Origin of the sequence: Pseudomonas sp. MF6776 (genome assembly GCF_016613125.1) — a bacterium.
Classification (GTDB): domain Bacteria; phylum Pseudomonadota; class Gammaproteobacteria; order Pseudomonadales; family Pseudomonadaceae; genus Aquipseudomonas; species Aquipseudomonas iridis.
This window is the reverse complement of sequence record NZ_JAENSQ010000029.1, coordinates 1-55,863: the sequence shown is the minus strand read 5'-3', so window position 1 is coordinate 55,863 and position 55,863 is coordinate 1. Positions and strand designations below refer to the sequence as shown.

The following is a 55,863-nucleotide window of genomic DNA, read 5'->3' as shown; positions in this document are numbered from 1 at the left end:
AAAGCGGAAGTCCATTACCTCACTCAGTCGTTTCGATTCGGGTCTGCCGTTGCGCACGTGGCCAACATGGTTCTCGCGTTCAAGGGCGAATCCCGCCAACTGGCTGGGCTTGGCGGCGAGACTCGTGTTTCTAAGGCATTACCAGCTGACCTTGAACATCGAACCGTACTCTGCCGCACGGTAGTTGGAGTGATCGAGACGGCGCTGGCCAATGTAGAGGCCGGTGCAAAGATCTACTGGGTTGGGGGGATCGATGGTTACAACCTCCAGGATATTGAAGACCTACATGCTCTATCAAAGGGGTGGCGTGACCGAGTGAAGGGGAAAAAACTCCTCCAGGAATATCCTGATTACGATCTCTACAAGCAGATTGCCGATGAAAGCCAAGACCCCGAGATGAACCGTTCTATCAAGATCATCGAGCAGTACAGCGCGGATCTTCCGGAGTTGTTTGCCAAGCTGCGGCGCAATGCTGTCACCGATGAGCTTGAAGCCACCATCACTCTCAGCACCGCGCATCGCTCGAAGGGCTTGGAATGGGATGCTGTGCAACTGGCTGAGGACTTCACCTTCGATCCATTCAATCCGGACAACGAAAAGGAACCATGGATTGATGAAATGAACCTCCTCTACGTCGCGTGTACGCGTGCTATGCGGGTTCTGGCTGTCAACTCGACGATGTTGGAGATCATGAAAGAGTTCGTCGACCGGCGTGACGGCCGCAAGCCAAATACCCCGATGGTTTTCAGAAAGAAACAGGCTGCTGCCGCGTAGTGCTCCTCGATCATTGGGTTATCCGGGGCTCGTACTAGGATCGGATTTGACCATTAGGTTGCCGATGGAGCGTAGATGAGTCAGAAAAAGCCAACCCAGCGGGATCTGGACCTGCTAGCGATGCCGAGCATTGCCAGCCAGCTACCTGTTTGCTTTGAGAATAAAACAGCCTGGCATGAGTTCGTCGGCGAGTGCCGCGGCTGCAACCAGCCCATCCCGGATGAGCATCTGAGAGGAGCTGTTACCCGACCGGCGCAGCGGTGTTTCACGATAGAAGCGAGTGGCCACTGCGCGGAGTGCAAGAGCATCACCAGGTTCCTACTTCGGCTTCATGATGATTTGACGGCTTCAGGCCCTATGAACGGGGTGTGGCAGACATGGAAACCGAAGCGGAAAAGCGTCTTCAGTTGGCTGCTTCGACTCTTGAAACCAACCCGCTAATCACAGGAGATATTCTCATGCCAATTTCTACAGGCCAGGCAGCTTTGCTTCAGCAGCTGCGTGATCAAGGCTATGTAGTCTTGCTCGTTGAGCCGAGCGAAACTGAACACATCAGTCGAGAAAGGTTGGAGAGCCGTTTGCGGGCCGATGCAGCCGATCACATTGAGGATCTGTTGTCCCTTGAGGCAGTCCGAGTTCGTTGAGCTGACACGTAGCAAATAAAGCCCGCCTCGAGCGGGTTTTTTTGTGAGCGGATTTTGGGATACTCGATAATACCACCCCTTCAATCGCGAGATGGCTTTCGCACCCTCGGGGTCGCTTCTGGTTAACATGGAGCGGAGGGGGAGGAGGGCGCAACGGATAGGCGCAGTGAAGGGGTGGTATTATGAGGATTCCTAGATGACTGACGCAATTGTTTCCGCTTACGAGCGCTTGGTCGAAACGGTTGGGGCTTTCAATGAGAAGTGGCCCACATTGGTTGTCGGCGGGATGATATGGCGCATCCCGCTCCTCACTGAACAGAGGACGCCATCTCGAATCAGTGTCCAGGTGCTGACAGGAAGTGACGCAATCAAGGTCGCTGTAGAGGCGCTACGCGAATTTGAGCGCGATCTCGGCCAGGCTCCAGGTACCGTGCTGCGTTTGCCGGGGTACTTTATCCTCTCCGGATCGATACTCGATGAGGGTAGGGCGGTGAATCGCTGCAAGAGCGAGCTGGTGGACGCGATCGAGGCTGAGCGCCTGTTTCGCAACGTCGCCGTCAGCCGTCGCTCCCACATCATGCGCCAGGCCCTGGGGAAAAATTTCTCTCTCAACCAGCTGAAGCGCGCAATTCAGGTGTTTGATGCAGCTCCAAGACAGATCACATTCACCTGGGCCGGTCACACCTCAGGAAAAGAGCGTGTCACTGTTGGCCACGTCCGTGAGGTACTGCTCGCCGAGGCCCATGAAAAGGCTATGGCCACCGGCGAGCCGGTGGTGAATAGCCCCCAATGGATCGATCTACGCAGCATCGCGAACATGGCTGAAACCGATGTGTTGGATGTGCCCAAGCCTATCGCTCCGCATCCACGGGCCATGCTGTGGTTTTCCGAGCGCAGCCGTTACGACGCAATGCTCCATGCCAACCTCCCATTCTTTGTACTTGACGGGCAACCTGCTGCAAGAATCGTTGGCCTCAAGGACTTCGATAGAGACGCGCGATCAGCAAAACGGCCTGACGTAAAGCAGCGATTGCCGGCACTCCCTGGGGGGCGCTTTTTCGTAGCCTCATCCAGTGCGGAATCAGTTGCCCAAGAGCCCAGCGCGCCGGATGGGCTTGAGGTGCTATCGACGTACCGAGAGTCGGTCAAAGACACCGCCGGACGGAAATAGATTTTCCTTATTTATCAATAAGTTATTCGCATAATAGGGATTATGTTAAACGAATAGCACCCTAATAATTAGGACGCAAAGAATATCCCTCATTGCTCTGAGCTGTTCAAGCCCCTCTTGAACCGCGTACGCTCCGCTGAGGCCGCTGCATCCCGCTAGCGGCCTGAAATGGAGATAGACAAGATGATGATTGATGGCGTTGAGAAACGAATCGAAGCCGGCGTGAATACGGCCCTGGACATGGTTGAGGTACTGGTTGCAGCTGGCCAGCCCCTCAAAGCTGCGATTGCCACCTCGCGAATACTCACGATGGAGGTTGTCCGCGAGTCTCTGGCAAAGAACCTGGCAAACAAAAGCGGCTCGGTGATTACTCACACCTTGGCCACTACGCCAGCCGAATCTGGGCCGGTACCGGCCCAGCACAGCACCAAAACGAAACAGCACCAGACCGTTGATTGATCATCGAGCCCGGCCGGGAGGTCTTCACGATACACCCGGCCAGGTACACAGTACGCCCCCTCGCTTGACTCATCTCCTCAGCACGGGCTGTAGCGCCCGGAAAGGTGCCCTGGAAGCTCAGGAAGGGATAACCCCTAGCACCCAGCGCTTCAAGCCGCATATGCCTCCTATCGGCAGTTTCCGGCCCGCTTGAACCCCGCGGCTTCGGCGTCCGCAGCGCTCTCAAACTCTACGCGGTTTCGCGTTCCGACCTTTCCGTAGCTCGGACAGCCCACTGGCAGGTGGTAAACATTGCTATTGCGGTTGCCAATCACCGGCGAAAACGAGCTCGCGGCATGTTCACCTGGTTGAACTGACTCGCTCCTAACCACCTGTTCTATTGCGCCGACTGCCTTCTCTCGCACACCGAGACTCCAGGATTGTTCACCGGTTACGAATGGGTTGCTATGCCCCATTACTCTGGCGATCCGCCGGTCACGCTCCAGTTCCCACGGGCTCACTGGATATTGACGATCCCAGGCCATCAGCAGCTGCTGTTGTGCCCTGGACATTGATAGTCCGTAGCGGTCGTGCATGTAAAAGTAGATACGGGCAACCGCGCCCTTCACCTGGTCTCGAGGCTCTGTCACGCGCTGCTGAAAATCCGTCCTGGTCGGGCAAGCCCCGTATTGCATCGGTGTCGAGGGTAAAATGCCGTATCGAAAATTGCTTCGGTCAGCATTGACCTCACCAACACTCACTTCGAGGTTGTGCATGTCCGCCTCCATTTTGCGAAATACCGGATCGGTATCGATGCAGTTCTTGCGCCCCCCTTTCTGCCAGCACTGCCGCTGGCTGCCGAAGGCATATGCTGGCAAGACGTGCTCCCATTCGATGCGCTGCGCGCGATTCTCCTGAGCGCGCACTTCGTACCCGCATGAGGCGAAGTCGATACGGCCGCCCGATCGCCCTACCCACTTCCAGTTGCACCCGCAGTAGAGATCGCCGGTTTCGCTGGTGTTGCGGTCGTAGTAGACCTTCTGGCGTAGCTCGACCTTGGCCTGCTCAAAGGTCACAGGCGCTGAGGCAAAAGCGAGTTGAGATGTGGCCATCATCACGGCCGTAAACATCATGAGGATCGATTTCACGGTCTTTTCCTTAAACCAAGGGTGGTTCCAAGCTATTCAGAGGAAAAAAAACCCAAGCAAGGCTTGGGTTTGAGCGCTGCTAGCAGTAGCTACCGCAGCGGGGTAAGCAGCTCACCAATGCGGCGTACCCTGCGAAAGATGATTTGCGCGATCGATTCATGACCCGTGGCAATCACGCCAAACAGCCCTGCCAGGAGAAGTGCCCAGAAGCTGTTGCGCTTCCAGTCGTTTGCCTCGGCCAAGGCACTCTGGCGATGCTGTTCGGCTCGATCCGAAAGAGACTGGCTTTCTTGGCCAAGCGCAGTTGCCTCGATGGCGTAGGCAATGCCGGCCGGGACGGCAAAGTTGCCCTTGATCTTGCCCTCTCGCAGGTTCTTCGCTGTCAGCACAACCCACTTCGAGGAGCTGCCCTCGGCAACAGATGCTTGGGCCAGCACATACGCCTTGGCCACCTCGTCCAGATCTTCTCTGGAGCTGAGCAGGCGCTGGAGGGTCGGCAGGTTCTTCGACTCAACCGCGGAATAAAACTCGCTGGGCTTACTTGTCGTGCCCGGATCGAGTATCCCCATAAACGCTCCCATGACGTGCGGCATCATCCCGACCATCAGGGCTGGAACGATGTTGAAAAGGCGTCCGGTAATGACCGCAAGACCTACACCCGCAATCATTGCAACCGCGCTGATCATTTTGAGCGCTGTGCTATTCAGGATCGAGTCGACAACCGATTCGACCCCCATAAGCCCGCCGATACCGTCGCCGGCGTGGCCAGATGTTTGGAAAGCCATGGCGATCGCATCGGGAACCAGAATCTGGTCAATAGCCGTGGTTGGTTCGGCGGCGATACCCAGCGCATAAAATACGCCTCCGAATATCGCCAGACCCAACGCGGTACCGCCGTAGATTAGGGTGCCTTTGCGTAGCTTTTTCGCCCGCGAGATCAGTTCCTGAAGGGGCGCGTCAAAAGGCGTCGGCGCTGTTGCCGGCGGTGCTGATTCGGGTTGGGCTCGAGGTGCCTTCGGCGCTGTCGGCTCAGCTATCGCTTCCGTTGTGGATTGTTCGTGCTGGGCGTTGACGTGGACCGTGTGCCCAACTGCCTGGGTTAATAGCTTCAGATCCTGACCGAGCACACGCTGTGTCTTGCCGGCAACGAGACCACGAGATATTTCCTTTCTACGAGCACCGTAATTGGCGAGGAGTTTTTCGAGCTCTGCATCAGGAACGTCCTTCGCAGCGACTTTTCCATCAACAAGCAGCGTGTACAACCGCGGGGCAACCTCTGGCGTCTGCCTCGACAGTTCCAGCTCTTGACCTAGAACGCGCTCGCTCTGGCCAGCCATCAGCCTATTCAAGGTACTGTCCTTCACGACGCCATAGTCATTCAAGAGACCCGATAGCTGCGCTACGGGAATGTTTTCCTCTGCAACGAGGCCGTCGACCCGCAACCGGAACAGTTGGACTGGTTCTGTCATCAGTGAAGCTCCTTCACTTCATCAGTCCTGCCCAGGCGCTTCTGGAGATCGATACGCATGCCCTGGATTTCTTTTTCTGCGGCCTTGCGTTGAGCTACGCCCTCACGCTGAATTTTGATTACGTCTTCGACGGTCTGGATCAGCGTGGCCTGGACCTTCTGCAAGGTGTCCACGTCGATTACCAATCGCTGGTTAGCTTTGGCCGTCTCTACGGAGTTGCGGTGCAGCAGCTCGGCGTTGCGCTTGAGGAGATCGTTGGTGGTGTCGTCGATTTTGGTGGCCAGCTGGACGGCGTTCCGCTGCTCGTTCAGCGTCAAAGCCAGCATGAATTGGCGCTTCCAGGCCGGCACAGTGATTTCCCGGATGGTGTGGAACTTGTCCACCAGCATCTGGTTATTCGCTTGAATCATCCGAATCGTCGGGAGGCTCTGCATCGCAGACTGCTGGAGCGCCGTGAGGTCGCCAATACGCTTGTCGAGGTTGGAGATCAGTGCATCCAGATCCGCAACTTGCTGCAAGCGGGCCGGGTCGTTCCCGATGTTCGCCCGAAGCTGAGAAACCTGCATCTGTAGCTCCGCAAGGCGCTGCTTACCGGCGGCAATGTGGATGCCAAGCAGGCGATGCTCCTCGCGTACCGCAACGAACATGGACTCGAGGCCGGTGTTCCGAGCAGAAATGCCCGCTTGTGTTTGGTCGACTTCAGCAACGAGCTTTTCAATTTGCTCTCGCGTGGTGTCGAACTGACCCATGACGGACTTGCCGCGCAGGGTTACTTTGTCGATCAGCGGGCCGATGACAGGGATGCGCGAACGGCGATTGGAAAGCGCGCTGACATTGAGCGACTGCGCGACGGCAACCACCTCGCTCAGCTTTGCGCCGGCATCGTCCAGGTCGCTGTTACGAACCTGGTCGAGCAAGCTGTCGGCGTAGGAGGACGTGTGTTCTGCCACTTCCCTGCCGAACTGAGAAACCGAGAGCGGGTTTTCTGCCTGGATCAGTGCCGCTACAGCCTTGATCTGGGGGATGTCCTGTTCCTGGAGACCAAGAGCCTGAAGCCCAGCTGGAGTAAGCTCGGTGTTGGTAGTGGCGAGATCTGTCACGGTAATTTCCTGCTGCATGTTTTGCTCCTCAGTGCTTCACGCCATTCAGGCTTTCAGACAGGCTGGCCATCAGCGCCTGATGCGCCTTGCTGGCAGCCTCGACCATCGCCGGGCTCATGTGTTTGGTGGTGATCAGGGTAAGGGTGTGTTGCCGCCATACTGGAACCAGTACGGTGACTGTCTCTCGGAAGCGATCGAGCATGTCGAGGGCTTGGGCGCGGCTCAGCTTCATCTGGCTAACGCTCAGTTCGTGTGAGGCCAGAAGTGTTGCCAAGTTGGCGAGCTTTCGCGCCAGCCGCTCTCGCGGCCGATCAAACTCGATCTCCCCCTCCGCTACCGTCCCGATGAGAGGGTTCTCTTCGAGGAATTCGCGCCCGGCCTGGATGAACACTTTCAGTGCTTCCGCCTCTTCGGCGTGGGCAACGATCATTCTGCTGATGGCACTGACCGTATCGCGTACACCTTGGGCGTGTCCTTCAGCTTCGGCCAGTAGCTGTTCCAGTGTTGACCGGGCGACTTGATAGCGAACCTGCTTTTCCACGGCTCCGCCCAGAACCTTCTCGAACCAGGTCGGCTTCCGGGTAATCTGCTCCGGCGAGGCGTCGGCCATTTTCGAGAGGATTTCTGCGATTTTGGCCGCAAGCGCTGCCGCCGACCCGCTCTCCATGAGATCTGATAGTTGATCGATTTTGGCAGAGCTATCCGCTACGCCCCCGTACTCGCCGAGGCGAGCCGGGAAAGCAAACAACTCAGGGAGTACCTGCTGTTTGAGGTGGTCGATGTTGACCACTGAATGAGTCATGGCGGAAAATTTCTCCTTGGATTTGTTGGAGATCGTACCTGCCGTATTCCTTGGCGGGTTGTTATTTCAGACGCTTTTACCGACTGAAAGCGCAGCTCGAAGTCTTTGTATCGCGATCTCGAAATAACCCAAACCTCCCCGAGTCGCTTCAAAATGGCGCGAATAATCGCCTCATTTCCCTAGCTATGCGAGTTTCGACCTGAAGTCATTCAGGGGGTAGGTAGAGCGCAACCAGTGGCACGCATAGGCGAACGGCTCCCCGCATGTGCAGAGTGGTCGGCGAATGGACAATCCGGTCAAGCAGCCACGCCCACGATTTGACGAGCCGTTCTTCAGGAGGTGTTGAATCCTCCAGGTGCTGCTTGAATTCGGCGAACTTTGCGTGGCTATGCTCGAAAACGCCGGTCTGCCGGCAGATTTCGGCCAGGGCCCGGATGTCGTCACCGTTCTCAATCAGCGTCGAGCGCATGTCTGAGTCGTCTTGATCCATCGTGGAAAGCAGGTCGGTCATCATGCGGTCGATCAATCGCGACTCGTCTTGCTGGGGATCGTTGGTGTCTGGCATAGCTGTCTCCTTTGACTTGTTCGAAATCGGTTTTACCGGAGACTTCAAGAATCCCAAGCATGCGAGAAGACGAGACATTTCCACCAATGCCCTGCCGCGCGAGCACCCGCAAGCAACTGGCTGCGACCTGCGAGTTTTGCGGACAGATGAGTTTTGGTTTTGCGGCAGCGGACTGTGGGTGTGTCCTGAGCCAGCTCTTCCTGGAAGGGAAGAAGTCTGCATACCCCGGACGAGGCAGGCCGCGGGCCTCGAAATCAAGGGCTGCATCGTCAAAACGGTGACTTTCTCATCGCGGCAAGACAGCAAAAAGCCCAGCACTTCTGCTGGGCTTTTTGCTGTTCAGGGCGCTTGCTAGAACAACCTCGAATCAGGGGTGAAAAGCTCAACCTGAATAGTCGCGCTCTGTGCTTCTGGGTGCCGAGGGTTGAACAGGTAGTTCACCGTGCTCGGTATGATAGCGCTGGGCACTGGCAGTAGCAGTGCGTTGCACTCATCAAGGAACTGGTTACCAATGCCTCTGGTGAGCTCGGTCTCTGCCGACCAACCAGCCGGCAAAGTGGGCATCTGGGCTTGTGATACAGAGTCAGGCACTTCGATACGGAGAAGCTGCATCGTCGCCGGAAAATCCTCTGGATCAATTTCCAGATGAACAAGCACCTCGAGCATTGCTCCCGGCGGGCTGGTCGCGGTGTAGACGACCGGTCTGCCGGCCTGGTGCCAACGGCCGCTCACGCGCAAGCCGCCTGTCCCGCTCAAGTCAGCATATGAGCTGATCCGCCACAGAATCACAGAGCGAAGCCTTCGGCGATTTGCAGCAGCATCTCTTCAACCTGGCTTGTGCCTTGCTGAGTTGTGAGCAGTTGCATGGGCGTCAACCCAGAGAATCGTTCCTTGGGCTTGGAGAGCCATCGCTTGGCCTTGTCGGCGTCCCCAAAAATAGCCTCAGCCATCGCGGTGATGTGCGCCGATCGGAAGAGCCGGTCGCTTTCCTCGACAGTGAGGGGCTGATCGCGCTCGATCCGGTTTTTCAGGGTGCGCAGCGGGATAATCTGGTCTCGCTCCAGCGGGGTAACCACCCCCTCTTCAGTGAGCCTCATTAACCGCGCTGCGGAAAAGCCATGGCTGATTCTGGTGTGAATCTCGAAGTCGCTGGCAGACTCTGGGATCTCCAGCAGTATTTGTAAGCGCGCACGGTAAGCTGAATACCCGTGGTCGCGTAGGACTTCAGCAAGCATGATGGTTCTCCTGTCCGGCGTTTCCCGGTTAGTATGCGGGAAACGCCGGAGGATGCAAGCTTACCGTTTGGGTGGCCCGGCTGGCGGTCGCCTGCCGGTAGAGATGTGGCGGTCACTTTCAACCCATCCAGGATGATGCTCGAGGAGCGCCTTTGGTGGGTCAGCCTACTGGCTGCGTTGGCCAAACATGTCTGCTTGTTGGTTCGCTGGATCTGTTTTCGGCGTGTTGAGCGGGTGGCCTAGCTGCCGGCGCACCTCGGCGAGCCACGCCTTGTAGGGAGTGTTTTTTCGTTCTCCCCACGGGTATGCCTCGGCCAGCGCCTTTCGGAGGGCCTGCTGGTCGCTTCGCCCTACGCGGCGAATTACCTCCCCAACAATTGGTGCTGCGCGATCTGCCCAGGACATGCTGATCCCCTTAACTTGTTCTCAACACGGCAGCATAGGCGCGCAGCACCTCACCGCGAAGCGCGCGATCCAGCTTCACAAGCCCCAAGGCAACACCGTAGAAGCCGCCCTCGGGCGCAGGCTCAATCTCGACACCAGGGAAGTTGGACACGAAGGCCATAAAGCCCACCTCGAACTCATCAGCGCCTTTGGCGGCACGGAGCAGGGTAAGGTCGTCGGTTGCGGCTACTTGCTCAAGAGCGCTGGCCAAGTAGTTTCGCCACATGCGGCTGTCATCACCGCCAGGCATCAGGGCTGCAATCTGTGCCGCGATACTCAATTTCTGCTCAGTCATTTCGGTTTCCCTAGCTTCGGGTGGTGTTCAGCTCAGTTGTCCAGCAGCCGGCGACAATCTTCGGTCATGACTCGAACCTGCTCGCGTAAGTCCATCATTTCATGTTCGCGGATTACCCTCGGGTGCAACTCGCGCAGGCGGTCATTGATACGATCTGCCGTGTGTAATAAAGCTGGCAGGTCGATAGCCTCGATCAGTGTCGAGATATCGCGATGCAGCTCGGCCAAGGCGGCTACCCGAGCCTGTAAGTGGGTCACCATCGCGGAGTCTAGTTTGATCAAGGGCATGGTCCATTTTCCTAGGTCAGATTTCGGTACTACCGATCCACTGGCCACCCAAGTAGCCATCGGCGCCGTCAGGAGTAACCGCTTCATGCTCTACAGCAGTGGCTACCAGCTGCGCATGCGTCCACCCGGACTCAGGCGCTGGCACCGTGACAAGCACGTCGCCGGCGAGCGAGCGGATTTCAAACGCTGAGTGCATTACCACACTCAAGATATCCGGCTCACCAGCTTCTTGTTCGGTCACAAGGTGCAACATGGCGGGTTTCCTCAAACACCTTCTATCTTGGAGTCCAGTTGAGCTTTTGCAGCCGCCGCGATGCGGTCTACGCCTTCTTGCCCAAGGATTTCCAAGGCAGTCGGCATCAGAGCAAAGGGATCATTACTTACGCCTGTGGCCATCAGGTGCTCACTGAGTTTATTGGCCTGAGCAATGTGCTCTACGAAGTAATCGACACAGCCATGGACACCATTGTTTTCAGCGACTTTGCAGATCGTTTCGGCATGATCGCCGTTGAGCACAAAGAATACGCGCTCGCGCAGGACGATAGCTGTCGTATCACTGCCATAGTCGCCGCTACGCGGGTTGTAACTGACGTGAACGTCAGAGCCAAAGCTTCGCGTTACGTTGGGGGAAGGCGAATGCGTAACTGGGCAGAAGCTGCTCTTCATCCCTGTGGACTTCTTCGAGAGTACGGATTGCATGACGTTTTCCTTGAGAGGCAGTCTCGGGTTTGAGGCTTTCAGCATCGCACGAGATTTAGAGAACCCAAGAACGCATGCTTTCGATGAAGGCGCTCAGGACTTGGCCGGGAAAGGAGGGATATTTCTTCCTTTCGGATCAGCCGCAGCATTCCACGACCACCACCCTGCCCCGCCGTACTCCCGATTGTACCAAGCCGTTTTGACGGCCTTCCGTTCCAGGTAGGCAGGTGTGCTCATGCCGAACACTTCCAGGGGGTAGTCCTTACCCGTGTCCAAAAGCCAGAAGTCAGGGAAAACCTCACTTTCATCAGCGTCGTAGCGAAGAGGTTTATCGAAGCTGCGGCCAGCGGCGTGGAGCATGGCCTCAATCACCCCTTCGTAATCTGAGTCGACAGGAATCCAACGCTCACTGACCTGCATCAGGGCCAGCTCAACGACATCTGCTTGCGAAAACGACTCGCCCTTCCGCGGCGTAACCTGAGCGATGGCGATAACTCGACTTCCGCGCTTCCAGGCGGAAAGTTCTCTCTCGAATCTGCGGGCGGCGGTTGCCCAGGCTGCCGGGGGCAAATTCAGCATGGGCATCCCGAAGGGCCCGGCCAGAGGCAATCTGCTGATGTCTCCAGAATGGCGTTCAGGGTTATAGCGGGCCAGCGGCGATATCGCGACGAGCCGGAGATCTCGAGTCATCGCCGCCTTGGCGATCGCCTGGTTGCGAGCCGCCCCCTTGCTGTCCTTTTGTGCAGCCAACAGCAGCACTTCGCTCAACTTCATTCGGCTTGCGGCTACACGTTCAGCAGCTTGCAGAAGCGCGTAGTTCACAATGCCACTGTTGCGCTTGCCCTCCATTGCTGGATACCAGGTAGAGAGTCGAGACTCAGACCAAAGCAGGTGCAGAAGCCCAAGCAACGTCATAGCCGGCTTGCTCTTTCCGGGCGATCTTGTCACCGAGGTGCTTTCGCTTTCCTCGGATCGAGGGGCCTGGACTCGAATGCCTCGAGCCAGGCGCACGCGAATGCTGCCATCTTCGCCCTCCTCCACTACGCCAACGGCATACCCTTGCATACCGGAACGCTCCGGGGCCGGCGCGTAGTACCGACAATCGTTTGAGTGCTCATGACCTGTACCGGCGAACCGCGCCAGGTGAAAACCATCGCTATCTTCACGTCGCTTGATCGAGAGTTTTCGGGAACCGCTGCTTGGGCACTGGCAAATTGCATGAGTGCCGTAGGCCTTCTCCAAAACGATTTTCCAGTTTTTTGCGTACTGCTGATCGGTCTGGAACTCCGGCGAGTAACGTTTCCCAGAGATCAGTACGGGATATCGACGGTTGAGCATGATCTTTTCTCTCCTGATTCGGGTCAGGCAATCGCCCGCTGCCGGCGGGCATAGGCTGCTTCAGCACGGTTTGCTTCGATCTGTATATGCAGCTTGACCAGCAACTCATATCCGGACTTGGGGCTCATGAGCGCAATACCGAACAATTCGTCTGCTGGAATGCTCCCGCACTCCCCATGAAACCGGCCCTTTCGCTCAATCATGGAAAATATCCCTTCGAGGTATCCGGTCTCAACGGCCTCAGCAGAAAGGCTGGGGTTTTTCAGGTCGAAGATCTCTCCGGTTGGCCACGCCAGCCCATCAAGTGGGGGGAGGTTTTCCAGCGCCCAGTGACCAGTACGCATGACTGCACGCGCTATCTCGTAATGTTCCTGGTCAGTCTGATACCAGCTATCGACGGAAAGGAGCTGGTGGCGGGCCTGGTCAAGGCATTCGAGCTGCTTGGCGCGTGTAGCGCGCTCATCATCAGAAAGGCTGTCGAAGCCATCGATCCATACAGGGAGGATACGCAGCGCCTCCCATCGCAGCAGGCATCGCATCAGGGACGAGCGGGTACCGCTCATGACTACCTCGCCTGGTTCCAGTAGCTGATTGTGGCTGTTGTGCAGGCCGACGATGCAGTTTGCATGGAGCCAGCGGTTTCTCTGGATGAAGTCGTGAATCGCTTCAGGCTCGTGCTCAAGCGGATCTACGCCGTCGGGGATGCTGAATGCCTTGGGCGAGAGAGTGACCATTTGTCGGTCAGCGGAGTACGCCCTCATTTTGCCGAGGGCGCAGAGACTGCGGATTTTCATGAGAGCGAATCCTCCTGGTGTATTCGATCAGGAGGCTATCGCGGGAGGAGGAGAAGGAGATTCGTTTTCAGGACGCTGGAGCGTCGGAATTACTCACGTTGTCTTGCGGGCGGTACTCAGGCAAGCCGCAACCACCAAGCAGCTGGGGACGCTGACGAATAAATTCACCGTACCAGTGCTGACGGTGAACTTCATCGGAATGGTCGGGCCAGGCACCATGCACCATCCGATAGATCCGCATGAGGTAGTCGTCTTGCGTGGCCATGTGGCTGACGTGCCACGGGCATTCTGTGAATAGATTCGTTTGAGATTGGATCTGCTCAACCACCTCTCGATGTTCATCCAGTCGCTTGGAGATGTTTCGAGCAAACTGGAGTTGATCCCTAACAACTGCCACCCGAATGAAGCCCAAACGCTGGGCGATTGCATCGATCATCATTCTTTTCCTACTGAAGAGGGAGTATCGGGAGCCCGCAGAATTCGGGAAAATTCGTACGCTAAGGTTTTCGCGAGCCAAGGTTGGCTGGGTTTTCAATGACTTAGCGAACCATGGCTAGCGCCGGGCCTTTTCAAACGCGGCCGTGACGGTCTTGGCCAGCGAATCCATCATCGCCTTGCGCTGATTGAAGCGGCCATCAGGCAAATCGATGACCTCATAGGAGACGTGACTGCCGCCGAGCTGCGCAGGTTGCAGCACGATCCGTCCCAGCTCGCCCAGGGTGTCGTGACGCAGGTTGAAAGCAAACCGGCCACCTTCCAGCAGCTCACGCTCAGCCTTGATCTCTTTCGGAAACATAACGACCTCACACTTGGGATTTGAATGTCCAGGTCTCGCGAGTAATCGCGGCGATGGTGACGGCTAGAGCCTCGGACGGGCCGTCCGCGATCAGGCAGCGCTGCCAGGGCTCCGGCTCCATCGCCGGGGCCTTCGACTGCACGCGCACGGTGATGTACGCCTTGAAGCTCGGTGGCAATTCTTCTGCCTTGGCATCCCATTCAAGCCGGGAAGGCACTCCGCCATAGCGCAACTCAAGCAAACGCTTGGCGTCATCCAACCTCTGTGTTGGCTTCAGGCCCTGCGCCTGGGCCTGCATGCCGAGCAGCTTCATCACCTTGTGATCGAGGAAGTCAGAGCCAGTCCGGTTCTCGGGGCGCTGAAGTTCCTTGATCAGATCGCCCATGGCCCAGCGCACGTCGATGTGCGGTGAGCAGCGTTCAGTTGTGGCTTCCCGCACCGCCCACTCTTCACCGTTTGGTCGCTGAGCCCAGTACCACTTCTCAGTTTCGGTACGCTCGAAGTCTGGTTCCCAAGCTCCTTGGGAGCTCAGGCTTGGAGTGCTCGCGTCAACCAGCACCTGTACAGCGCCGCCCAGCGCGAAACCCGCGACGATGAACATCAATACCGTCTGGTAAAGTGGACCCATCTGTCAAGACAGATTTCATCCGGGTTTAAGCTAAATCCATTGCTTCTACTGCAGCCGAACGGCGCTGCCCCGATGCGACCGGGCTGGAAGGATTTCCGTCCCGGTCAAAGTGATTAGCAATCCTGGCGCCGCCGCCAATACCATCGGCATAGACCTCGTCAGGAGTGCGGTTTCCCAGTCCCTGATGGGGCCGCTCGCCGTTGTAGAACGCGAAGTATTCGACCAGTCCGAGCGTGAGCTCAGCCACCGTACTGTAGCCCTTCAGGTAGATGTCCTCGTGCTTGAGGCTACGCCAGAGCCGTTCCACAAAGATGTTGTCCAGCGCACGCCCACGCCCGTCCATGCTGATGGCGATCCCGGCAACTCTAAGCACGCCGGTGAAGGCCTCGCTCGTAAACTGAGAACCCTGATCGCTGTTGAAGATCTCCGGACATCCATGCTGATCCAATGCTTCCTGTAGACAGTCCACGCAGAACGCCGTGTCCATGCTGTTGGAGATGCGCCAGGCCAGTACCCGTCGAGAGTACCAGTCGATGACAGCCACCAGGTAGACAAACCCACGCGCCAGCCGGATATAGGTGATATCAGTGCTCCAGACCTGATTGGTCCGCACGATCTGCAAACCTCGCAGCAGGTACGGATAGATCTTGTGCTGGGGGTGTGGATGACTGGTTGCCGGACCCGGCGCCATACCTGCCAGGCCCATGACGCGCATCAGACGCTGCACCCGTTTGCGGTTCACTTCGTGGCCCCCACGCTGCAGAAATACCACCATGCGGCGGCTGCCGTAGAACGGGTGGCGGGTGTACTCCTCGTCGATCAGCCGCATGTACAGCAAGTGTTCATCACTGGCCAGATTGGCGGGCCTGCGGCCATAGAAAGTTGCCCGGGGCACCTGCGCGAGCTCGCACTGGCGAGTAATCGGCAGGGACGTGTCCTGCATGACCCAGTTCATCCGTACGTCTGCGTTCATAGTCCGGACTTTTTTTTGAGCCAATCCAATTCCATCTTCAGGCGCCCGATCTCGCTGTACAAGCGGTCCTCGTCGGCGTGCTCTGCAGGCTTTGGGCCACGCTTGCTGGCAAACAGCGTGGCTGCCTGTTCCTGGATTGCCTTCTTCCACTGGCTGACCACCACGGGATGCACGCCGTACTGTTGTCCTATTTCGTTGAGCGTCTTCTCCCCGCGGATCGCTTCCATGCCCACCTTCGCCTTGAATTCTGCGCTGTGAACCTTGCGTTTCTTAACCTCTGTCACGCTGCTTTCCTCCTCGGATTACAGCTTAAACCGCTGTCTCGATTCCGGGGTCCACTTTAGTTTCACCTTCAGCCTCTCGCAGAACCGTACGTGAGTCTCTCAACTCATACGGCTCCCGTTACCCAGTCGATCTGCATTTCCAAAGACATTCCAGTGCACGAACAGCGACGGACACGCTTTCTTCATCCGATTGAGCCAGTCAGCACTGCGGCGCTTGTGCCCCGCCAGTGGTTTGTACTTCTGACGAGCCCAACGCTGGAGCTTCAAGTCAAAATGATTGAAGACCTTGCGCATCGCCGTTCTGTAGAAAGTCCCGTAGTAGTTCCACCACCCTCTGAGGGTCGCGTTGTACTGCTTTGACAATTCAAAAAGGCTGGCCGGTGTTTGCCGCTGGATATTCCAGCCGCGAGTTTGCTGACGCATTCGCTTAAGTGCGTCATTACTGGCTGCGGGCAGGAAGCTGGTAAACCGGCGTCCATGATTACCCCACGCCTCCCGTGGCCGGAAGGTGAACCCCAGGAACGTAAACTGCGTCGTTGGGTACGCTGCTTTGCGGTTACTGTCTTTACAATACACAATCTTCGACTTTTCCGGGTGCATGGTCAGCAGACATGCTTCCAACCGTGCCTTGATTGCCGCCATGACCTCACACGCCTGCTTTTCGCTACGGCAGTGAACCACCGCATCGTCGGCGTAGCGTGCAAATGGACAACCTGGAAAAGTCCGTTGCATCCAGGTATCGAACGCATAGTGCATAAACAGATTCATCAATAAGGGACTGACAACCCCGCCTTGGGGTGTACCGCTTTCACGCGGTACCTGAACGCCGTCAGCAGTCTCGAACGGCGCTTTAAGCCACCGTTCGATATACAACAGAATCCAGTCGTCCTTCACATGATGCCTTACCGCTTTCAGCAGCAGCTCATGATCGATATGATCAAAAGCCCCCTTGATATCAAACTCCACCACCCAATTCATATTCCAGCAGCGCTTGCGAGTGATCTCGACCGCCTGTTTGGCTGATTTTCCCGGTCGGTATCCATAGGAATCCGAATGAAAAAGACAGTCCAGACGCGGCTCTATAAGCAGCTTCACGGCGGTCTGGGCCACCCGATCAGCTACTGTTGGAATACCCAGTTTGCGTTTGCCTCCTGATTGCTTCGGAATTTCCACCTGCCGAACCGGCGGCGGAAAATAAGAACCTGATGACATCCGGTTCCACAACTTGTAAAGGTTCCGTTGCAGCTTCTGCTCGAACTGGGCAATAGATTGTTCATCTATCCCAGCGGCTCCTCGATTGGCTTTCACACGCTGGTAGGCCTCCCAAACTGTCAGTTTGGAAATGCTGTACGACTTTGCTGTGCTCATACCACTCCTCCCCGCCGAAGCAGGTTGATGACATAAGCCAGCTGGGAAACGCCACCCCTTCGCTCCATCCTCATTACAAGAACTTCATCACTACTACGAATGGCTCCGCCCCTCGGCCTTTGCATCGGTATTCTTCCTCGCGGTGGTAGCCGCTTGTCATTTCCCTTGGCATCAAAGGCGAGGTTCTCACGTTCCATATCAAAGCCTGTATTGAGCTCATGCCGCCTATACACCGGCTGCCATCTGGACAGTAGACAGGTATCCTCCAGACTGGTCCTGAGGCTACTGGGCGACCTCAGTTTTGACAGCACTTGAATACTTAACGATGCGTCTTCGGACGGTTTGCTTTCGCTCATCTTCTCAATACTTACCTGACGCCGTTATCGGCGCCTTTTCCAACGGTCGCTCACCACCACGCCTTTTGAACGCAGCAGCACCGGGTGGTTTGGAGCCAGCTCCTGCAAGCAGACTCCGGAAGGCCTACTCCCATCTTTGATACAGCATCGCTGGCTTACGCCAGCGTTCGTGACACACCCCAATACAAAATCTTCACGCGGTTGCGAGGCTTGTTGAGAAAGACGAACAGCACGGGATCGAACACCGCCACTTTTATGTCCAGCTCGACCAGCGCCGCGAGGCCATCAATGGACTTTCTGAAGTCCACGGGCTTGGGGTAGAGATAGACTTTTTCGACTTTGGCGTCGGGACGCATCATGGCGAGCTGGCTCCTGAGGTAATCGGGAGCACAGCATCCGGCATCAACTAAGCGCTTTGAATGTGGGGTTCATGGAGCGCTTACGTGACAATCGCATAAAAATTCTAGTGCATGATGGCTTGAAGATCTGGCTTGCTACCCGGCGCTTAAATCAAGGACTTTTCTTTGGACCGGGTGTGCGGCACGGCAATCTAGACAATTTGGATGCAGAACAACTTCAAGCTTTTGTGCTCGGCTCACCTTGGCAACGCGTCGGTTACAGAAGAGTTCTCACGGTGCTGTAACCCGCAGCCTTGGCCTGCCAGCACGATTGCCACATCACTCTATCGCCCCCCCCCCCGTAACCCTATCTGGCATAGGCGGCATGACTTCGCATTCGAATGTGAATCTGTTAAATCCTGCAGAACTCCGTGCTTGGGCTGCGCGGTCAATCTATCGAATCAAGACAATAGACAAGCAGTTTGATCATCAAAAGTCGGGTAATCGGAAACTAGCCAACAAGATCGCGTTGCTTTAAGTCTGCAGGCCCATATCATGCTGGCCAAGTTCGCTGACCATCTGCCGCTGTATCGTCAGGAAAAAAATTTCGGTCGCATCGGATTGGCTATCGCCCATTCGACCTTAGCGCATTGAGTGGGCAACTGCGGCGTGCGACTCTAGCCTCTAGTGATGCGTTGCGCGATGCCTTGCTGACGCACTGCATCGTTCTCGCCGACGAGACGCCGTTACAAATGCTGACGTCTGGTGCGAAAAAACTCATTGAGCTTTTGTCTGAGACTATGCCACTAGTCGGTTCTCCGACCTGACAGCGGTCGTTTACGTATTCAGCCCGAGCCGCGCCGGCGAACACGCTCGAGCTTTCTTGGCTAGTTCGGGCGGCAAGCAGACTACTATGACTATGCCGGCTGCAAGGCTAGCTATGAATTGGGCGGTACGAAGATCCGCAGCGTGACCTACAAACGCTGCAAATTCTTCGACTTGCACGCGACCAACAAGAGCAAGTTTGCTGAAAAGCATGGTACTAAATCGCAACCTTTTACGAGGTTGAAGGATAAGTCCGCGAACCAGACCCCGGCTATCGGCAGCGAATCGGTAGAAATAGATGCGACAAACACTGGTGGACTTCATACCTGGATTATCGCCCTAAACCAGCTTGCGCCTGATGGAGGTGGCCATTGCTAAAACCCTGGATTACGCATCAAACACTGGATATCGTGATTGCGCTACAGCTTTGCTCATAGATAGAAATGGTGCAAGAGTCAAATCGGGCAGTGGGCTCTTGGCAGTTCGAATTGGATGTTCGCGTGATCGTTATGCAGCGGTAGACGTACAGCGGTGATCGTGAGTTTTATACCGTCAGTGCCGCTCAACGGGTATGATCCGTATACTTACTTGAAGTTTTTTCTTACATACCTGCCGACGCAGATCCCCCTCTATTATCGCCCCGGTGGGCACCCGTCTATATATTAGGCAGACGCTTAAAGAGTCTCGAAGGTCAGGAATAGTCATACGCAGGGGGCATGTAGACACTTTTGAGCGCGCGGTAGGCGGTATTGGCCATCGAGGGATAGATTGGCTGATGGTCGACAGGCCTGCGCTAACAGACGAGCGACATTTCTGCCGCTCAATTCTTGCTCGAGTCTGATCTGAATCGTGGCGCTCTTTTCAATGCAAAGTTCAAAATAGGATATGAATACGACACTCTACCGGAAGGGTCAGGTGCCACACTAAGAATCTGCTGACGAGGACTTTTCAAATTGCTTCATGCAATAGATCTTTTTTACGTCGACCAATTTAATCAAAGCAGGCATTAAAGTTAACAACCACAACAAAAAATAAAACAAACTATCTTCAAGATTTTCTTGCCACATCATAAGCAAACCAAACGTATAAAAATAAGAGAACCACAAAAACCAAATGCCAGTCCTATGAAGACGTTTCCAGTTGAGAAGTGACAGATACCTTCTACCGATATCAAATGAAGTAGCAGCCATCAAAAATATGAATACATAACCAATCAGGTCACTTGTGAGTAATAGGTAGCCGATCGGACCACTTGTTGGAAAAAGCCCTATAATATTTTTACCCGTAACAAGCAGAAGTTGCGCAATAAAAATAATCTGCCAAACCATAACAACGGCAAATGCCACGCCAAACTCTCGCCTATTATTTAGTAACCACTGCGACAAGCGCCCAGGCCTCAATCGATACAATGATGACGCCGACAGAGCTAGCAATAACCAGGGTAAAGCACAACGAACAGAATGACGAATTAGGAATCGGGCACTGTCCTCCTCGGATGACGATAGAAATGGAAATGCTAATACAATTGAAAAACTTGAAAAAAATACTGCATACCAGAACGATAATTTTAGTGGATCACTTGACCCCGAGGCGTAAGTTATATTCATAATATCAACCTGAAAGACCAGATATTTTTTACAACTGACATTGATACCCTACCCAACACGCAAGATGAGGATATCCGGTTGCTCAGCTATTAAATCGAGTATTTTTCTACCTATTTTCTAATGTGGCATGCTAATAAGGATATACTTCCACACCAGCGGGCATCTGTTTAACTACGAGAGACAATTGACGTTTATATAACTTGATGCGCAAAAAAAATAAACCTGATAATCACTCAGTAGCAGCGCGGATAGCAGTTTCAGCATTCTGACAACCCGAGGTTTTAGTTGCCTGCGGGGGCTGAAATGTGAGCGATGATTGATCTGGAGATTTCTCAGAGGCTTTGTCATCGTCATTCATCGCCTTTCGAAAACCCTTAATGGTCTCACCGACATCTGTACCTAACCCCTTAAGTTTCTTTGTGCCGAAGACCAAAACCACAACTACCAAGATTACAATCCAGTGTTTCCAGTCCATGATACCTAAAGTGGACCCATCTGTCAAGACAGATTTCATCCGGGTTTAAGCTAAATCCATTGCTTCTACTGCAGCCGAACGGCGCTGCCCCGATGCGACCGGGCTGGAAGGATTTCCGTCCCGGTCAAAGTGATTAGCAATCCTGGCGCCGCCGCCAATACCATCGGCATAGACCTCGTCAGGAGTGCGGTTTCCCAGTCCCTGATGGGGCCGCTCGCCGTTGTAGAACGCGAAGTATTCGACCAGTCCGAGCGTGAGCTCAGCCACCGTACTGTAGCCCTTCAGGTAGATGTCCTCGTGCTTGAGGCTACGCCAGAGCCGTTCCACAAAGATGTTGTCCAGCGCACGCCCACGCCCGTCCATGCTGATGGCGATCCCGGCAACTCTAAGCACGCCGGTGAAGGCCTCGCTCGTAAACTGAGAACCCTGATCGCTGTTGAAGATCTCCGGACATCCATGCTGATCCAATGCTTCCTGTAGACAGTCCACGCAGAACGCCGTGTCCATGCTGTTGGAGATGCGCCAGGCCAGTACCCGTCGAGAGTACCAGTCGATGACAGCCACCAGGTAGACAAACCCACGCGCCAGCCGGATATAGGTGATATCAGTGCTCCAGACCTGATTGGTCCGCACGATCTGCAAACCTCGCAGCAGGTACGGATAGATCTTGTGCTGGGGGTGTGGATGACTGGTTGCCGGACCCGGCGCCATACCTGCCAGGCCCATGACGCGCATCAGACGCTGCACCCGTTTGCGGTTCACTTCGTGGCCCCCACGCTGCAGAAATACCACCATGCGGCGGCTGCCGTAGAACGGGTGGCGGGTGTACTCCTCGTCGATCAGCCGCATGTACAGCAAGTGTTCATCACTGGCCAGATTGGCGGGCCTGCGGCCATAGAAAGTTGCCCGGGGCACCTGCGCGAGCTCGCACTGGCGAGTAATCGGCAGGGACGTGTCCTGCATGACCCAGTTCATCCGTACGTCTGCGTTCATAGTCCGGACTTTTTTTTGAGCCAATCCAATTCCATCTTCAGGCGCCCGATCTCGCTGTACAAGCGGTCCTCGTCGGCGTGCTCTGCAGGCTTTGGGCCACGCTTGCTGGCAAACAGCGTGGCTGCCTGTTCCTGGATTGCCTTCTTCCACTGGCTGACCACCACGGGATGCACGCCGTACTGTTGTCCTATTTCGTTGAGCGTCTTCTCCCCGCGGATCGCTTCCATGCCCACCTTCGCCTTGAATTCTGCGCTGTGAACCTTGCGTTTCTTAACCTCTGTCACGCTGCTTTCCTCCTCGGATTACAGCTTAAACCGCTGTCTCGATTCCGGGGTCCACTTTACGCCTGGGTGGTAACTCACTGGGCCAGATCGATCTGTTCTGACCGTTCCGCTCGGCTACGCATTGGTCAGCTTGGGATTCTCGTTCCGAGCGGCATGATTCGGCTCGAACTCAACCCAGAGGATACATCCCATGCCGCGCCAGGCTCTGCTACTCGCTCTGCTCGCAATTCTCACCAGTGGCTGTACAAGCGCGCCGATACAAAACCAGGCGGTGCCTGCCGGGGTGAGGTCGGCTGCGATGATCGCGCCGGGTTGCATCCAGCTCGCTGATGGGTGGCACTGTCAGGAGTTGGTACCTGCCTCGAAAGCCGAGTCGATGGATCGCCAGCGAGTACCCGGCATTCTGTTGTAATTGACCATCCCTCTCAGCGAGGGATGGCGTGCCCGGCTGCGGCGTTCAGAACTGCATCGCACCGCCGATTCAGCAGGTCGTGCAGCAGCTCGGCATCATTGGCCGCATCCACGCAATCGCGGTGGATCGCCTTCTCCAAACTGCTCTTCAGCCAGTCACTGGTTCCTGGGTTGCTTAGTACCGCCTGAATTTCTTCGTTGATGGCCACTGTTCGACTTCTCCGTCCGAAAGGTGTTGTGTGCTCAGGGATTCACTGCCGGTGCACTGGGAAGGTTGCGGCTTTCCTGCGGAGCCATCGGTTGCCCCATCAGCTCAAACGCCGGTGAGATGAACTCGGCACCCATGGCCGCGGATAACGCCTCCAGCTCGAAGTCGGTTACCTGAAAGCTCCCCGGCCAGATCCTGATGAGCGCCGATTTTCGAGCGACAAGGAATTTCTCCTGTTTGAGCATGGCCTCGTTGACGGCGAGACGAACAGCCTCGGCAAGCGTATCGCGGCTCCTGAAGAAATGAGTCATGGAGGAAAACGCGCAGTCGATCGACACACCGTTGACGATCACCTGATTCGGCTTCAGGTCGATGACGACGCGATTCGCCACCACTTTCCGCTCCGTCCATTCAAGAAACCAGGCCCCGAGAGCGCCAGCAGCAGCGACGGTACCGGCGACTATCCAGTTTCCCTGGCTGGGCGCATCGAAAACCGGAAACACAGCAAATGAGCCCAGCAGCGTGATGGGCATAGCCCCTAACCCGAGCAGGCCTTTCGATAGAGCATTCATTGGAGGGGAACCCTTGATCGCTGATTTCGACCGATTATTCCACGCCGTCAGCGCCAGCAAGGCCGTAATCAGGTCGCAAAGCGGTCAGAAAACGTTTCCCTCGGATTTGGAAGATATGCCCCTGTACGACCCAGGCCAATCTGCTGTCCAGGTCGCCGGCGGGGGCTTCAGGGGGATGGAGTAGGCTGAGCTTTCGCCGCCGTGGACATATCAGACGCCCAGTCCCGGAGATAACCAGGGACGATGAGCTGGTGACGAGCTCTCGATCCCCCCGTGTAAAGGGCTGCAAAAGCCCTGCTCGCTGCAATGCGGTCACCAGGCCCTACCTGACTGAGCAAGTCTGGTGCGAGCATCACAGCGTCGATCTCTGAATTGCGTGCGTCCATGACCCGGCCGAGCTGTAGTGGGGCTGTCCCTGACGCATCGAGGTTGAGTAACGATGCCTCGAACTCTGATGAGCTATAGCCCTTACTGAGCATCCGGTCGATGCGCTGAAAGCTACTATTTTTGCTGCCCATATCAGCCCGAAGATCATCCCAGTTGGTGTACCTGAAGAGCGCGCTGTGGGTTGGCCGTACCTGATCATGGAACAGGCCAATGCAATCGAGAATGAACCGGCGGAAAGTGTTGATTGCTCCAGGTAGCAAGCTGAAGCTCGCGCCAGCGCTCCCCAAGCGCTGAAACCACTCGAATAATCCCCACTCGGAATCAACCAGTATCGTCACGGCCCCGGCGGGAACCTCTGGCTTGTCGTAGTAGACAACCTTTGTCTCGATGCCGTTGTTGCCCTCGAGCGACGCCAATTTCAGTATCGGGTGTTTGTCGATGAGGGGGTTTATGACTCCCTCGATCTGCCGGCCGGCGCGGATTGAGTGGGTGATCTCGTGCTTGCGTAGTGTGCTGGCCCGTTGGTAGTAGCTCCCATCCAGGCGCTGGCATGCGTCACCCAGGGTAATCACGGGTTGGGTACAGCGGTCCAGAAATACCGAGAGTGGCCAGCTCAGGTCGTGCGCTTCGTCGACAATGATGTGGGTGAACTCCAGGCCTATGACCGCCTCATGAAGAAGGGTCATGTGCTTGATTCGGTGATACCCGCGAAGCGGGAGCTGAAGGCGCTGATCGGTTGGTTCTATGGTCTGATCCCACAGCCTTTGCGCATACCCCACCAGCACCAAGCGATCTACGGTATCGAGGGTAAGCCCTTTGGGGATGTGCTGCTCTGATAAAGCAAGGTCAGTGCTGTTGCAGAAAGAGGCAACCATTCTTGCGCAGGCCGTGGCCACTTGGGCTGGGCTGAGCCTACTGATCGACCCGAAGCCTAACCGGGACGCGATGTCTTCCGGGGCAACCTGGTGCCGAGCGGATGCCCGCTTGCCCGGCCTGTAATAGCCGACACTTCGCTCAAGCACATAGTTGGCGAGATCTCCGAACGTCATTCCTCTCACGTTCGCGGCTCCGATTCGCTGCATCAAGGCCTGGAGCTGCACCGCGGTGAACGCCAGCACGAGTGGTCGACATGATGAAAGCGAGTCCACCAAGCGTTCGATCATGTGGGTTTTGCCGGTACCAGCCAGGCCCTGGATATGAATGCTTTCGTCTGGTTCGGCGTGGATAACGCGAAACGTCCGGCTCTGCTGGTTTGACAGAGAAATTATCTTCCCCGATGGGGTCTCGAACGAATGCTTGAGCGGATTGAGCTTCTGGGTGTGCGCAGCGCAGAAATTGAAGTCCCAATGCCCACCGATCAGGAACTGCTTGGCATCCAGCGCCTCTTCATCCAGAAAGCGAAGCCGCAGCCGAGGCATGAGCGCCAGCCCTCTCTCAAACAACTCACGCTTAAATCGGCCGGCAATCAGGCTGGAAAACGTACCAGGTGGATGCGTTTGGCTCAGTTCTGTTCCGACTGAAATCAACTCGGCCAAGGCCTTCTCAACGAGTGTTTCGCTTTTCGGCTTTCCGTCCAGGGCCGGTAAATTCTGGATGACAGCCACCGAAGCCACTTGGGCCACGTCCCACTGCCCAAGTAGGACACGAGCAGAACCACTCGGATCAACCAAGGAATCGGCCTGTGAAGCCAGCAGTGGGATGTAAAGAACCGGGTCGGTCACGCTTTCTTCTCGATGGAATGCACATCGTCGACCACCACCAGCGCTAGCGCCGGCGGCGGGGCTCAGCTACCCAGTGTATGCCAGGCCGGCCGAACGTCACACTGTCTCAACGCCGGTACCAGTTGAGCCGGTAGCACCTGGCGTCCTCGGGAATCTGGTCGGACGGCCAGCGCAGGCAGTCCAGATACAGACGCTCAGGTTTGCTCGGGCTGGGCCGAGTAGCCTGCACTAGGTAGGCCGACCCACCGGAAGTGAGGATGTAGTCGCCAGCGCTTAGGTCGTCAGCGCCATCGATGTACAGCTTGCATGGGGTGAAGGGCTGGCGTCGGCTGGCCATATCCGCTTTCCTTGATCAGTTTTCGATTTCACAGCTATCAAGTAAGGATTTGATCCGGTCTTGAAACTCTGGGTGCTCAGCAGATATCTCCTGAAGCTCAGGTAGTCGCTCAGTCACAATATCGGCCGCATTTATCCCGAACTCGGAAACCAACCTTTCAAGGCTGTTGATGACCTCTTCTGGCGCAATATTCTCTCGGACAGTGTTGCAAATAAGGGCTGCCGCGGCCTTGGAATGATCATCGAGCTCCACGACACGGATAGGGACTATATCCATACCCAGTTGCTTAGCTGCCAGCCAGCGAACCTGGCCACCGCCAGGGGTAATCTCATAGCGGTCACCAAGACGGGTAACCAAAAGGGGCTCCATGATTCCGTAACTGAGAATGCTCTCAGCCATAGCATCGACTTGGGCCTGACTGGGAGTTTTTGGGCTGAGCTTGCTTCGCACCAGCTTGTTCGTTTGGACCGCCGTGGGGTTTTTCAAGTCTGTTTTCCTCGACCTTTCGGGGTAGTGCTCTGCGGTTCGCCACTCGCAGCCTTCTTCGGCAATTCAGATGGAATATTTCTGCTGCGTCATTGCGCTTTTGCCACTACCGCAATGACATGGCCATCGGCGAAGGCCAGATCGAGCTTGCTGACATCGCGAGCCTGCTGGGCACTGCTGATGATCTCCCCACCAGGGCCACGGACTAAGGCAAAGCCTCTCCCGAGCAGTGCAAGCGGGTTTGTCTTGTCGTAGACCGTGCATGCAAGCTCCAGGCGCGAAAACTCCTTGGTGATCAGCGCCCTACTCAGGGAAGCCACCCTCGAGGCGGCAAACAGCCCCCTTTGGCGCTCAGCTACACACAGACCAGCCCCGAGCCTTGAAAATCGATCCTGCGCGAGCTGGAGGGCCATGCGCTGTTGGCTGATGAGGCGGTCCCGGCCTTTGTCGAGGCTGCTTTGCTGTTGCAACAGTTGCCGGTGCTCCCCATGGAGCATTTCCGTCACCCGCCGGCTGAAGGTGCCCCAAGCGCGATCCAGATGCGGGGCTTGGCCAGACACCAGGCGCAAGATCATGCCGTTGGCCCGCTCGACCTGAGCCCGAGCAGTTGAGGCCTCAGACATGAGCGCTGTCTTGATGAACCCGATGACCTTCGATGGTGTGTCGAACCGGCGGTGCGCCACGAGGTCAAGCACGCACTCGTCGACCTCGTGCCCAATGCCGGTGAATACCGGGACAGGCAACCGGCAGACCCAAGCCGCAAGGTTCGCGTCGTTGAGCCAGGCCAGATCGCTTTTCGCTCCCCCCCCGCGGATGATGCATACGGCGTCGAATGGCTGCTGTTGATGTTGTTCATGAACAGTCCGCAACGCAGAGCGGATGCTATCTGATGCATCACGACCCTGGAACGTCGCTGAGAAATACTCGAAGCCGCATACCTCGGCCGCAGCCAACTGCTCTGCATCACGCCGAAAATCGGCCAGTCCAGCGGCCTCGTGCGGAGCCACAACCGCAACGCGCCAGAAGCCCCCTGGAGAGGGAAGCCCCCGCTGTAGGTCGAACCACTGCCGCTCCTTCAGGGAGGCAATGATCTTCTGCATCTTGGCCTGCATGTCACCCAGCGTGTAGCTCGGGTCGATGCCGGTGACCATCAGGGAGAAGCCAAACTGAGGGGAAAAATCCGCCCTCACTTTCAGCAGGACGTTCATTCCTGCTTGGGGCAGGCCTCCGGTTGCCTGCTGCCACTCACCAAGTACCTTGCCGGCGACGTTCGCAAACATGGTGCACCGCGCCTTCGCGACCTCGGCTCCCTCACGCGACTCCAAGATGTCCATGTAGCAGTGGCCGTTCGGGCGGCGCTTGAAGTCGCTGAGTTCCGCAACAACCCAGCAGCTGTCTGGCACCGCAGCACGGATGGCCTTCTGGATCTGGGTAAGGTATGCGCTGAGAGTGAGGTGCTGCTCAATCGGATCAGGTGCGCTCACCGGCCTGTCCTTCTTCAGCGCCCAAGGTTGCTTGAACAACGCCCTCGATACGGGTAAGCCGGTCGGCGCAGAACTTACGGGCATCCGCAAATTCGCGAGCAAGGGTTTCCAACTCGTCGATGCTGACTTCATTGCGCTCCAGGCGCTTTACCGTCTGGTCGATGAAGGCGATGTTGGCTTCGTAGGTATCTCGGCTCATGTGGGAAGTCCTGGGGAAGATGGGATCAATCAACGTGCCGATTGTCGCAGCTTCCCCAAAAGACCCAACCCTATCAGCTCTCAGGCTGAACCCACGTTGTCTGACCCTCTGGAATCACGCCTCGATTGCAGCCGTATTTGGACAGGTACAACGCCCTGCTCTGCCGCAACCAGGCCTCAACGGTTGGAACGATCATCGCGGCATACTCGGCAAGGCTAGGGTGTTTCTTCCAGTCGCCATTGCCGATCGCGGATTCCAGCGAACGGTCATACCAGGCGTTGACCAGTTGCTCGACTCCAGCCAGTTCCTCGCCGGGGGACGGCGCGGAATGGATGAGGTTATGCGCCTCGCGTTTCCTTTGCTCTCGGGTGGCATGTGCAGCTGGTAACGCACCGAGGGAGAAAAGAGCTTCCTCAAAATTGAGGTGACGCTTCTCGTGAGTAGTCGAGTCCTCGGCTATACCGGGGACGAAAGAAAAGCGGCAGAGCTTGCAGTAGACCACGCCACCGTCCTTCCGCTCGTAGTGCTGCTCCAGCGAGCGGGCGACCCACCTGCGAACTTCGTGGTAGCTACGTGCCTGAAGATGATGCTGCGCCATCAGGTTGAGACGCTGCGTATGGCTCAGTCCTGGGTGACGGACCTTTGCCTGCTTGGCGAGCTTTTTGAGGTTTTCGATATCGCGGAGTGTGATTGGGTTTTGCATACGGCAGCCTCCAAAGGCTGATGCTCTGTGTCCACTTCGGAGCACCCGTAAGGGTTCCGTTGGTTTGTCGGTAGTGCTTTCGCTTTGCCAGTGTGGACGGCAGGCACCTACCCGTGTGCCGAGGGGAATATCTCTGTCTCGATTGCGAACGTCAAGCGTGATGTCGATTTCGCCCGGCTGGTTGAAATTTGAGCATCGCCGGGGGAGCGTTCCCAGGCCGCCACGCCAGGACTTTATCCACAGGCTTACCCCCACTTTCCGGGGACAAACCTCGGACGAAAAAAATCCCGCTCGAGCGGGACTTATTCCTGGCGTGACCTCATTCCAACTGCATGTGCTCGTCACGCCCCATGGGTTTGTGCAGAGAAACGCTTTCACCGTCCCTTTTGCCCTGAATGTAGGCTCGGTACGCATCCATATCCAGTTTTCGGCGTTTCATCTTTGTGACCGGAACACCTGGATAATTTCTCTGCGTATAAGCGTGGATTGCCCTTTCCACTTCTTCCGTAACGCCGGAAAATTCCTCTACTCGTTTGTGTACGCCGATGATCCATGCTTCCGCATACAGCACCCCCGCTTTGCGCCTTTGAACTGTGCCCTGAATACTGACTCCTGAGAGGTATTTTCTCTTGGAGTCTTTCAGTTGCCGGATAAGCACCTCATACGCATAAGCCGACATTTCAGCGCTACCGATTTCTCCAATAAAAATCAGCGATTGCCCGTCAGGGCCATAGCTGTAGAAACTCACACAGCCAAACGCTTTAGAAACCGTCATCGACAACATGCGAATCCATTGTGGCGGAACGCTTTTGGCTTTACCGATCCGCAGGGAAAATTCTTCCGTCTGGGTGGCATGCACATCGCCTATTTCCAGCTTGAACTTATCCATAAGTTTGCGGGCTTGCCGCATTGCTGCTTCGGCCTCATGCGGGTTGCTGGATTTGGCGAGCGCAAAACATTTCTTGATTCTGTCCAGTGCGCGAGCGCGCTTGTTCTTGTCTCCAGTCGCGCACTCACTCACCGCTCAATCCTCCGCTTCGCGACACGTTATTAAGCATGACGCTTCAGCGACAACCAATATCTCCCCGTATTCGGGTTGCTCAGCAAGTATACTTGCTCCATCCCCTCAAAAGAGGTGTCCAACTTTTGGACGCCAGCCCCGAAATACTCCCCCAAACGCGACAACACTTTTTCCTGTTCTGCTTGCGGCTGGTCTTTAAGTTCATCGAGAACCATCTTCAGCTCTGTGATAGCGGCGGCAAAAAACGTTCTTGCTCGCAACGCATCCGCTTGCCCGAGCGTTGACTCGTATTCACTAAGCACTACCGCCATCGCCATAGAACTCCGCTCACGCAACCCTGCGCACTCCTGAGTGAGTACGATTGCAATTAGAAGATCATGACTGCCCGGAATGTCTGCATGCAGCACCTCCAATATTTCCTCAGACCACTCCTTATCCGCAGGGAGGTTGTATCCTTCAAGAGAAAAACTACCGCTGGCCCCGATCAACTCATTAACGCCGTACATAAAATCCCCTTGTCCCTAAATTTGTGGTTCACCTTAACAACATGCATCCATCCGCTTCGCGACACGTTTAAAAGCGCACGAACGCAGCATCGAACTAGATCTTCCTGTTTGATTCGTAACTGATTCGGTTCATCAGGCAGTAGTCGACAGTGTATCCATCTATCCGGGTAACGATTTCCCCAGTCAAATCGAGCAGAGCAGATGCCCCTGCGTAAAATCCAATTCCGCCGCTGGCATATTTTCCGCTCCGAATCTGAAATCCTCTGGCGTCAGTGATGGATACGCCGGATATTTCGTGCCATAGGAGAAATACACCCTCCCCGTACAGGCCTTCATCCCGCACTGAAAAAAGAACCTGCCGGAGCTGGCTCCCGTGGGCAACGCCTATGAAATCGCCGTTTGGTAGTACCGGCGGAAATAACCTGCCGTCACCTCTCTTTTTAAACTCCAAATGTCACCGCCTGTTCATTGCCGTGTTTAGCCGGCTCTTTATGTTCGATATCACGCTGGTGACAACCAATGCTGACTTGATCAACAGGCTTACGCAGCAAGCCAGGCCGATCACGCACATGCCAGCGAAAATCATCCCGTGGACGGCTGATGTCCATGCTCCCAGTTGTGGCAAGTTCACGAAAATCATTCGCTAGACCCTCCCCTTGCGCTCGCAGATTTGCCAGCCAAGGCTTTCATCGCCGCCCGCAGTTTCGCGCAGTCGGTTTTCGCATCGCTGAGTACATACCTCGATCCGTAGTAGGTCAGCCAGGCGGTTGCTAACCCGGCACTCAATGCGCCGATTGATCCAAGCAGCAGTTCCAGTTGTTCGCTCCCGAGCATGAGATTTACTCCCCCTCAATCCTGGCCGCTTTCTCCAGCCCGCAAATTTGCGCTGTGCCAATGCTCCCACCATCGCATCCAATCCCAAGGATTTAATGCGTCCTGATTCCGATCGCCGCCCTCTTACCGCCCGCTGGTGTTTGCTCACTTCCGACACACAGCCTTCATCCGCTTCGCGACACATGTTCAGGAAAGCGACCCTCACACCACCTCGCTTGCTTATGGGAGTCTGACGGTTCACCTCACATAGAGAGAAAATCGCATTGGGGCTGGTTTCATGCTCACCGCTTTGAAAGGCCCGCGCCACGTGGGGTGTAGGGATATCCACCTCAGATGGTTGCCTTGAAGGGGTGTCGTCATCGCCAAAGGGGTGTTGTGAAGAGGTGTTGTGAAGGGGTGTTGCTGGCCTGAAACGCCCGCCCGTTAAGGCGTCGCGGCTATTCAGCCGGGTCGGTTTGCAGCAAAGGGTACTGTGAAGAGGTGTCGTCATTGCCGAAGGGCGTCGTGAAGGGGTGTCGTGAAGGGGTGTTGTAGGCCGGAACCCTTGATTTTGTTGGGCTCCAGCATTTTTTCGGCACCGTTCACAGTCGACACGCTTAGTCGGACGTTGCGGGGTAATCATGAGTGATGAACGCAGAAATTGAGCCGTCAACCACGCCAGCTTTCTTTACCGCAGGGACAAGCTGACGGCGGACTCGCTGAATGACTGAACACGTTTCCCGGATCTCGGCGAGCTGGATTTCGTAGGCCCGAACTATGTTCTTCAAGGGCTCCTTCACGAATGAGAACGACGAGACCTGGTACTTGCTTCCTTGGCCCTTGTTGATTGTCCGGATGACCCGCGGCTTCTTGGCTTCGCCTTCCCTGAGCCTCGGCAAGATGACTTTCGCCCATTCGATGGTGACGGCATTCGGGCTGGATTGCCGGATACGGATCACGATCGGTATGTGCCCTGGCTTACCTGCGTGCAGTGAAAGGGCTGTCTGGAAGAAAGAGTCGCGCAGCTCCTCCGCTCGGCCTACCAGGCTGGAATAGACACGATCAAGCTCAGCTACTGCTGGGTGCTTTGGGGCTTCACAGGGTGAGTTCATATGTTGCTCCTTTGTGGATGGGAGCATTTTGCGGGTCGACAGAGAGGGCGTGGCTCGTTTTCAGACGCAAAAACGTCCTGAAAACGGAGCCCAAAGCTTTCAGGAAGACTGATTATTACGGTGCGTCGTCATCTGGTGACCGGTTGATGCAGGTATAGCGCTTGGGATTCTGTGGGTGTGGGGTTTCATGTGCTACGGGGTCATACGCGTCGTCATCTGGCGCACTTCTTTTGTCATTATTTGCTGGGAGCGGCATTCAAATGGGTAACGCCTTGGGTCTGGATATTGGTTACAGCAACGTGATTGGCGTTTTTGGCAGCGGGGATGGGCATCCTGAGTCGATTATTCGCCCCTCGCAGGCCGCTCCCCTGAGCGTTCTGCCTGGGGATTCTGGATTACGTGCTGGTGAGGTAATCGTGGAGGTTGATGGCGCGCCCTGGGTGGCATTTGCCGCGCCCGGCCGTGTTCAAGATGGACGTGAACTGCACGAGGATTACACGTCTTCGCACGCCTATGAGGCCCTGTTTAAGGGGGCTCTGCTGCATGCCGCGGGTGATAAAGACGTGATTGACTGCTTGGTAACTGGTCTTCCTGTCTCGCAGGCTCGCGATAAGGCCTACGTGGAAGCCCTAGTAAAGCGTATGACTGGGACACATCGCATTACGCCAAAGCGAGAGGTTACCGTTAAGCGCGTCGAGGTGGTTGCTCAACCGATCGGGACTCTGACGGAGATCTACTGCAACTCAGATGCATCTGAAGTTATTGAGGAGTCAGTTTCGATCATTATCGATCCAGGATTCTTCAGTGTTGATTGGGTCGTATTTGACCACCGCGAGCTGGTAGTCAACTCCAGCAGCAGCAGCCTCAAGGCTATGTCTGTTGTACTTGAAGCGTGCAATGAAGAAATTGCGAAGGATCATGGCGGCATTCCTGGCGTTGAAAAGATTGAACATGCACTCCAGTCGGGTAAGTCATACATCCTTGTTTATGGCCGCAAGGTTGAACTTGCAGAATATCTTGAGCGTGCTGCCGAGCGTGTTATCCCATCCGTTTTCACTGAGATTAAACAAGGCCTTCGATTCCTGAAAGGCCGTGCGATCGACTGCGTGATCCTCGGCGGCGGGGGAGCCTCACTGTATGAGCAGTTTGCCAGAAAAGAATTTCCCGACGCATTGGTAGTCAAGCCCGCGAACAGCGTAAAAAGCAATGCCGAAGGTTTCTGGCATATCGCACGCTCTTAATTTAACGGGTGCGCAAGGACGCGCTAAGGAGGGAATGTGGATAAAACGATGAGACTACAATGTCGAGTCACGCCAGCGACACAAGAATTGCACGCGCATCTTGAAACTATTGACCCCGATTATCGGGGTAAAAGACTTGTTGCAATGGCAGCGCTATATCTAAGCATGATTAGTGCGACCGAAGATGCTAAAAGCAAGCAAGCAGATACTCAGCAAGATAATATTGTTGCTGATGACAAAAAGGAACAGGTCAGTAATGAGCCAGCCTCTCGTCCAGTTGCCAGCTGGATAAGGGGGGCAAATGTTTAATATCCGTATCAGTTCTTTTATTGCAGTATCTGCATGCATTGCCATAGGTACTTCAGTGAGCGCTAAAGCTAATGGCTTTTCATTAAAAGGAACGATGTGGGAGCGAGCGTCAATGGCCTCCGCATGCAAGCCGGACCCTCTGCTTCTATATTCACTAGCTCTAAAGGAATCTAAAACATCTGCCGGAAAAGGGATGATTGCACCACACCCGTTTGCGCTTCGCAATGAACCTAGTGGCGCTCTGTACCCTAATACCTACATGGATGCCAAGGCTGTACTCGGCAAATATATTGCCGAAGACATCCTCACCGACATAGGGATTATGCAAATAAACTATCGTTGGAACGGCAATAGAGTAGCGCGCCCGGAGTTTCTTCTTGACCCCGAGGTGAACATCCGCGTTGGTGCTCAGATACTTTGCGAGTCGATTGCTCAATATCCTGTCGATATGCAACTTGCTATTGGTGGGTACCATACACGAAACCCAAAGCGTGAACTTGACGCACGCGAGTATGCGAGTAATGTGCTCAGCATTTGGCGTTCACTACAGCGTTTAAAGTAAGGGCAGGGACATGCGAGTTAAGATCAACGCATCGATGATACAAATGGGCCTGCGCTGGCTGACATCTGGCTTGCGGGATTTCAATGTCATTCTCGCCGAGCAGCGCTTGACTCAAAGCGATATGGTTTGGCTTTCGTCTTTGAGCGCGAACCAGCGTCAGTTGAACGCTGTAGATGCCCTTCCCGTTTCTCTCTACCGTGTTCACTACAACACCCTGAAAGTCGGCAGGGGCTACCTGGACGATGAGGAGTTCAGGGAGATTGGCAACAAGATGGTCATGTTCATGGAGTTTTGTCATTTCTCCCGCGTCAACGAAACAAGCCCTATTCTGGCTGTAGGCCTCGACGATGTTGGGTATCGGGTGTTCGAGGCAGGATCTTTCGACTCTCGCATGATGCTGGTGAGCCGCGGCGGGTTCTCGATTGGCACCAGGTGCAACCTCAGGAAGCTGAGGATGAACTTATCATCGCCAGATGATCAACTGAGAGACGTGACCACCGTATTGCTTGGCGACCTTCGGTACTTCCTGAAGCCTGGCGTAAGTGGCATAGGCCGGGTTAAAGACTATCCGTCTACGATGCCCCTCGATGTGGTTGCGACCGAGTTGCTTCAGCAGAAGCTACAGCCGAAGCTGGTCGCGCAATGGACAGGATTGAATGCAGACGAGGTAGTTCGGATGAAGCGCTCCTTGCTACGGGATACCCCCCTTGTCCAGTCCCAAAGCGGGCGCATACAGGCACCGAATAAGACACTGGCTGAAAGCCCTCTTCACAGCCTGCTCTACCTCACTGTGTACAGGCTGCTCGCCGACAATCCTCTTCGGCGGACGAATGCTCGCGCGGTGGTTGCGGCTCATCGTGAGTATGTGGAGCTGTGTAAAGCGGTTGGCGTCGAGGCCAGCGATATGATCTCCCCTTCCAATGGCTACCAGCTCAGCAACGCAATGAAGACCGGAGACATCACTCTCACCCCATGCAGCAAGTGCAAGGAGATCAATGCTCGTTACGCGCTCAAGCCCGGCCGATGCATCTGGTGCAACCACTGAACATCCTCTGCCAGGCCCGTAGCCAGGCGGCATGCCAAGCGGACGACTTGGGTTATGGGTGAGATGCTGTAGGGTCGGAAGCATGCAAAGGCGAAAAGTGACCTTTAGGCTTTACCCCAATGTCAGCCAGCAAGAACGGCTGGACGGCTGGGTGCGCCTGCACGCCGAACTGTACAACGCTGCGCTTCAGGAGCGCATCGAGGCGTACCGCAAAGCTGGTATCAGTATCAGCTACTACGACCAACAGAACACGTTACCCGTCATAAAACAGTTTCGGCCGGAGCTGGTCGAGCTGGGTAGTCATGCCCTGCAAGAGACCCTGCGCCGACTGGATCGAGCCTTTCAGGCGTTCTTTCGCCGGGTCAAAGCTGGCCAGTCACCGGGATTTCCCCGCTTCAAATCCAGCGCCCGCTACTCGGGCTTCTCCTACCCCGATCCAGCCGGCTGGAAGCTCCAGCAGCTCGGCCAGCGCGGCGGCACGTTGCGGCTGGGCAGCGGCAAGGGCGCGATGATGATTCGTCTGCGGGGCCGCCACCGTTTCGCCGATTTCACGCCGAATGACCTGACCCTCAGCCGCCGCCGCAATCACGCCACCGGCCAAGATCAGTGGTATGCCTCGATCACCCTACGGGTGCCCGAGTCCGCCTGTCGGCGTGAGCGAACAGGCGACGATGCAATTGGTATCGACCTGGGCGTCAGTCACTGGGCCAACTTTGATGATGGCAGCCAGATCGAAAACCCCCGCTGGCTGCGCGAGGCGCTGCCCCAGTTGGCCAACCTGCAACGACAACGCGCCAGAAGGAAGCGGGGTTCGCACCGCTATCGGCTGCTAAGCCAGGAAATCATCCGTCTGCACCAGCGCATTGCAGATGGACGGCGCGACTTCCTGCATAAACAAACGACTTCCCTGGTGCAGCGCTGCGCCCTGATCGCCACGGAAGAACTGCAACCCCAGAACATGAGCCGCAGCGCTAAGGGCACGGTTGAGAAACCGGGCCGTCGCGTGCGGCAAAAGGCTGGACTGAACCGGGAAATTCTCTCGGCCGGCTTCAGCATGGCGCATCAGATGCTCACCTACAAAGCGCACGAAGCTGGTTCCGTTTTGCATCTGTCCGATACGCGCCGATTAAAACCCTCGCAGCGCTGTTCAGCCTGCTGGGCCATCGTGCCCAAACTGCTCAGTGAGCGCATGCACCGCTGTGCCTGTGGCTGCGTGCTGCCGAGGGATCAGAACAGCGCCAGGGTCGTACTGCTCGACGCCTGGATACTGCAAGACACGCCTGGGACGGGCGTGACGGCGAGACTCAAGCCGCTGTCCGCGCAAGCGGTCAAGCCCAAGTCAACGACCCGCGAAATTCCGACGACAACCGCACATGCGGTTTAGTGGCGGAAGAGTTCATTGGTGAACGAGATGCGAAACGACAAAGTTGAGTGCCAGTGCTGCAAGAAAATGATGGTCCCGAAGGTGGTCACTAGCGCCCCCTTCTACATCAGCGGCGTCCCCGTTGGTGGCCGGGACCCGGAGTCTTCGGTTTGTCCGTTTTGCCTGTCGCCCAAGTGGATGCTGACTGAGCAGCAGGTTCTCACTGGAGCAAAAGCGAATGCTGAGTTTTTTGGCATCATGGTGTTGCTTCTGATCAACATCGTCGTGTTCGCCCGCTTGGGTGCCGAGGCGTTGGGCGTGAGCCTTGGCCTGTCTGTTTTGATGTTCCTGTTGCGGGAGCGAATTGCCATCGCGGTGAAGGGTTGGCTGGCCGAACTCTTCAAGGGATGAATTGGGCAGTCGATAGAGAGAAAGGTTTCGTTGTGCGCCAGGCTCGCCCGCAGTCGCGAAGGTGAGGTGTCTACCCATCCAGGGAGAGGCCTGCCCTAGCCAGTTCCTGCCATTACGTAGATTCGCTTGGGTTTACAGCGCGCTGTGAGATTCTTAGGGTAAGAACTTTCGAGGGGTGAACGAGATGCGAAACGACAAGGCTGAGTGCCAATGCTGCAAGAAAATGATGGTTCCACGTGTGGTTATGGAGCGATCGATTTATGTCGATGGTGTGCAGGTCGGGGGTGAGAAGCCTCTCAAAAGCATCTGCCCCTTCTGTTTGAGCGAGGAGTGGAATGGGATGCCTCGGAAAAGCGGGCTTGCTCGCTTGCGTCGTGATGCCATTCTTGGGCTTCGAGCGATTTCTTTGGAGCTGACTATCATTGGTGGAATCGCCCTCTTTTTCGCTGTCATGGCGATCTACCGATTTGTCTTTGTCGGCTTCAACTAAAAAGGGGCTATAAAGCCCCTTTTTTACTCATTCGATTGACGGTCTCCTCGGTCCGCTGGCCTGTTTGGGTTGTTCAGCATTTTCAATTGCCGCAGGTCTAAAGTTTTTGGGCAGGGGATTGTGACGATTGCCCGCAGCGACAGTTTCCACAACCGGCCGGTCAGCAGATGTTCCATCACTTCCTGCTGCCTGGTACGTCAATGAAGCATGGACGCCCTTCGCATAGTCTTCATCCCCGCCAGACGCGATCATGGCTTCCGAGTAGGTGTGGTAGGAGGACCACTGATAAATATCAGAGTCCGTTGGCATGCCTGCCCGGCTAGCTGCTCGAAGTGCGGCTTGGCTATCTGTCAGCCCCAGTTGCTGCCCTTCAGAAACGTCATTGCTGAATTGTGTGTTCTCGTTGCCAGCCAGGAAGTTCGTAAGCGTTTTGCCGCCCGACTGGATGCTCTGAACCGCCGATGCGGCCTTGATCATCAAGCCCTTATCATCGTAGTTCTTACCGAAGGTCGATAGTTGCTGCGCGGCCTCTGAATCTGCCGCCCCTCTAACATCCTCACTGTTGCGAGCATGCGCGAGTTGTGGGGCTAGGCTGTTCTCCGCATGACGGTTTCCGACAAGCTCAGCACCTTGGTCTTCAGCCGCTTCCTTAGCAGAAATGTTCATGTCCTGAGCACCTGCATATGCGTCACTGTTACCCTGCCATCTTGAATTGAACTCGCCTTGCAAACCTGAGTTCCCGGCCGTTGCTGCGCCGGCTTTGTCTGCTATGTTTGCAAACTCTCCCGCATTACCCTGAGCTACGTTGAAGTCGAATGGATTGAATTGGCTCATGACCAATTCGCCGAGCCTGCCTTGCTGGTTAATCGCCCGGATTGCCGCCATCGCCCTCTGCTCGTCCGTATTCGACGACATATCTTTGATGCTTTGGCTATTAAATGCTTCAGCGAAGAGCTTTTTCCCTTCATCAGTTGCACCAGCCATGCGCTGAAGTTCTAAGCCAGACTCTGCTCGAGATACCCCGCCTCTCGATAGCGACTTGATCGCTGCATCGCGAAGATTGAGGCCTTGACTTGCCCTGATGGTGTCTTGCTGAGAAGCCGCTTGGCTGTACGTATTCTGTGCCTGTAGAGCTTCAGTGCGGCTTTGATTTATCTGATCAGTGTTGCTAACACTACTTTGGGCCATCGACGAGTCACGGAAGGCATCACCGGTGGCAAATGTCAGGTCACGGGTGTTAGCGCTCTCCACGGAAGAACTTAACTGCGAGAGAGATTTTTCGGCAGTTCGACGCTCTGTGCCGCTCATTTCGGAAAGCGACTTGCCATCACTGGTTTTGAGGTTGGCCATGATGCCTTTCAGGCCGGCTTGCCCACCAAGCGCTGAGGCTGCGGTTGCCATGTTTATCGACGACTCAGAGAAACCACTGCTTCGAAGATTCTCAACTGCCTGGTTATAGGAAGAGCTTTGCTTGAGAGCATCGCTAGCTTTGATGCTTTCGCCCATTTGCGTCATCGCTTCGCGCCCCGTACTCGTCGAGGCTAGTTGCTGGCCTGCCGCTGAGAGGTTGCTCTGGTACTGGCTCGTGGCCGTTTGCGAGGCGGTTTGGGCGCTCTGAAGGACTGCACTCGCAGCTTGGTCGCCGGTTATCGTCTCAGCAAGCTGCGGCGATCCCGTTCTGCTCACCCCGGAGCTTACCTGGTCGGAAGTAAACGAGGCATTTTGACTGAGAACAGGTGCGCTATCCTGGGCCCGAGGATTCACGTCTTCGGACTTGAATTTGTCGCCTGCCGTCATTTGGCTCATGACGCTGTTGGCAACCATGGCAGAGCCGGAAACGATGAACAGTGCCAATGGAGGCACGGACGCCGCAAGCAGACCGCCAATACCCAGTGCCTTGCCGATGGCTTTGTCTATGTCCATGAGTTGGAGCATTGCGAAACCAGAACCTGTGGGGTCGTAGCCGTTGAATACGGCTTCCATCTGGGAGCCTGCATACCAGAGGGTAAAAGCATTCACGATACTCAACAGCGGCATCCACAAACCCACCGCCAGCGGCAACACGAGATACTTGCCGAGGATAGAAAGGCCAGGCCCACCCAGGAGCAAAGCAAAGGCCATGAACGGCGTCATCGCATAGAGCATGCCCTCGAAGAAGGCGATCATCGGTCTCATGTAGTGTTTGAAGCTGTCGCCCTTCCCCGCCCATTGAATTTCTTGCTGGTTGAGCGATTCGCGAAGAGCCATTGCGGCTCTTTGCTCTTGCCAATGGTTCATGGCATCGACACGGGAATCGTTGAAAATCGGCGCAATTAGCGAAGTCAAAACGTAGTCCTGAGCCGACTTGCTACTCAGTGCGAGGCTCTGAATAGCTTGGTCAGTAGCGGCTTGAACCTGGATACCGCTGGTCATGCGGTTGGTCTTGGCCTCTTCGCTGAACCCTTTCTGGAGAATGTCCTCTAGCACGTCTGTATAGACGTTCTGCAAATGGGCGTTGAGAAACGACCGCGCCTCTGCACAGCTTTTCATGGTGCCGGCGGTACCGTCATAGACGTAGATGAACATCGATGAGTTCTGGTTTGACAGCACCTCCGCCCAGCCAGGCGATCGGTACAGGTCGGTCAAGGTCTTATCCGTTCTCAGCGCCACGGGGTTCAGTGAACAGAATGTCATGTACTCGTTCACCGATCGGGGCAGATCCCACCCGTCCGCTTTTCGGTAGTTTTGGAAGCCGTCCAGTGCCATCGGGTTCCGAAGAGCGTCGCGCACTTTCGACAATGTGCTCAGACTCGAGAACAGCCCGTAGTCGGTCATGCTTGGAGTAGAAAATGCCTGCTCCGCGGTTTTTGTAATGCCGTAGGCCACCGTTGAGATGACTGAGCCGACAAAGGCAGGGCCAAGAGGCACGTTGTCCACCACCCGCACCTGCGACGACACCGTATCCTCGATAACAGTGGTGGCTGTAGGGCCGTAGAACATCATGTAAAGGACGAGCACAAGGCCCGCCTTTCCGAAGGTAATGGCCTGGTTATTGAAAACAGCTTGGAACGCCAACAGAAATAAGCCTATCAGCGCGCCAATACGGGCAAGGTCTTCTGCGTCACCGCTGCCTGTGATCATTGCGCAGGCATTGAGCATGATCTCAAGGAACTCGGCGCTGCCTGTCGTGTAGATAGTGAAGTCCATGGATATCTCCGTTACGCGCCTGCGTTATCGTTGATGGTTCCCTGTGGCAGGGTTCCATTATCAAACACAGGGGCCATCTGGAGCATTTTCTCGGCTTGGCCATCGGCATCTTTGCCTTGCATTGCTTCCTCGATGTACGAGCGGTATTCATCCATGAGCTCACCCTTGGTAGCCCGCAGGTCCTCAATCACCTTCCCTGCATCCGCCATATTCAGGCTGGTCAGGCCTTTCTCTGTATGCCCAAGCAGCTGATAAATCAGGCTCATCGAAGCATCAGCAGCAATTTTCTTGGCGAACTGGTTCAGATAGTCATAACCGGATTGAGCCCCTGCCTTCTGGGTGATCTTCATCAAATTCACCCCTACTCGGCTTGATGCGAGGTATGCAATCCGGTTTCCGTCAGCAGCGGTTGCAGTGCCGTTCGCAAAACGCTCAAGGATTCCGTTGTTTTGAAGATCCTCTAGGATTCGAGTCTCGAGGCCCTTGAAGCTGGTGAGAGTTCGGATGTTCGGGTCTGAGCAGTCCGGGTCATCCTGGTCGCACTGGTAGACCTTGACATCAAGGTTGGCCGAGCCCTCAACAAGAATCTTCAGACCTTCGCCGGTGATCAGCTTCGGCATGGGATGCGCAGCGAAGTTTTTCCCCCCGCTGGCGTCGTTGGTGAGCGACACGTTGTAGCTGCCGACCATCGACATGATGAATTCCGCGTTTTCGTCGCTGCCGAATAGGATCTGCGACTGGAGGCCAGACTTCATCATGGCGCACCACAGAACATTCCCTGTGTTCTCACATTGAACGGCCTTACCAGAGGCAGCAATCCGGTTGGCTGGTGAGTCTTCTTTGGTGGATTTCGCGGTAAAGAAGTCAGATGAGACGTTCGACCCGAAGGCCGTCATCGCGGATTTGAAGTCGGTGCTTTCTTCGTATGCCTTTTTGGCATTCGTAACCAACCCACTCGCCAGCTGGCAGCTGTTGGAAAACATTTGATTGAGCGCCTGGATCTTGTTGGCCAGGTTGCGGATCACACCACCTGTCTGAGCGTCCATCGCATCGAGGGCCAACTCAAAGGCAAAGCCCGAAACAATGCCAGCCGCGTTCGACGCCACATTCCTCATGAGCGCTACAAACTCTTCGCCGTTGATAAAGGAGAACGAGCCGCTGTAAAGGTTGATCCCCCCGCATCCACCCTTTGCGCTTGGCGGGGTAATGCTGATGAGGTTGGCGGTGGATATCCGATTCCGAAGGACAACGGACCCGCCGGTAATAACGCCGCGTGTGGCTGTTTTATATGCCCCTGGACTGGTGACGTTGATCATGCCGCTGAACATTTCATTGACCTGCTGTTGAATGTTCGCGTGAGCCCCGAAGGGCACCATCAGCGCTACAGCAAGGGCGATCGGTTTGATTTTCACTGGGCACCTCCGTTGTCTTTTTGAAAGGCACGACGAGCTTCATCGCGCATCCGATTCACGAATTCGTTAGGGTTTTTGGTTGCATCGGGCGGGGCGTCAGCCAATTTTGTGGCGTCGATCAAACCCATGGTGTTAAGGCGGGATGTGGCGTTGTATTCCTGATCGGAAATAAGCCCCGCTTCATTCGCCGCCATTAGAATCCGAGTGGTTGCCGTCTCCATTGAAACGGTGCTGAAGCTGACGATCTTCACGTCATTCGGAGGGATGACCAGGGCCAGCGCCGGCGAGGTGATGATGCCAAGCTGCTCTGCGAGCCCAGTGTCGTACTGCGTGTTTGGGTATTTGCCGCCAGGAAGGGGTGCCCCATCCATAGAGACGGGCATGACAGTAAACCCGTACCTGAACTCGAGTGCAGAGACCGCTGCCAGGGCCTGTTCGCAAAGAATGCAGTCGTTACCGTTGTAGAAGAACATCAGCGCAGAGCTGCCAGCGATGAGCTTCAGCAGGGTTTCTTTCTGCTTGCCGGCCGCCGTCGCTAGAGCGTCGGAGGCGGCGTTGGAGGCGGGATAACGCATATCCTCGTCGAGGAAGGGGTCATTACGGATTACCTCGACGGAGTGACGCGAGAATCGCTCGGCCTTGTCGAGCATGATTCGCTGAGCCCAGAAGTACGCACTCACATTCTCCTTCGTGGGGTTATCCATGGCTGCATCACGCAGCTTCGGAAGCATTTCCCGAATCCACGCCACGCTGCCAGTCGGTGGCAACTCGGGCGCGGGCGGCTCGGAGGCTTCCGTTTCGGCAGGTGGTGGGGCCGCTGGAACCGGCGCGGGCTCAGTTTTCTGGGGTTCCTGTTCAGGAGGCGGATCTTCGTACCAGAACCAGCCGCGTTCTTTGTCCTGATAGAACGAAGAACCAGCAACCTGGGGCGTTTTTGACTCGGCGGGCTTGGTCTCTCCCGCAAGAGAAATGCTGCTTATAGCGGCAGCAAGCAACAAGATGGGGAATTTTAGGGGCGTCATGAGTCCGTCTGGCCAAGATGGGGATGCTCGAATTGTGAGCGTTGGCCAACAGGAGGGGGCGCGTTTTCAGGCGCTTTTACGGTCGGAAAAAGAGAGGAGAGTCGAGAAGGCCAGAGGCCTATCGCTGTGCGCGATAGACCTCGTGGCCGAGGAAGCCGAGAGAACCACGTTCACGAAGAACATCATTCCAATCGACACCTTTGGAGCCGTCAGGGATGGGCATGTCCGGCAACATTATTTGCGCCTTGATCCCCATTTCCCACAGACGTTTTTTTAAAGCGAATGCCGCTTTCTGGCCGCCCTCCTTGCGGTCCTTGTCAGCCCAGATTCGGACTGCTTTGGTGCAGGCTGGTGGTACGAAGCTCTCCAAAAGGTAGGAATTCACCAAGGGCCATACGGGTATACCCATGGCTGTTTCCACCGACAGAGCTGTTTCCAATCCTTCACATACATCCAAGACTTCTCCTGGATGCGATGTTGGCACCGCACAACCGGGAAGCTTGCGGTTGCTGGGGATTGGAAACATTTTTTTCGGCTCAGCGAGATCAGCTTTCTCACCCTTCATTGTCAGATAGTGACGGTTGATGGTCACAGCCTGGCCTTCAGGATCGATAAGCGTACACACTATCCCTGGATGCTTAGAACGCTTGCCGGCTTTGTCCTTGTAGGTCAATTCCGGATGAAAGCGAACGTAGCGGCTCAGCTCTGGTCGGTCCCAAGCAAGAATGCCTCGGGAGCGAAGATAGAGCCTTGCTGGTTCCGCTGATGGGTCTGTGAGAGGAACGGTTCCCTTCCACAGGTTGCGCATAGCTTCACGCAGCCAATCGTCTGAAACCTCTGGTTTTGCTGGGGCTCGCTCCTTACGGATTACAACGCTTGGGATAAATCCATCAGCGGTGCGTCCATACGGGTCTTTGACCCGGAGCAATGCTCCAACCTCCTGTAAAGCATGGTGAAAGCTCCAGCGGTTGACCCACATCAGCAAGGCTATGCCATCAGCCTTGACCCCGCAGGTACGGCAGATCCCGCCGCTCGACGAGCCTGCCGTCTTACGGAAAATCTTAAAACCGTCTTCCCCACCATGCACCGGACATGGAACCCCACGCCCTGCTTTTTTGTGAGCCGGCACCAATGAAGATGCGAGGCTTGCGTATATGTCATGCCAGCGGCCATCAGCGGCTACCAGCACATCTTGCTTCTCTGGGGCGTAATTGCCTTCTGAGTCTTTGGACATGGGTACCTCCGTTTGGTTGAGATGCGCCCCGAAGGGCGCATTTGCTGGCTATTACACGATCTTGATTTCCCAGGAGTTGCGGTAGGTATCAACCCAGTCCTGTTCTTTCTTGCCGTTGACATCGACCTCTTTGAGCACTTTCACGGGGGTTTTCCCGAGGAAGGTCAGCGAGATAACGTCACCTTGTTGCGCGCCGGACTGGCGGAGCTGAGCGCTAAGCTCAATCCCCCAAACCAGGTGCTCACCGATCCGAAGAAAGAACGAGTTTCCGTTCTTCTTGCGGAACCGATACGGCGCAAATCCAGACCCGCGGTATTCACCGGTCACGGACTTGCCAGCCACACCCTGAAAGTTGATCTCAGTAGCACGCGCGCCATGGTCATCACCGCCTTCGGCGGATTCGACTGCTGACGCTTTTTCTTGGCGCTCGGGTTGTGAATCGCGAGGGATGAACTCTCCCTTGATCTCGTCCGGCTGTTGATTCTCGATCGGTGCAACCTGTTTGCGATCTTGCGGCCGATACAGCTTGTTGATCACAACAGTTTCGAGAGGCTGCGTCGTTTCCTGATGCTCCGGCTCGGGCAGCTTGTGCGCGAGGCGGTCAGAGACAATGCAAAGGCCTTGTTGCAGTCGGAGGTAGCTAGGAACATCGAAGTCAACACGGATCATTGCTCTTCTCCCTGGCGACGCAGGTAGGAGGGAATGTAGTAGTTGTCATAATCGATGCTGTCACACCAACTGGCGTTGGCTGCGACTTGAGAGGTCTTAGTTGCCTGAGGGTACGAGGCCTTCAGGCAGCTGCGCAGATACCGAGAAACACCCAGCAGGATCTGCTCAGCGTTCAGAAGTACCACAGCGAGGAACACACAGAATGCGAAGGGCAAAATCTGCTTTGCAAACTGCGGTGCGTATACAGCTCCCAACATTGCAACGAGGAAGCCAAACGCGGTCAGCACTTTAACTTTGAGGGTTGTAGATGCCATTTTCAGTTCTCCATTTTTTTAGAACGGAGAACGCCCTAACGGGAGTTCCCCGTCAGGGTTTTTTTGACACAAAAAAAGGAAGCCAAATGGCTTCCTTTTTTGATCGGCGCTACGCGAACGTAGGCTTGGTTTTTAAGCTGATAAGCTCAGCTTGGCTTGCTCCCAGACGCATACACGTCTTGGGTACCAGTGGCAGCAGCATGCTGTCACTTAGGGTCAATGGCCTCCAGGAGGCAAATTCTTAATCGACCTTGGCCGATGAGTGCCGCAATTCTCGCCGCCATTTCACTCTGTCGTCAACCAGAAAAACGCACCTCAAATTCCGACGCTATTCGTGCGTGAAATCGAAATCCAGAGGCTCCGCAAGCTGGTGCAATAGTCCGGCCACCAACATCCGGAGAAACCGCTAATGGCGACCACTCAACCACAACCGACGAAATACCAATACTCCAAGCCATCCCTCAAAGGAAAGATGGTACTGAACACTGAGCAGGCGAAGTTCTTCGCCGGCAACCGTTTCGATAGCCTCATGACGGCTCTTTTTATCATCGACGTTACGTCCCGCAAGCTGGCCAAAAACCTCAAGACCTTTGATCACAAAGCGGTGGTTGATGCGGTCTCGAAGAAAATCGAGCGCATGGAAGTAGCCGTGCGTGACGAGTCTGAGCGGATGGACACGCTTTTGAAGAGTCTGGGAATCAAAGAGCTTGCAGGGTACAGCTCACCACTGACTCGCGAATTCGAAATCACCAGCCCAGAAATCAAGCGGATGAGCAGCCTGCTTCAGGCATTTGACCACCTGATTATCCAGGTCGATACCGCCTGGCTGCATGAGAAAATCGATAGCTCGGAAGCTGAGGAATTTCGTGCAAACAAGAGCAACCAAATGGCCCGGCTGATCCGCTCACTCGTTGGCCTCGGTCAGAGCGCGCGAGCAAAGGCATACGCCAGCAAAGTTGCAGAGCTCCAAGAAGATATCGAAAAGGCAGAAGCCAAAGTGAGCGCCGAGAAGGAGGAGCGCGAGGCTGCGGGTCACATTGAGCCTGAGGGCAATGTAGACGCACTCGATTCGCTTCCTGAAGAAGCGGTTGCCTGATAGCTCCAGTAATGAAAACGCCCCGCATTGCGGGGCGTTTTGCTTAGGAGGTTCATTATGCTTGATGATCTTACTGCCACACCGGCCAGATCCAGTAGAAGACGCAAACGAGCGCCGGATCAGCCTCCCCTACGCGAATCCACCCCACTGTGGACAGAAGAGCTGGCCACCGACGAATCACTTGAAGCGCCGCCAGAGGCAGTATTTTGGGATACGGTCGCGATCATCTCTGTCACTGCTGCTGTTCTTGTTGGGGTGGCGATAGGTGTTCCTCTCGGGGTCTATCTTCATGGCACGTTGTAGATCCATCCTCGCCTCGGCGCTTCAGCTTTTCGACATGTCGTCTTGCAGCCCAATACCCCCCCTTGATTCTGCGCTCGCTCAGCGCCCGGCAAATTGACACCACATGGCCCCGAGTAAAAACCGGGGCTTTGTAGGACTGGATTTTACGAATCACGCCCCAAATGCTGTAGACCCGCTCAGGCATTCCATACGTGAAGCTGGCCTGCCCTGCCATCACTCCGTAGCTGTGGATTTTCTGAGAGTGGACTCCGGTGACCTTCTGAACTGCCTTCACGTGTGCGTAGTTCTGCATCAGCGGGTTTTGCACGCGATATTTCCTTCGGCCGACGATCTGCAACCAGCTTTCAGGTGCTTCAGGGTAGGTAATGATCTTTCCCTTGAAGCACTTCGTTTCCAGGACAAAGATCCCGTAGCGCGACACGATGATGTGGTCAACCTGTGTCGACTCTTCCCTTGTCTTGCCTCGATAGATCGCGTTGGCGAACACCTTGTATTCGCCGCTAAGGCACAGGCGGAGCATGAAGTTCACCTTGTACTCCCCCCACCATCCTCGGTATGCAGGAAATTCAAGTAGTCGAACGTGGGCGATGCCCGCGAGAAGCCCCAGAATCAAAACAGGGGGCAGGTACAGCATTAGAAAGTCATTCATCAATTTTGCACGAGATATCCCGGCCCTCAGACCAAGGGATAGCGCGGCACGCTCAGCGTACCTCTGCTCTCGCTGCCTCCTTTTGGGATTGAGGGCTATCGGTTTGGATGTGGGAATAGGCGTAGCCATCGGCCCGCTGAATCAGGGTGCAGTGGCGGTGGTGGATGCCCTGCACCACGCCATCAGGCGTCTGGATGTTGAAGCTGCCGGTCTTGCGCACGGCGACGCGACCCTGGTGGGTGCCAGCCTTTTTGCCGGTCGGCACCTCGGCGCGCACCTGATCGCCGGTCTGGAAACCGAAATGGCGTTTCTGTCGGGTCAAATAGCCGCGTGGAAAACCGTGGGCGGTAAGGCGGGTGCGCTGGTACTCGCCGCGTCCGGTGGCCTTGATCGCCAGCGTGGGGCGTTGCCAGTGCTCGATGGCCCTGATCTCACCGACACTGGCTGCATCGAGCGCGTGGGTCTTCGGAAGGCCGAGGCATCGTCGGTTAAATTTGGTTTGCGCCCCGGTGCCCGTGGTGACCGACAGGCCGGTATCCAGCAGGGCACGGAACAGGGCATTGCGGGTGGCGTTGACGGCGGCGGCATCCCGAAGTGGGACTTTGGCTTTCGCCTTGATTCGCGCCAGCAGCTCTGACCTGGCCTTCAGGAACACCTCGACTGGCTGGTTGCCCTTGCGCTGATTACAGGGCCGGCAGGCCAGGGTCAGGTTGGGCACCCGGTCGCTGCCGCCGGCACTGCGCGGAACGATGTGCTCGATCTCCAGCGGCGTATTTTCAGCGTCGCAGTAGGCGCAGCAGCGGCCCCACTTCTCCAGCAGGTATTCGCGCACCTCGTAGCCGGCCAACTCGCCCTGCTGGTACTTGACGCCGCTGATCTCCGGGTTCTGCATGGCCTGCATGTCGAACTTGACCCGCTCGACTGCCAGATCGCTGATCGGAGCCCAGTTACGCATCCTCCCGACCCAGCCCAGCGTGGTGTCCAGCCGGTGGCGCAAGCTTGGCGGCAGCCAGCCTTCCGGCCGGGTGCGGTTGTCGAAGCGCGGTGTGCGGTGGCGCAGGTTCTGACCACGGCGGCGACGGCGAAACGCCGCCCGCTGCTGCATGGCCTGGCGAATCGCTGCGCCCCGATGGGCCAATTCCATCAGTGAGAGAACAGACACCCGCTGGCCCTTCTGGCGTACCAAGGCAATGCCAGTGAATTTGCTGCCCGGATCGAACTTGAGCGTCAGCGATTGCAGCGCGCTATCGGCCTGCCGCCGATCCACCAGACGGATCACGAACGGCACCTGCCGGTGTATGCGGGCGCGACCGCGCTCCAGCAACAATCGCGCTCGCTTCTCGCTGCATGGCATCAACGGCGTGCCTGTCTTATCCAACACATAGACCGCCACGGCGATCCTCCTTTGAACTATGCCCTTACGGGCCTGGTGACGGAGCCTTGCGGCTCGCTCCCCTCGGGAATGTCTGCACCCGGCTCCCGCTGTCGCGGCGGTCGGAATCTTCGGCGTTTTACCTTTCGCCAGCATGATCCCGACCTTCCAGTGCCCGGAACTGAGGAAGCATTCCGGGGTGGGTCGGTTCGACCTGGTGCAAACGGAGCGGGTTAATACCGCTTTCCCTGGTCAACCCAGCCTGCTTTCACAAGCTCCGACCTTCAGGCCGGGGTAGTTGACTCATACCATCGCAAATCCGCCCTTACGTGCGGATTCTCCATTAGAGCTTCGAGCAGCAATCTGTCCATCGCCAGAACATGTACATGGCATCGTTCCCAGTACCTGGAACATGCCGACTAGGCCCACCCTCCCAAGTCTGCGGCGGTTCTCCGAGCCACATTGCTCTGCTGTTCTGCGACTTTGGCCAGAACTGGGTCACTTTGTACTGGCTTTTCGGAATCGTCGGGTAGATACCCGCCTTGCACACGTTTTCATCACCCATAGTGCGTCGAGCGAGGCCCCTGCGGTGTTGCTGAGCGATCACTCGCGCAGCCAGCAATGCTGTCGTCCGGTTTGCATCTTGCGCCACGGTTACGCCGGCAAATGGGTAGATGCTCCCCCATGTACCGGTACACCACCAAAGCGACTCAAGAGGTTCCTTTCGAGCGGTAACCAGCGCGGATTCGGCAGCACAGGCCGCAATAGCGATTGGGTTTGCCACGGCCGCGGACTCGGGGTGCTGGAAGAAAGCCAACGTACCGTTGTTCCAGGTCGGGTCGATCTCAGTGAAAGAGATGATATCGAGGTCGAGATAACCGTCCGGGTTGCATTTGGTAGGCGTATAGAGATCGAGGATCTGAAGTAGCGGGAATGCATACAGATGCGCGTGGTAGAACGACCCGGCAGCCTGACCTGTCTGGGTGCTGTTGTCCTGCCGAAGTCGGCCATAGCTGCGCTTGTTGCCAAGCGGCAGCGTTACACCACCTAGGGTTGGCGAGCAGCCTGGCTTACGGACAGTTTCAACCATCCGTGCCGGCTCCCACATTGCAGTGATGATTCCGGGCTTGTAGATCGAGGATGAGCCTTCCTGGCAGATGCAGAAGACCATTTTTGTAGCCTTCGCGGGGGCTGTGCCGGGGGTTATTTGCACACCAGAAACACGAATTGGGAAGAGGCACGCCCAGCAGATGTCGGTGAACAACTTCGGACCAAAAAGGCCAGAGTCCTCACACATCACCTCTCCGGAAGAGGACGCCTCAGCCGCTATCCCTGGCAGGGAAAACATGCCTGCAATCACCAGAATTGCGGCGGTTATTACCTTATTGATGCTCATGATTGGCCTCCTCGAAGGCTGTTTGAGCAACCTCGCGGACGATAAAGTTTTTGGTGTCGGCTGTTACGACAGATGGGGCTCGAAAGATTTGGAAGCGCTCCGCCATGTCAGGCGGCAGCAGGTACAAGGGCGCATCCAGGCTGTCCTGAACGCTGTTGAACAGATCCCAACCAGAGGCAGTGGGAATCTGAGTCGCCATCACAGTGACGGTCAGATTTGCCCCATGGTCTGCATATTCACGCTTCGCCAGGGCAACCTGCCAAGGTTGCGTCGGATCAATCACGACCAGTTTCTGGTCAAACGGCATCATGTCGAGTGGATTGATCCTCCCCGCCTTCTGAACAACCCTTCCTTGGCTATCGAGAATGTCATTGGGAACGATGACAGATGCGTCGACGAGGCGTGTCGCACTCTCCGTTACCGGAGGCAATGGGTGCCCTTTGTGGTTATCCCAAAACCGAGCGATTGCTCGCTTCTTCATGGCGTCGGTGTCCAGCTCTGCGATGCGCTGTTTCGCAACCTCCATGAGGTCTGGCTCGATGATTTCCTGTGTAGAGCCAATAGTGCCTAGATCCCCACGCTTACCATCCTTAACCGCCCCCTCGATATAGCTAACGGAGGACGACCCAGCAGCTTTAGCGATCAAAGCATCATTCGGTGCTTCGAGAGCGACGGTGGGGACGGCTGAAACGCTATGACGCTGGAATGCGAGAGGATCGAGCAGAACACTCACAGTGCTTTGCGTCTCTTGCGTGAGGAGGTGCATTTTGGTCACAGCATCGCCCATCGACATACCATCAGGAATGCCTCGAAAAACGATGCCAACACCAGGCAGTCCGTCAAAGGACAGCAGTATGTCTTTGAGGGCAGTGGCTCCCATCGACCACGACACGAATATTAGAGTGCGGTTTCCATCGCCCAGGGGATGTTTTTTCTCGCGATCTGAGCCATCTGCGCTGGCGAGTGCTGACTCGTTCTGCAGGGACTCCTCATCACTGCCTTGAGCGATCGCCTTTTCGGCCATCTCACCCACCCAACTCATGTCATCGCGGCCGCTTACTTCATCGCGTGCCGCTTTCGCATTTCGGCTGATTTCCCTGACCTGCTCGAGGAGCGCCGGATCGAATTCATTGATGTCGTACTTGCGAATGCCAAGGTCATCGCCGGCGATGGCCATCGTGCAGCCGAAGGCCAGCCCAATGCACATGGCTAGTTGCTTTTTCACCATATTGGATACGCCTTCCCGATGATTTGGTCCGTCGACGCTGAGCCCCAGTAGCGGGAGTCGAAAGAATCTGGCGTGCGGCCGAAGAACCAGTAACGGCCCTCGCCTATTTCCCCTTCCCGAACGTATTTCTGGGGATCAATCCCGTGCTGGTTGGCTACCTGAAGCCCTTTGCCCACGGACACGCCATTGATGGTTGTCTCATCAAGCGTGACCTTGGCGCGATCGCCAGGCATCCCCTCGAGCACCTTCACGATGATCGTGCCGTCAGCAAAAATCGGACTCAGACCTTTGGAGTGAAAGGCATAGATTTCCCCTCGCACCAGGTCATCCTGCTTTTTATCGATGATCCATAGCCTGTAAGGGGGCAGGCATAGGGAGTCCTGGCTAGCGATAGCGATCGAATAACGGGATGCCAGCAGCACAACGCTGCCGGCAACCACTGCGGAAAAGAGTAGGCCTTTGCCGAGAAAGGCTGCCGAGAGTCGCTTTGGAGCTCGATCTCGCTCAACCTTCGCCATTGCCCTTCGCACCTTGGCCTCAATGCTGAAGGGGTTCGACAACGCCATTACGCGACTTCCGCCGGATTAGAGCTGTACTCGACACCTCGGTCACGGAGCACGCGCAGAATTGCCTCATCCTGCGGAACGCCAGTGAGCGTGTAATTTCGGATCGCCTGCACATCTTCAGGTGCGGTCGAGTAGAGGAGGATCGAATATGGGTCCACCGTGAGGCGCACGATACCGGCCCCGCGGGGGGTGAGCATGAAGATCTCGGAGTAATGCCCCTTGTACGACTTAACAGTCTTCAGGATTCGATAGCCACCCTCTCCCAGCGGCAGACGCTTGTTTTCCTGGATAGCATCAATAGCTTCGGCCTTTTGACCGAGTAGGAGGGTGAACGCGGAGTTTTCAGCAATGGCCTGTCCGACTTTGTTCTGATAGAGGTCGTTGACCCCCTGGGTAATGACGATGGCACTACCCCCATATTTCCGGAATCGCCGGTAACCGTGCTCAATGAATTCACCAACGTTGCCCTGGGAGAGCAGCGACCAGGCTTCATCGATGATCACAATTTTCGGGCGGTCACGCTCACCGAGGTACATGTCCTGCTGGATTTGGTAGATCAGCTGAAGGAGCACCACTTGCTGAAGGTGTTGGCGGCCCTTCAGTTCCTCAAGCTCGAGTACGGTGAAGGGATTCTTGAAGTTGAGATTGTTCTTCCCGTTAAAGAAACGGCCGTACTGCCCCTTCGAGGTGAATGCGAAGAGCTGATGGCCAATGTCTTGAATACGCGGATCTGGGTCGCCAAGTAGAGAATCGGCGATGTTGTCGACGATCATCGTCTTGCCCAGCTCTTCCCAGCATTGTGTGAGGTGCCTTTTTAGCCCGGCAGTTTGGAAGTCGATCAGGGGCACGGTTGGGGCAGCCATGGCAGAGAGCAGCCCAACCAGGACATCCTCCTCCTCGCTGTAGTCCTCAATCAGCTCGAAGGGGTTGAGACAGAGATTCGACTCCTGGTCAAAGCGTGCAAAGTCGCCCTTGTACGCCTCAGATAGCTTTAGGTAGGACAGGCCCACGTCGATGACCCACACCTTCGCTCCAATGCTCAGATACGACGTGATGAGATAGTTGGTCGCAAACGACTTACCGGAGCCCGACTGGGCCGCGATCATCGCGTTGTAATTGGTGTCGGAGTCAAAGAGGTTGAAGCTAACCGGCTGACCGTTTCGGGAAATGAACGGGGCCACCTGGGTTCCAGTGCCCTTCCAATCGCCATAGATCGGCAGCAAAGGTAATGCCTGGGTGAGGCTCAATGTCTTGAACCGGAACAGCTCCCTCATCGCATCCGGGTCGGCACACATAGGTAGGGAGTTCACGAACACGGGCAGCACACAAAACTTGTCCTCCATGAGGCTGAAGCCCTGCGTGGCAAAATGGCTCTTCGCATTCGACGCTGCCTGAATGAGGTCTTCCCGGTTCCGGCCGAATACCACGAGGGTCATTGTCGCCTGTACGTTGGGAAGCCCTTTGTCGAGATCTTCAAACAGCGTGTCATAGGCTTCCTTCGTCTTCCGTAGAACGGGTACGAAATGCACCATCGGGCCGAAGCTCTGGTTGATGGCCCATTGGCGGCGCTTCGACAGCTTGTCCTTTGTTTCCAGCTGGGGAGGGAAATACAGGGTCATGTTGATGATGCAGTTACCCCGGATTCCGCCGCGCTGGGACAGAATGTCAGCGAGGTACTGAGAGGCATCGCCCTGCCACATGACATCAGGGAAGCGCTTGGCCGACAGCGTTTTTACAAAGCAGTCATCTCCGATCTGAAGGTGGTCTTTCTTCACGTCGAGGCTGCGGTTGTAGTCGAGGATCTGCTCATTCAGGGGCTTGTCTGTGTCCGCCTTCATGTCCGGATCTTCGCGCCACGACGCCGATGGCCCTTGGTTCAGGATGGAGGAGAAAATTTCCCGGTAGGAGTCGTTGGTGAGCGGCACGGCTGCCAGGTTGCAGCTGTCCAGCGAGGTTCGCAGTCCGTCGAAAAGCTCCTTCGCCGCGTTCGCTTCTGTCTGGGTAGGCAACGCATTGGCGATCGGAATTGTTACGGATACGACCAGGCTCTGTTCACGAATGCGTACACCTGAGATTGAATCAACTGGGCGCATGGTTCGGTCACTGAAATACTCGGCCCGCGCGTTCGTCACTTTCTCCAGCAAGGCTTGGGTTTCCACGGGAAGGTCAGTGCGGCCGGATTCACGGAAGGCCCGACGCAGACGAAGGAATCCCGTCTTCATCTCATTGATATTTTCAGTGCAAATCAGGCTGAACTGAATCGTTGTCTTCTCAGGCCAGTCGACCGTCAAACCAGCTTTCAGGCGGTCGCCTTCATCCCCGTTTGAGCCTGAGAGCGGGGAACACAGGAATGCGAATCCTAGGCGGTTCCCTTCCAGCTGGAACAGGTAAAGATTCGGCTCGTAGGCGAGGCCGTTGATCAGCTTCGAGAGCCGAGGTGTTGAGCGGATAAGCGCTTTGAGCATTTCTGAATTCCTTAGAGGGTGCGATTCGATTCAATCCAGGCGCGCAGGCCTTCTTCAGGCTTGCCTTCTCGGGTCAAACCGTCATCACGAATGAGGAAAGGGACATTTCGAGCTCCAAGAAACTGAGCTGTCATCCGGCGCTTCGAGATCACATCGAGATCACACTGCGCGGTTGGGAGCTGTTCGAGAGGAGTTTTCATGTCGCCGGAAGCGCCAGCTTTCCACGCAGCAACCTTGTCTTTCGCGCAGAGGAGTTCTTTGGTGCGCACCGCGCTCTCTTGGCTGAGCAGCGGCAACATCAGCACGTCGAGTCGATACCCCTCGGGAAGGGATGAGCGGGCTTGTTGAATGATCTCTTTGCAGAAACCACAAGCAGGGTCGGAGAACATGGTGATTGCTTTCTCACCGTTGCCGACTGTGAGGGGGGCGAGATCCTTGAAACCGAGGTTGGTCTTATCCACTGGGATGTAGTGGGCGGCGATCCGAGCATCCTCGATGGTTTTTAACTCTTTCTTCGCCCACACGTCATAAACCGTTCCCTGGATGATGAATCGGCCGGTATCGCTGATGATGGCGAATTTGCCGTTCTTCTCGATCGCCAGCATTGCAGACGCAGGAAGCATCACTACCTTGTCTGCGTTCTTGTCCGCAGGGCTCGCTGCTACTGCGGTGCCAGCCAATGCAAGCAGCGTCATCGCAAGAATGGTTCGGGTTGGTTTGAACATGGGCTTACCTCCTGAGTCGATTCACCCAGAGTATTTGGCCCGGAAAAGAAAAGGCCTCTTTTTCAGGACGTTTTAGCGTCGGAAAAAGAGGCCTTTCAGAGAGGCGTTCTGACTGAGATCAGAAGCCTACAGGCAGGGCTTGGAGAGCGTTGGTGACTACAGCTGCTGCTGGGATAGTTGCCGACATTACCGACTCGATAACATCCGGCGCAGCATAGAGGCCAACACCGCCGCCAACGCCAGTAACGAACGGCATAAGCGATTGGCGGAGAACGCCCGCGCCGATGCCGGTGAGGATCATCAGACCGATCAGAATGCGGCCGAGGGTACCTTGCATCCACTCAGTCAAGGTAATCCACACGCTATCGAACGTATCGCCGCCGGTACCCGCGAGCGCGGTACCGGCGACCACCATTGCCGCTGCGATGGCCATCGTTTGGAGGGTTGCTTTGTTGACGTGCATTGGTCTTGCTCCTAGAGGTTGACATGCGCAGGGGCTGCGCTCAGGAGACATTTTTCGTGCTTTCCGTAAGCCTGTGTTTCGCTTTCAGGCGCATTTGTCGACGGAAATTAAAAAGGGCCGCTTTATGTTACATATAGCACGTAAAAGTGCGTAATTTTGATAAGAAGCCACCTTCGGGTGGCTTTTTCTTGATCTTTCCGCCATATAGGTAAATAGTATAATCCATGTAATTTGTGTAAGGGGGTGGCATGG

Annotated in this window: 63 protein-coding genes and 1 pseudogene (1 of these 64 only partly in view); 15 read left to right on the top strand and 49 right to left on the bottom strand. The window is 55.9% G+C overall.

Going from position 1 to position 55,863, the window contains the following annotated elements:
* The 4 genes from JJD74_RS24770 to JJD74_RS24755 form a co-directional block, all read left to right on the top strand.
* On the top strand, positions 1-774 hold the 3' portion of the coding sequence (locus JJD74_RS24770; RefSeq protein ID WP_083377995.1) for a UvrD-helicase domain-containing protein. Its footprint begins 729 nt before the window's first position; 774 of the gene's 1,503 nt are visible here — the last part of the coding sequence; its start codon lies beyond the left edge, outside the window; it ends in the stop codon at positions 772-774.
* A 377-nt stretch (positions 775-1,151) separates the two neighbouring features.
* Positions 1,152-1,418, top strand: a complete 267-nt coding sequence (locus tag JJD74_RS24765) for a hypothetical protein (protein ID WP_179195537.1) — start codon at positions 1,152-1,154, stop codon at positions 1,416-1,418.
* Positions 1,419-1,614: 196 nt separating this feature from the next.
* Positions 1,615-2,589 (top strand): DNA replication terminus site-binding protein, encoded by a 975-nt coding sequence (locus JJD74_RS24760; protein WP_086223403.1) that lies wholly within the window; start codon positions 1,615-1,617, stop codon positions 2,587-2,589.
* Positions 2,590-2,772: 183 nt separating this feature from the next.
* Positions 2,773-3,048, top strand: coding sequence for a hypothetical protein (locus JJD74_RS24755; protein ID WP_086223402.1), 276 nt, complete (start codon positions 2,773-2,775; stop codon positions 3,046-3,048).
* Positions 3,049-3,215: 167 nt separating this feature from the next.
* On the opposite strand, the gene JJD74_RS24750 is transcribed toward JJD74_RS24755, so the two are convergent.
* The 19 genes from JJD74_RS24750 to tnpB (JJD74_RS24660) form a co-directional block, all read right to left on the bottom strand.
* Positions 3,216-4,175, bottom strand: coding sequence for an endonuclease (locus tag JJD74_RS24750; protein WP_086223401.1), 960 nt, complete (start codon positions 4,173-4,175; stop codon positions 3,216-3,218).
* An 89-nt stretch (positions 4,176-4,264) separates the two neighbouring features.
* Positions 4,265-5,644: a tellurite resistance protein gene (locus JJD74_RS24745; RefSeq protein ID WP_086223400.1), complete on the bottom strand. Its 1,380-nt coding sequence runs from the start codon at positions 5,642-5,644 to the stop codon at positions 4,265-4,267.
* On the bottom strand, positions 5,644-6,762 hold the full coding sequence (locus tag JJD74_RS24740) for a toxic anion resistance protein (protein WP_086223399.1): 1,119 nt from the start codon (positions 6,760-6,762) through the stop codon (positions 5,644-5,646). Before JJD74_RS24740 ends, JJD74_RS24745 begins: the two co-directional genes overlap by 1 nt.
* 10 nt (positions 6,763-6,772) lie before the next feature.
* A complete protein-coding gene (locus tag JJD74_RS24735) occupies positions 6,773-7,546 on the bottom strand; it encodes a tellurite resistance protein (RefSeq protein WP_011600753.1) in 774 nt (257 codons plus the stop codon).
* 205 nt (positions 7,547-7,751) lie between these two features.
* Positions 7,752-8,111 (bottom strand): hypothetical protein, encoded by a 360-nt coding sequence (locus tag JJD74_RS24730; RefSeq protein WP_016502323.1) that lies wholly within the window; start codon positions 8,109-8,111, stop codon positions 7,752-7,754.
* 351 nt (positions 8,112-8,462) lie between these two features.
* On the bottom strand, positions 8,463-8,900 hold the full coding sequence (locus tag JJD74_RS24725; protein ID WP_011078034.1) for an RES family NAD+ phosphorylase: 438 nt from the start codon (positions 8,898-8,900) through the stop codon (positions 8,463-8,465).
* On the bottom strand, positions 8,897-9,346 hold the full coding sequence (locus tag JJD74_RS24720; RefSeq protein WP_011078033.1) for an antitoxin Xre/MbcA/ParS toxin-binding domain-containing protein: 450 nt from the start codon (positions 9,344-9,346) through the stop codon (positions 8,897-8,899). Before JJD74_RS24720 ends, JJD74_RS24725 begins: the two co-directional genes overlap by 4 nt.
* A gap of 415 nt (positions 9,347-9,761) precedes the next feature.
* Positions 9,762-10,085: a hypothetical protein gene (locus JJD74_RS24715; RefSeq protein ID WP_047296954.1), complete on the bottom strand. Its 324-nt coding sequence runs from the start codon at positions 10,083-10,085 to the stop codon at positions 9,762-9,764.
* Between the two features lie 32 nt (positions 10,086-10,117).
* Complete coding sequence (locus JJD74_RS24710) at positions 10,118-10,372, bottom strand: hypothetical protein (protein ID WP_047296953.1); 255 nt, start codon at positions 10,370-10,372, stop codon at positions 10,118-10,120.
* Positions 10,373-10,388: 16 nt separating this feature from the next.
* Entirely contained in the window at positions 10,389-10,625 is a 237-nt protein-coding gene (locus JJD74_RS24705; protein WP_047296951.1) for a hypothetical protein, read from the bottom strand.
* Positions 10,626-10,636: 11 nt separating this feature from the next.
* Positions 10,637-11,071, bottom strand: a complete 435-nt coding sequence (locus JJD74_RS24700) for a hypothetical protein (RefSeq protein WP_047296950.1) — start codon at positions 11,069-11,071, stop codon at positions 10,637-10,639.
* Positions 11,072-11,164: 93 nt separating this feature from the next.
* Positions 11,165-12,409, bottom strand: coding sequence for a DUF1173 family protein (locus JJD74_RS24695; protein ID WP_124097871.1), 1,245 nt, complete (start codon positions 12,407-12,409; stop codon positions 11,165-11,167).
* A 23-nt stretch (positions 12,410-12,432) separates the two neighbouring features.
* A complete protein-coding gene (locus tag JJD74_RS24690) occupies positions 12,433-13,203 on the bottom strand; it encodes a hypothetical protein (RefSeq protein WP_084341315.1) in 771 nt (256 codons plus the stop codon).
* Positions 13,204-13,270: 67 nt separating this feature from the next.
* Entirely contained in the window at positions 13,271-13,639 is a 369-nt protein-coding gene (locus JJD74_RS24685) for a hypothetical protein (protein WP_033039696.1), read from the bottom strand.
* Between the two features lie 117 nt (positions 13,640-13,756).
* On the bottom strand, positions 13,757-13,999 hold the full coding sequence (locus JJD74_RS24680) for a hypothetical protein (RefSeq protein ID WP_033039694.1): 243 nt from the start codon (positions 13,997-13,999) through the stop codon (positions 13,757-13,759).
* A gap of 7 nt (positions 14,000-14,006) precedes the next feature.
* On the bottom strand, positions 14,007-14,627 hold the full coding sequence (locus tag JJD74_RS24675) for a hypothetical protein (RefSeq protein WP_200617017.1): 621 nt from the start codon (positions 14,625-14,627) through the stop codon (positions 14,007-14,009).
* A 25-nt stretch (positions 14,628-14,652) separates the two neighbouring features.
* Positions 14,653-15,827, bottom strand: a protein-coding gene (locus JJD74_RS24670) for an IS3 family transposase (protein ID WP_228379854.1) whose coding sequence is annotated in 2 segments (ribosomal slippage) — positions 14,653-15,608 and positions 15,608-15,827 — 1,176 coding nt in all. Because the reading frame shifts where the segments join, the coding sequence is not laid out codon by codon here.
* Between the two features lie 156 nt (positions 15,828-15,983).
* The gene (ltrA, locus tag JJD74_RS24665) at positions 15,984-17,252 is read right to left on the bottom strand and encodes a group II intron reverse transcriptase/maturase (RefSeq protein WP_003459714.1); all 1,269 of its coding nucleotides are present in this window, start codon (positions 17,250-17,252) and stop codon (positions 15,984-15,986) included.
* A 511-nt stretch (positions 17,253-17,763) separates the two neighbouring features.
* Positions 17,764-17,967, bottom strand: a complete 204-nt coding sequence (gene tnpB / locus JJD74_RS24660) for an IS66 family insertion sequence element accessory protein TnpB (protein ID WP_233081557.1) — start codon at positions 17,965-17,967, stop codon at positions 17,764-17,766.
* Positions 17,968-18,038: 71 nt separating this feature from the next.
* On the opposite strand from tnpB (JJD74_RS24660), the gene tnpB (JJD74_RS24655) reads away from it, so the two are divergent.
* The 3 genes and pseudogenes from tnpB (JJD74_RS24655) to JJD74_RS30930 all read left to right on the top strand — a co-directional run bounded on the left by tnpB (JJD74_RS24655) (position 18,039) and on the right by JJD74_RS30930 (position 19,149).
* A complete protein-coding gene (gene tnpB, locus JJD74_RS24655; RefSeq protein WP_080981191.1) occupies positions 18,039-18,251 on the top strand; it encodes an IS66 family insertion sequence element accessory protein TnpB in 213 nt (70 codons plus the stop codon).
* A gap of 235 nt (positions 18,252-18,486) precedes the next feature.
* Positions 18,487-18,594: pseudogene (locus tag JJD74_RS30935) on the top strand (IS66 family transposase); the annotation flags it as partial.
* A gap of 321 nt (positions 18,595-18,915) precedes the next feature.
* Complete coding sequence (locus JJD74_RS30930; protein ID WP_196744398.1) at positions 18,916-19,149, top strand: hypothetical protein; 234 nt, start codon at positions 18,916-18,918, stop codon at positions 19,147-19,149.
* A 545-nt stretch (positions 19,150-19,694) separates the two neighbouring features.
* Here the strand turns inward: JJD74_RS30930 and JJD74_RS24645 are convergent.
* From JJD74_RS24645 to mobI, 16 genes are all read right to left on the bottom strand, one after another.
* Complete coding sequence (locus JJD74_RS24645) at positions 19,695-20,378, bottom strand: hypothetical protein (protein ID WP_185709561.1); 684 nt, start codon at positions 20,376-20,378, stop codon at positions 19,695-19,697.
* A 229-nt stretch (positions 20,379-20,607) separates the two neighbouring features.
* The gene (locus JJD74_RS24640) at positions 20,608-20,892 is read right to left on the bottom strand and encodes a twin-arginine translocase TatA/TatE family subunit (RefSeq protein ID WP_185709560.1); all 285 of its coding nucleotides are present in this window, start codon (positions 20,890-20,892) and stop codon (positions 20,608-20,610) included.
* Positions 20,893-20,898: 6 nt separating this feature from the next.
* A protein-coding gene (locus JJD74_RS24635) for an IS3 family transposase (RefSeq protein ID WP_228379854.1) occupies positions 20,899-22,073 on the bottom strand; the annotation gives its coding sequence in 2 pieces (ribosomal slippage) (positions 20,899-21,854 and positions 21,854-22,073; 1,176 coding nt in all).
* A gap of 482 nt (positions 22,074-22,555) precedes the next feature.
* On the bottom strand, positions 22,556-22,750 hold the full coding sequence (locus JJD74_RS24630) for a hypothetical protein (protein WP_060765406.1): 195 nt from the start codon (positions 22,748-22,750) through the stop codon (positions 22,556-22,558).
* Between the two features lie 34 nt (positions 22,751-22,784).
* A complete protein-coding gene (locus tag JJD74_RS24625; protein WP_196492190.1) occupies positions 22,785-23,321 on the bottom strand; it encodes a hypothetical protein in 537 nt (178 codons plus the stop codon).
* 167 nt (positions 23,322-23,488) lie between these two features.
* The gene (locus JJD74_RS24620; RefSeq protein ID WP_200617016.1) at positions 23,489-25,429 is read right to left on the bottom strand and encodes an AAA family ATPase; all 1,941 of its coding nucleotides are present in this window, start codon (positions 25,427-25,429) and stop codon (positions 23,489-23,491) included.
* Positions 25,430-25,535: 106 nt separating this feature from the next.
* Complete coding sequence (locus tag JJD74_RS24615) at positions 25,536-25,766, bottom strand: hypothetical protein (RefSeq protein ID WP_147811509.1); 231 nt, start codon at positions 25,764-25,766, stop codon at positions 25,536-25,538.
* Between the two features lie 15 nt (positions 25,767-25,781).
* A complete protein-coding gene (locus JJD74_RS24610; RefSeq protein WP_147811510.1) occupies positions 25,782-26,252 on the bottom strand; it encodes a ParB/RepB/Spo0J family partition protein in 471 nt (156 codons plus the stop codon).
* 89 nt (positions 26,253-26,341) lie between these two features.
* Positions 26,342-27,736 carry an exodeoxyribonuclease VII large subunit gene (gene xseA, locus JJD74_RS24605; RefSeq protein ID WP_147811511.1) on the bottom strand — a complete coding sequence of 465 codons (1,395 nt, stop codon included), beginning with the start codon at positions 27,734-27,736 and terminating at the stop codon, positions 26,342-26,344.
* Complete coding sequence (locus JJD74_RS24600; protein WP_013100931.1) at positions 27,723-27,935, bottom strand: exodeoxyribonuclease VII small subunit; 213 nt, start codon at positions 27,933-27,935, stop codon at positions 27,723-27,725. The genes xseA and JJD74_RS24600 overlap by 14 nt, the downstream gene beginning before the upstream one ends.
* Before the next feature lie 73 nt (positions 27,936-28,008).
* Positions 28,009-28,638 (bottom strand): hypothetical protein, encoded by a 630-nt coding sequence (locus JJD74_RS24595; RefSeq protein WP_103406875.1) that lies wholly within the window; start codon positions 28,636-28,638, stop codon positions 28,009-28,011.
* A gap of 319 nt (positions 28,639-28,957) precedes the next feature.
* A complete protein-coding gene (locus tag JJD74_RS24590; RefSeq protein ID WP_124097842.1) occupies positions 28,958-29,659 on the bottom strand; it encodes a DUF2786 domain-containing protein in 702 nt (233 codons plus the stop codon).
* A gap of 29 nt (positions 29,660-29,688) precedes the next feature.
* Positions 29,689-30,165, bottom strand: a complete 477-nt coding sequence (locus JJD74_RS24585) for a hypothetical protein (protein WP_011154398.1) — start codon at positions 30,163-30,165, stop codon at positions 29,689-29,691.
* A gap of 94 nt (positions 30,166-30,259) precedes the next feature.
* A complete protein-coding gene (locus tag JJD74_RS24580; RefSeq protein WP_181086669.1) occupies positions 30,260-30,616 on the bottom strand; it encodes a hypothetical protein in 357 nt (118 codons plus the stop codon).
* Complete coding sequence (locus JJD74_RS24575) at positions 30,606-30,773, bottom strand: hypothetical protein (protein WP_181086670.1); 168 nt, start codon at positions 30,771-30,773, stop codon at positions 30,606-30,608. The genes JJD74_RS24580 and JJD74_RS24575 overlap by 11 nt, the downstream gene beginning before the upstream one ends.
* Before the next feature lie 822 nt (positions 30,774-31,595).
* Complete coding sequence (gene mobI, locus JJD74_RS24570) at positions 31,596-32,090, bottom strand: conjugative transfer protein MobI(A/C) (RefSeq protein ID WP_124097840.1); 495 nt, start codon at positions 32,088-32,090, stop codon at positions 31,596-31,598.
* A gap of 260 nt (positions 32,091-32,350) precedes the next feature.
* Here mobI and JJD74_RS24565 point away from each other — a divergent pair, with 260 nt between their 5' ends.
* The 7 genes from JJD74_RS24565 (at position 32,351) to JJD74_RS24535 (ending at position 37,511) form a co-directional block, all read left to right on the top strand.
* Positions 32,351-33,331, top strand: coding sequence for a ParM/StbA family protein (locus JJD74_RS24565; RefSeq protein ID WP_200617015.1), 981 nt, complete (start codon positions 32,351-32,353; stop codon positions 33,329-33,331).
* 36 nt (positions 33,332-33,367) lie between these two features.
* Complete coding sequence (locus tag JJD74_RS24560; protein ID WP_080922816.1) at positions 33,368-33,640, top strand: hypothetical protein; 273 nt, start codon at positions 33,368-33,370, stop codon at positions 33,638-33,640.
* Positions 33,633-34,202, top strand: coding sequence for a transglycosylase SLT domain-containing protein (locus JJD74_RS24555; RefSeq protein ID WP_013100924.1), 570 nt, complete (start codon positions 33,633-33,635; stop codon positions 34,200-34,202). Before JJD74_RS24560 ends, JJD74_RS24555 begins: the two co-directional genes overlap by 8 nt.
* A 10-nt stretch (positions 34,203-34,212) precedes the next feature.
* Positions 34,213-35,247, top strand: coding sequence for a hypothetical protein (locus JJD74_RS24550; protein WP_013100922.1), 1,035 nt, complete (start codon positions 34,213-34,215; stop codon positions 35,245-35,247).
* Positions 35,248-35,329: 82 nt separating this feature from the next.
* Entirely contained in the window at positions 35,330-36,631 is a 1,302-nt protein-coding gene (locus JJD74_RS24545) for an RNA-guided endonuclease InsQ/TnpB family protein (protein WP_028621615.1), read from the top strand.
* 18 nt (positions 36,632-36,649) lie between these two features.
* Positions 36,650-37,021, top strand: a complete 372-nt coding sequence (locus tag JJD74_RS24540; protein ID WP_169715582.1) for a hypothetical protein — start codon at positions 36,650-36,652, stop codon at positions 37,019-37,021.
* 184 nt (positions 37,022-37,205) lie between these two features.
* The gene (locus tag JJD74_RS24535) at positions 37,206-37,511 is read left to right on the top strand and encodes a hypothetical protein (protein WP_043859881.1); all 306 of its coding nucleotides are present in this window, start codon (positions 37,206-37,208) and stop codon (positions 37,509-37,511) included.
* A 27-nt stretch (positions 37,512-37,538) separates the two neighbouring features.
* Here JJD74_RS24535 and JJD74_RS24530 read toward each other — a convergent pair whose 3' ends face one another.
* From JJD74_RS24530 to JJD74_RS24505, 6 genes are all read right to left on the bottom strand, one after another.
* Positions 37,539-40,697, bottom strand: a complete 3,159-nt coding sequence (locus tag JJD74_RS24530) for a conjugal transfer protein TraG N-terminal domain-containing protein (RefSeq protein ID WP_047297001.1) — start codon at positions 40,695-40,697, stop codon at positions 37,539-37,541.
* Between the two features lie 11 nt (positions 40,698-40,708).
* Positions 40,709-42,109 carry a conjugal transfer protein TraH gene (locus JJD74_RS24525; RefSeq protein ID WP_047297003.1) on the bottom strand — a complete coding sequence of 467 codons (1,401 nt, stop codon included), beginning with the start codon at positions 42,107-42,109 and terminating at the stop codon, positions 40,709-40,711.
* On the bottom strand, positions 42,106-43,131 hold the full coding sequence (locus JJD74_RS24520; protein ID WP_102685523.1) for a thioredoxin family protein: 1,026 nt from the start codon (positions 43,129-43,131) through the stop codon (positions 42,106-42,108). Before JJD74_RS24520 ends, JJD74_RS24525 begins: the two co-directional genes overlap by 4 nt.
* 118 nt (positions 43,132-43,249) lie before the next feature.
* On the bottom strand, positions 43,250-44,365 hold the full coding sequence (locus JJD74_RS24515; protein WP_102685522.1) for a DUF7146 domain-containing protein: 1,116 nt from the start codon (positions 44,363-44,365) through the stop codon (positions 43,250-43,252).
* Positions 44,366-44,416: 51 nt separating this feature from the next.
* The gene (locus JJD74_RS24510; protein ID WP_102685521.1) at positions 44,417-45,034 is read right to left on the bottom strand and encodes a DNA primase; all 618 of its coding nucleotides are present in this window, start codon (positions 45,032-45,034) and stop codon (positions 44,417-44,419) included.
* Positions 45,031-45,348 carry a hypothetical protein gene (locus JJD74_RS24505; RefSeq protein WP_181086188.1) on the bottom strand — a complete coding sequence of 106 codons (318 nt, stop codon included), beginning with the start codon at positions 45,346-45,348 and terminating at the stop codon, positions 45,031-45,033. Before JJD74_RS24505 ends, JJD74_RS24510 begins: the two co-directional genes overlap by 4 nt.
* 409 nt (positions 45,349-45,757) lie before the next feature.
* Here JJD74_RS24505 and JJD74_RS24500 point away from each other — a divergent pair, with 409 nt between their 5' ends.
* Positions 45,758-46,444: a hypothetical protein gene (locus tag JJD74_RS24500; protein WP_181086190.1), complete on the top strand. Its 687-nt coding sequence runs from the start codon at positions 45,758-45,760 to the stop codon at positions 46,442-46,444.
* Between the two features lie 232 nt (positions 46,445-46,676).
* Here the strand turns inward: JJD74_RS24500 and JJD74_RS24495 are convergent, their stop codons facing one another.
* The 8 genes from JJD74_RS24495 to traA form a co-directional block, all read right to left on the bottom strand.
* The gene (locus JJD74_RS24495) at positions 46,677-47,396 is read right to left on the bottom strand and encodes a nuclease-related domain-containing protein (protein WP_234451858.1); all 720 of its coding nucleotides are present in this window, start codon (positions 47,394-47,396) and stop codon (positions 46,677-46,679) included.
* A gap of 52 nt (positions 47,397-47,448) precedes the next feature.
* The gene (gene iscB, locus JJD74_RS24490; RefSeq protein WP_325167018.1) at positions 47,449-48,777 is read right to left on the bottom strand and encodes an RNA-guided endonuclease IscB; all 1,329 of its coding nucleotides are present in this window, start codon (positions 48,775-48,777) and stop codon (positions 47,449-47,451) included.
* 334 nt (positions 48,778-49,111) lie between these two features.
* Positions 49,112-50,164: a TraU family protein gene (locus tag JJD74_RS24485; protein ID WP_050483099.1), complete on the bottom strand. Its 1,053-nt coding sequence runs from the start codon at positions 50,162-50,164 to the stop codon at positions 49,112-49,114.
* Positions 50,151-51,392 (bottom strand): TrbC family F-type conjugative pilus assembly protein, encoded by a 1,242-nt coding sequence (locus JJD74_RS24480; RefSeq protein WP_181086196.1) that lies wholly within the window; start codon positions 51,390-51,392, stop codon positions 50,151-50,153. The genes JJD74_RS24485 and JJD74_RS24480 overlap by 14 nt, the downstream gene beginning before the upstream one ends.
* Entirely contained in the window at positions 51,386-51,958 is a 573-nt protein-coding gene (locus tag JJD74_RS24475; RefSeq protein ID WP_102685515.1) for a S26 family signal peptidase, read from the bottom strand. Before JJD74_RS24475 ends, JJD74_RS24480 begins: the two co-directional genes overlap by 7 nt.
* Positions 51,958-54,423, bottom strand: a complete 2,466-nt coding sequence (traC, locus tag JJD74_RS24470; protein ID WP_013100910.1) for a type IV secretion system protein TraC — start codon at positions 54,421-54,423, stop codon at positions 51,958-51,960. Before traC ends, JJD74_RS24475 begins: the two co-directional genes overlap by 1 nt.
* A gap of 11 nt (positions 54,424-54,434) precedes the next feature.
* Positions 54,435-55,148: a DsbC family protein gene (locus JJD74_RS24465; protein WP_013100909.1), complete on the bottom strand. Its 714-nt coding sequence runs from the start codon at positions 55,146-55,148 to the stop codon at positions 54,435-54,437.
* A gap of 118 nt (positions 55,149-55,266) precedes the next feature.
* Positions 55,267-55,611, bottom strand: a complete 345-nt coding sequence (gene traA / locus JJD74_RS24460) for a TraA family conjugative transfer protein (protein ID WP_013100908.1) — start codon at positions 55,609-55,611, stop codon at positions 55,267-55,269.
* Positions 55,612-55,863: the final 252 nt, after the last annotated feature.

Coding starts and splice junctions, on each gene's coding strand:
- JJD74_RS24565 (WP_200617015.1), top strand. CDS start 32,351: ATGGGTAACGCCTTGGGTCTGGATATTGGTTACAGCAACGTGATTGGC.
- JJD74_RS24680 (WP_033039694.1), bottom strand. CDS start 13,999: ATGTTTCCGAAAGAGATCAAGGCTGAGCGTGAGCTGCTGGAAGGTGGC.
- JJD74_RS24760 (WP_086223403.1), top strand. CDS start 1,615: ATGACTGACGCAATTGTTTCCGCTTACGAGCGCTTGGTCGAAACGGTT.
- JJD74_RS24530 (WP_047297001.1), bottom strand. CDS start 40,697: ATGGACTTCACTATCTACACGACAGGCAGCGCCGAGTTCCTTGAGATC.
- tnpB (WP_080981191.1), top strand. CDS start 18,039: ATGGAGCGCTTACGTGACAATCGCATAAAAATTCTAGTGCATGATGGC.
- JJD74_RS24675 (WP_200617017.1), bottom strand. CDS start 14,627: ATGGGTCCACTTTACCAGACGGTATTGATGTTCATCGTCGCGGGTTTC.
- JJD74_RS24585 (WP_011154398.1), bottom strand. CDS start 30,165: ATGTACGGCGTTAATGAGTTGATCGGGGCCAGCGGTAGTTTTTCTCTT.
- traC (WP_013100910.1), bottom strand. CDS start 54,423: ATGCTCAAAGCGCTTATCCGCTCAACACCTCGGCTCTCGAAGCTGATC.
- JJD74_RS24555 (WP_013100924.1), top strand. CDS start 33,633: ATGTTTAATATCCGTATCAGTTCTTTTATTGCAGTATCTGCATGCATT.
- JJD74_RS24695 (WP_124097871.1), bottom strand. CDS start 12,409: ATGCTCAACCGTCGATATCCCGTACTGATCTCTGGGAAACGTTACTCG.
- JJD74_RS24520 (WP_102685523.1), bottom strand. CDS start 43,131: ATGACGCCCCTAAAATTCCCCATCTTGTTGCTTGCTGCCGCTATAAGC.
- JJD74_RS24645 (WP_185709561.1), bottom strand. CDS start 20,378: ATGAATATAACTTACGCCTCGGGGTCAAGTGATCCACTAAAATTATCG.
- JJD74_RS24535 (WP_043859881.1), top strand. CDS start 37,206: ATGCGAAACGACAAGGCTGAGTGCCAATGCTGCAAGAAAATGATGGTT.
- JJD74_RS24550 (WP_013100922.1), top strand. CDS start 34,213: ATGCGAGTTAAGATCAACGCATCGATGATACAAATGGGCCTGCGCTGG.
- JJD74_RS24485 (WP_050483099.1), bottom strand. CDS start 50,164: ATGAGCATCAATAAGGTAATAACCGCCGCAATTCTGGTGATTGCAGGC.
- mobI (WP_124097840.1), bottom strand. CDS start 32,090: ATGAACTCACCCTGTGAAGCCCCAAAGCACCCAGCAGTAGCTGAGCTT.
- JJD74_RS24510 (WP_102685521.1), bottom strand. CDS start 45,034: ATGATCCGTGTTGACTTCGATGTTCCTAGCTACCTCCGACTGCAACAA.
- traA (WP_013100908.1), bottom strand. CDS start 55,611: ATGCACGTCAACAAAGCAACCCTCCAAACGATGGCCATCGCAGCGGCA.
- JJD74_RS24595 (WP_103406875.1), bottom strand. CDS start 28,638: ATGCAAAACCCAATCACACTCCGCGATATCGAAAACCTCAAAAAGCTC.
- JJD74_RS24475 (WP_102685515.1), bottom strand. CDS start 51,958: ATGGCGTTGTCGAACCCCTTCAGCATTGAGGCCAAGGTGCGAAGGGCA.
- JJD74_RS24730 (WP_016502323.1), bottom strand. CDS start 8,111: ATGCCAGACACCAACGATCCCCAGCAAGACGAGTCGCGATTGATCGAC.
- JJD74_RS24690 (WP_084341315.1), bottom strand. CDS start 13,203: ATGAAAATCCGCAGTCTCTGCGCCCTCGGCAAAATGAGGGCGTACTCC.
- JJD74_RS24480 (WP_181086196.1), bottom strand. CDS start 51,392: ATGGTGAAAAAGCAACTAGCCATGTGCATTGGGCTGGCCTTCGGCTGC.
- JJD74_RS24465 (WP_013100909.1), bottom strand. CDS start 55,148: ATGTTCAAACCAACCCGAACCATTCTTGCGATGACGCTGCTTGCATTG.
- JJD74_RS24735 (WP_011600753.1), bottom strand. CDS start 7,546: ATGACTCATTCAGTGGTCAACATCGACCACCTCAAACAGCAGGTACTC.
- JJD74_RS24505 (WP_181086188.1), bottom strand. CDS start 45,348: ATGGCATCTACAACCCTCAAAGTTAAAGTGCTGACCGCGTTTGGCTTC.
- JJD74_RS24495 (WP_234451858.1), bottom strand. CDS start 47,396: ATGAATGACTTTCTAATGCTGTACCTGCCCCCTGTTTTGATTCTGGGG.
- JJD74_RS24755 (WP_086223402.1), top strand. CDS start 2,773: ATGATGATTGATGGCGTTGAGAAACGAATCGAAGCCGGCGTGAATACG.
- JJD74_RS24685 (WP_033039696.1), bottom strand. CDS start 13,639: ATGATCGATGCAATCGCCCAGCGTTTGGGCTTCATTCGGGTGGCAGTT.
- JJD74_RS24500 (WP_181086190.1), top strand. CDS start 45,758: ATGGCGACCACTCAACCACAACCGACGAAATACCAATACTCCAAGCCA.
- JJD74_RS24740 (WP_086223399.1), bottom strand. CDS start 6,762: ATGCAGCAGGAAATTACCGTGACAGATCTCGCCACTACCAACACCGAG.
- tnpB (WP_233081557.1), bottom strand. CDS start 17,967: ATGATGCGTCCCGACGCCAAAGTCGAAAAAGTCTATCTCTACCCCAAG.
- JJD74_RS24625 (WP_196492190.1), bottom strand. CDS start 23,321: ATGAATGCTCTATCGAAAGGCCTGCTCGGGTTAGGGGCTATGCCCATC.
- JJD74_RS24615 (WP_147811509.1), bottom strand. CDS start 25,766: ATGGCCAGCCGACGCCAGCCCTTCACCCCATGCAAGCTGTACATCGAT.
- JJD74_RS24765 (WP_179195537.1), top strand. CDS start 1,152: ATGGAAACCGAAGCGGAAAAGCGTCTTCAGTTGGCTGCTTCGACTCTT.
- JJD74_RS24640 (WP_185709560.1), bottom strand. CDS start 20,892: ATGAAATCTGTCTTGACAGATGGGTCCACTTTAGGTATCATGGACTGG.
- JJD74_RS24705 (WP_047296951.1), bottom strand. CDS start 10,625: ATGTTGCACCTTGTGACCGAACAAGAAGCTGGTGAGCCGGATATCTTG.
- JJD74_RS24745 (WP_086223400.1), bottom strand. CDS start 5,644: ATGACAGAACCAGTCCAACTGTTCCGGTTGCGGGTCGACGGCCTCGTT.
- JJD74_RS24720 (WP_011078033.1), bottom strand. CDS start 9,346: ATGCTTGCTGAAGTCCTACGCGACCACGGGTATTCAGCTTACCGTGCG.
- JJD74_RS24545 (WP_028621615.1), top strand. CDS start 35,330: ATGCAAAGGCGAAAAGTGACCTTTAGGCTTTACCCCAATGTCAGCCAG.
- JJD74_RS24700 (WP_047296950.1), bottom strand. CDS start 11,071: ATGCAATCCGTACTCTCGAAGAAGTCCACAGGGATGAAGAGCAGCTTC.
- JJD74_RS24515 (WP_102685522.1), bottom strand. CDS start 44,365: ATGTCCAAAGACTCAGAAGGCAATTACGCCCCAGAGAAGCAAGATGTG.
- JJD74_RS24600 (WP_013100931.1), bottom strand. CDS start 27,935: ATGAGCCGAGATACCTACGAAGCCAACATCGCCTTCATCGACCAGACG.
- JJD74_RS24710 (WP_047296953.1), bottom strand. CDS start 10,372: ATGCCCTTGATCAAACTAGACTCCGCGATGGTGACCCACTTACAGGCT.
- JJD74_RS24715 (WP_047296954.1), bottom strand. CDS start 10,085: ATGACTGAGCAGAAATTGAGTATCGCGGCACAGATTGCAGCCCTGATG.
- JJD74_RS24575 (WP_181086670.1), bottom strand. CDS start 30,773: ATGGACATCAGCCGTCCACGGGATGATTTTCGCTGGCATGTGCGTGAT.
- ltrA (WP_003459714.1), bottom strand. CDS start 17,252: ATGAGCACAGCAAAGTCGTACAGCATTTCCAAACTGACAGTTTGGGAG.